We start from the raw sequence: 57,671 nt of genomic DNA, 5'->3' as shown, positions 1-57,671 counted from the left end.
GCGTGCTTCGGTTCGCGTTCCCGCGTCCGGGCTTCACCCCTTGCACGTGGCTGACCACCGTGTCCCGGGACGACCTGATCGAGCGGGCGGGCGCCCTGTCCTCCGCGAAACTCAGCGAGATTGAGAACGCCCTCCGTCTCGGTGAGCAGGCGAAGGAGTGGACCCCGGCAACGACCGCGAAGCTCAGCGAGCTAAGGAACGCCCTCCGTCTCGGTGGACTCAGGTAGGCGGAGAAGGAAACGGACACCCGCGACGGCGTGGTCGGTCTCGTCCAGATGATCGACGCTGCCAGCTGCCTCCTCGGCGCCCCTCACGATCGAGATCACGAACTACGGCTGGAGTATAGAGCTGGGAGGCACTGTTGATGGGCTGAGGTGCTCGCAGAGCCGAAGGGGCTTGCGGGAGTCCGTGGCGTCGCCCCCTGTCGCTAACTTGTTGCAAGTTCCTCTGACGGGGCCGTAGTTGAGGGGGTGACGACCGTGGGCACGTGCGGCAGAATCGTCAGCCATGGATCAGGGAGCTGCGGCAGTGTGGGCCGCGGGCATCGCCGGGTTTTCCAGCGCCCTGGGGGCTGCCCTGGGAGCGGCTCTAGCTGGACGAGCGACGCGAACCCAAGACGAACGAGCCACGCAGCGAGAGAAGGAGACGCGCCGGGCTGATCACCTGGAGCGTCGGTTCACATCGTTCAAGGACAGCGCTGTGGCGGCCTTGACCGAAATGAAGGAGATCGCCTACGCCCTTGCTGCGGATAGGGCCACGACTGACGAGGCCGCAAGGAAAACGCTGGACACAGCGCACCACACTTTCCGAACCGAGATATTTTCGAGCGGACAAGCTCAGGTCATTGAGGCAAGCAGGCTGGTCTGTGTCCAGCTCGAGGGGTGCTTGACCCCCATCCGTGTCTTGCTCGCCCAGCCTCACGAGGCGAAAGACTTGGAGTCTGAAGCGATGCGAAGTTGGGGGCGTTGCCTACTGAATACAGAAACAGCCCTTGGGACAGCTTCCCGACACATGGACGAGGTCATGCGGAAGTTGTAGCTCAGGAGCCGTTCAGCAGCTTGTATTGCCCCTCATCCATCCAGTTCTTCGAACACCTCGGAGCCAACCGAGGGCTTGCCCTCACCGGGCTTCTCTTTGGCGCGGGACAGTGTCCACCGCAGGATGCACCGGCCGCCGGTCCGCAACTCCCTTGCCATCGCAGAACTCGCTTCCCCCGAGGCGAACCGTTCGGCGGCCCTCATACGGATGCCCTCAGCAACCCCCGCATTTCACGAGATGAAGGAGTTGATGCGCGGTCAGCCCCGGCCGAGATCGGTGTGAGCCGCAGCCAGACGGCGGAACCGAGCGTGAGTCGGTGTACCCGGCTCGGCGCAGCAGGAGATGAGTCGCTGACCTGTCTCAGCGATGTGCATGAGCTGGCAGTCGAACTCCAAATCCCCGAACTCACGAGACGCGAATTTCTTGACGATACGTCGGCGTACGGTGATATCGCGCGCCTGCCAGATGGCGGCAAAGCGCGACGAGTTGGAGAGCAAGTCTGTGACGAGTTCTTGCATCCCGGCCTCTTCGGGTTGACGGGCGTGCGCGGTCCTCAAATCGGCGACGGCGGCGCGGAGGAAACCAGACGCAGCGTCCATATCCCATCGGGCATCATCGGTGGCGCGCGCTAACATCCAGCGCAGCAGATTTCGGTCGTGATCCAGGTGATGGATGAGGCCGGCAAAGAAGCGGGCCGCCACATCATTCCATGCGAGCAGGTCGTATTGACCGTTGACAACGTATGCCGGAACCTCCGCCATACCTTGAAGCATCCAGCGTACTGCCGCGGTCACCTCCCGCGGCGATTCGGAGACCGCCAGCGGGCCCGCACGTGGCTGCCGGTGTCGCAACGGCTCTGCACTCTGGCACTGAATCGCCAGGTCGATCCGCCGACGCCCGACATGAAGCTGGGCACACTGGCCGCCCACTACGGCGTACCGCAGCAGCGCGCCCACGACGCCCTGGACCACACCCGCGTGCTGGCCGGAATCCTCAGGGCCACGCTGCGAGAAGCCGCACAGCTCGCCCTGCCGTTGCCACTGGTGGCCTGCCCTCCCCGAGCGGAGTCCCAGTTCACACCGAAGCCGCCCAAGACGCCCTGCGCCTACCGCAACCCAGGACGCCTGACTCCTGATAAACCGCTTCGGCAAGGGATGAAGGTTGCGATCACCGGCGAGACCACGCACGCACGCGCAGAGTTGATCGGCAGAGGCGTCGCCGCCGGATTGAACATGATGACGTCGGTCAGCCGCCACACCAGCGTCCTGGTCGCCAACGAGGCCGCGTCCGGATCGGCGAAGGCACGGCGTGCCGCTGCCGAGGACGTGCCCGTCATCGACGAGAACACCTTCGTCCAGCTACTCGATGATGTACAGGTCGGCGCATCACACGAGGTGTCCGCGCCGGGGCCGGCCGCTCCGGCTCCTCGTAGGCCGGTGCCCGTAGCGGCGGAGGCGACGGACGGGCCGCTCGCAGGACACCGCGTACTCGTGCTCGGCGGCGCACACGGCGAGGCAGTCAACGCCCGTACCCGCATCGTCGAACTCGGTGGCTCGGCCGCCGTCAATCTGTCCCGCAGCGTCACCGCCGTCCTCGTCCTCGCCGACGGTGAGGACGACCGCCGGATGCGCCGCATCGCAGAACTTGGGCTCCCCGTGCACGACGAGCAGTGGCTCACCACCCCAACTGCCTCCGCTGGTACGGCAGCTCAGGAGAAGAAGCCGAAGGCTACGCAATCGGTCACCGACGTCGCGGCACAGGCCGTCCAGGTCCTTCCCCGTGGCGGAGTCACGGATCTACCCTCGTCGCAATGGCACCTCACCGCGTCCTGGGCGCCACAGGAGCACTGCGAAGTCGACGTCGTCGCATTCGTGCTCGACGACGACGAACAAGTCACCTTCGACGAGGATTTCGTCTTCTACGGTGCCCCGGAAAACCCTGCGGGCACAGTTCAGCTCCGCACGGACGGACCGGCCGAACAAACCATCACCGTCGATCTCGCTACTCTCCCGCCCGCCACCCATAGAGTCGTCGTCGCGGCCGCCATCGAAGGCAGCAAGACCTTCGGCGACGTTGGCGCGGTGCAGATCACCACCGCTCCCGGCAGCGACGCCGCGCCACTGACCCGCGCCACTCTGGACGCCGCCACCACCGAACGCACCCTGCTCCTCGCGGAGTTCTACCGACGCGGACCCCTCTGGCGCTTCCGCGCCGTCGGCCAGGGCTACGACCACGGCCTTGCCCCACTCGCCCGCAGCTACGGCGTGGACATCGACGGTTGAGGGCCCTTCGCCGGAGGTCGGAAGCCTCATTACGGCCTCCCAGGGGTAGGTCATACTGCGGACGGATGATGGATCATTCACTGACCTGGGGGCGCAGTGACAGGCAGGAACGGGTCGGGCGGGAACGATCCCTACGCCAGGGAGATCGCTCGGCAGGCCAGGGAGCAGGAAAAGGCGCGCAAAGCCGCCGAGGCGGAGGCGAAGCGCAAGGCGCGCGAGAAGAAGCTCGCCTACGAAGTCGCTCGTGCGCAGGAAGCCGTAGACCTTACGTACGTTGTCGAGAACGATGCCGAGCAACTTTCGAATCTCCTGCGGACGGCTGTGCTGCATGGTTCTCCGCTGACTTTCGATCGACTCAAGCAGCAGTTCAGGCCCGCGGCATTCGTTCCGCCCAAGGGGAAGAGCAAGGCAATACGGCAGCCGCAGTGGGAGGAGTACGAGCCTGAACCACCTCGCGGACTCCTCGGAGCCCTTGGGTTCGGCCGCAAGGGATACGACACCGAAGTGGAAAGCGCCCGGGAGGGGTCTACTGCAGACTTGGGTGACAGGTGTGGTCACGCGGCTTGGAGAGCCGGTGTGGTCATGGCGATTTCGTACTCGACGGGCGTCAGCCGACCGAGCGAGGTTTGTCGGCGACGGCGGTGGTAGGGCTGTCTGGCGAGCTTGAGCACCCGGCACGTCACCGTGACGGGCGCCCCGTCCACGGCCGGCTCCTTCACGAGCGGGTAGATCCTTTTCCCGGCAGATGCGCCTGCGACAGATAGGCAGCGGCCCGGCGCAGGACCTCCTTCTCCTGCTCCAGCAGCTTGATCCGCCGACGTGCTTCCCGCAGTTCCGCGCTCTCCTGGCTCGTCGTTCCGGGCTTGGTCCCGTCGTCGATGTCCGCCCGGCGCATCCACTTCCACAGCGTCATCGCGTGGACACCGAAGTCAGCGGCCACCTGCTCGACCGTCACACCCGGACCACGGTTCCGCGCGACCCGCACGACGTCCTCGCGGAACTCTTTCGGATAGGGCTTGGGCACAGCGACATCCTTGTGCCGTACGAGAGTCGCCGCTGTCGGCCCATGTAGTCGCCGACGAAGTCCTCGAACCGCATCTCCCCGTAGTGGCGGATGAGTTCCGCCTTGGACGCGGGAGTGTTGGCCCTCCGCGCGTACAGCTCGACGAGCCGCTCCTTGGCGGCGTCCTGGGTTCGGAAGCCGGTCTCTTCGCGCTGCTTGCCGGCCGCGTCGCGGTACCGGATGAAATAGGGGTGCGGGCAACGCGTGGGCTGGCTGCAGCCGCACGTCTTGGCGAAGGTGCCCATGCCGCGGGCGAGCTGCTTAGGGATGGAAGGCGATGTACCGACCTCGGACTCGTGCTGACTTTTTGCTGACTCAGCGCCCGTGAGTATGGTTTTGGTCTACGGCCGCACCAAACGGCACAGCCGGTCGGCTGCGGCGGGCCGAGGCAGGTGAAGGCAAGGTGTCGGCTGCCTCCATCTGCGCGTGAGCAGGGACGTTTCTGGGAACGGGTCAGGATCATGACAGAGATCGTCACGACCGCCGCCCCGCCTGCTCACCCGGCCCGACAGCTCATCGCCGCCTCCGTCGGCAACGCCGTCGAGTGGTACGACTGGTACGCGTACACGTTCCTGGCCACGTACATCGCCGACCAGGTCTTTCCCAAGAGCGCCGAGAACTCGCTCGTCCCGCTCCTGTCCACCTTCGCCGTCTTCGCGGTCGGCTTCTTCATGCGCCCGGTGGGCGGGCTGCTGATGGGCGCGGTCGCGGACCGGCGCGGGCGGCGCGCCGCGCTGACGGTGACGATCCTGCTGATGGGCGGCAGCAGTCTGCTGGTGGGCCTCACTCCGACGTACGCCGCGGTGGGCGTCCTCGCGCCGGTCGTGCTGGTCCTGGCGCGGCTGCTGCAAGGCCTCTCCGTGGGCGGCGAGTTCGCGGCGTCGACGACGTTCCTGGTCGAGTCGGCGGGGCCGGGGCGGCGCGGCCTGTTCTCCTCCTTCCAGTACGTGTCCACGTCGCTGGGCCAGTTGGCGGCGTCCGGCCTCGCCGCGCTCCTGGTGGGCACGCTCGGCGACGGGCAGATGGACGGCTGGGGGTGGCGCGTGCCGTTCCTCGCGGGGGCGCTGCTCAGCCTCGTCGGGTTCTGGATCCGGCAGGGCGCCCAGGAGACCCGCAGCGAGGAGCTCAACGAACCGGCCGTGCGCCCGGGCCTGTTCGACGCGCTGCGCCACCATCCGCGCGAGTCGCTGCTGATCTGCGGCATCACGGCGGGCGGCACGCTCGCGTACTACACGTGGACGTCGTACCTGCCGACGTACGCGGAGTTGAACACGGGCATCGACAAGTCCGACGCGCTGCTCGTCGGCACGATCTCGCTCGCCTTCTTCGCTCTGCTGCAGCCGGTAGGCGGTCTGCTCTCCGACCGGTTCGGCCGCAAGCCGCTGCTGCTCTTCTTCGGGATCGGTTTCGCCCTGCTGAGCGTGCCGCTGCTGCACTCGCTGACGGGCTCGATCGGCTCGCTGCTGCTCACCCAGTGCGCGGGCATGGTGCTGCTGACCGGCTTCACATCGATCTCGGCCGCGGTCAACGCGGAGGTGTTCCCGGCACGGGTGCGGGCGGCCGGGATCGGCTTCCCGTACTCGCTGACGGTCGCTCTGTTCGGAGGCACGGCACCGTACGTGGGCACGCTCTTCAAGGAGTGGGGCCACAGCGGCCTGTTCCCCTGGTACGTCGCCGTGCTCTGCCTCGTGTCGTCCGTGGTGTACCTGCGGCTGCCGGAGAGCGCGCACAAGGAGCTGGAGCGCTGAGCGCCTGCTCAGTAGTGGGTGCGGACGCCGGTCGGGTCGAGGAGTTCCTGGATGCGCGGGCCCACGTCGTACGGGCCGCGCGCCTCCGTCAGGAACGCCACGCGCACGTCCTGGTGCGCCATGTGCCGCTCCAGGCGCAGCACGAGCCCCTTGCGGTCGAGCCGTACGGGGCGGATCCCCACGACGCCGGCGAGGTCGTCCCCCCGTACCAGTTCGGCGAGTTCGACGAGGATGTCGGCGTGCCCGGTGTCGAGGTGATCGAGGAGTTCCGCCTCCTGGGCGGCGAGCGGGTCGGGCGCCGCGGCCCCGAGGGCGGCCGCGTCGAGGGTGCGCACGGTGTCGCCCTCGGCGAAGGCGGCCCTCGCGGGACGCAGCACGAGCGTGTCGGGTCCCGCGGCGGTGAGGCGGCCGCTGAGCGCGAGCCGGGCGCGCACCCGGTCCCGCACGGCGACCGGTGCCACGTCGGTGAACTCGGCGTAGACGGCGAGCCCCGAGTGCGGGGCGGCGGCGAGTTCGGCGGTGAGGCGGTCGTCGGCGGGGTCGAGCAGCAGCAGGCGGGACGCGGCGTCCACGGCGTGCAGCACGACGTGTTCGAGGCGGTGTCCGGCGGCTGTCACGGTCAGCGCCAGGGAGCCGGCGGCGGCGAGGATCGTGCGCGCTCGCTCGGCATCGGTGGGCGACGGGGGCGTGACGGGGTCGGCCATGTCCATTCCTACATCTCCTCCGAGCTCAGGTAAGGCTTACCTTACTTACTCCGGGAGCGCCATGACACCCCGGGGCCGGAATGACGTGACCGCGGGGCACCTGTCGACCGGGCGAACCGGCGGCTTCACCGGCCCGCATGCCGCCGCCGGCACCGTTCACCTCGACTGGTTCGAGCACGAGCCGGTTCGAGACCTGTCCTACAACTCCCTTACTGAGTAGGGGAGTTCTGTCCCCTCCGCCTGGACCAATACCGTCCCGTCGTCCGCGTCCCGGCTCACCCGGTACGTTGCGGCGAGGCTTCCGTCGTGGCCCGGTACCGTCACGGTCACGTCCGCCGCCTCCGGTGCGACCAGCAACGTCAGGCCGTCGGGCCAGTCGCCGTCGGGGCGCCGGTCGTCGGCGCCGAACGGGATGACCGCCCCCGGACGGACGTACAGCGGCAGGCTGTCGAAGCCGTGGGTCTCGCGGCGCCACACCGGGCCGCGCACCCGCTCGCCCGTGAGGAGATGGGTCCATGTGCCCTCGGGGAGGTAGTACTCGACGTCCCCGTCCGCGGAGAAGACCGGGGCCACGAGCAGGTCGGGGCCGAGCATGTACTGGCGGTCGAGCGTCCGGCAGGCCGGGTCGTCGGGGAAGTCGAGCAGCATCGGGCGCATCACCGGGACGCCGGTGCGGTGCGCCTCGACCGCGGCCCCGTACAGATACGGCATCAGGCGGTGCTTGAGTCTGGTGAACGTGCGGGCCACGTCGACCGCTTCTTCGCCGAAGGCCCACGGCACGCGGTACGAGACGTTGCCGTGCAGGCGGCTGTGCGAGGAGAGCAGGCCGAAGGCGAGCCAGCGTTTGAAGACCGCCGGGTCGGGGGTGCCCTCGAAGCCGCCGATGTCGTGCGACCAGAAACCGAAGCCGGACAGGGAGAGGGAGAGGCCGCCGCGCAGCGACTCGGCCATCGCCGTGAACGACGCGAAGCAGTCGCCGCCCCAGTGCACCGGGAACTGCTGGCCGCCGGCCGTCGCCGAGCGGGCGAAGACGACCGCTTCCCCGCTGCCGCGCTCCTTCTCCAGGAGTTCGAAGACGGTGCGGTTGTAGAGCTGCGCGTAGTAGTTGTGCATGCGCTCCGGGTCGGAACCGTCGCTCCAGACGACGTCGGTCGGGACGCGCTCGCCGAAGTCCGTCTTGAAGCTGTCGACGCCCTGGTCGAGCAGGACGCGCAGCTTGCCCGCGTACCAGGCGCGTGCCGCCGGGTCGGTGAAGTCCACCAGGGCCATGCCGGGCTGCCACAGGTCCCACTGCCAGATGTCGCCGTCGGCCCTGCGCACCAGGAAGCCCTGCTCGGCCGCCTCCGCGAACAGGGCGGACTTCTGGGCGATGTACGGGTTGATCCACATGCTGATGCGCAGCCCGCGCGCCTTGAGGCGGGCCAGCATGCCCGCCGGGTCGGGGAAGACGTCCGGGTCCCAGGCGAAGTCCGACCACTGGTACTCGCGCATCCAGAAGCAGTCGAAGTGGAAGACGCTGAGGGGGATGTCGCACTCGGCCATTCCGTCGACGAACGACGTCACCGTCGCCTCGTCGTACTCGGTGCAGAAGGACGTCGTCAGCCACAGGCCGAAGGACCAGGCCGGCGGGAGGGCCGGCCGGCCGGTCAGCGCGGTGTAGCGGCGCAGCACGTCCTTCGGGGCCGGGCCCGCGACGACGTAGAACTCGACGGACTGGTCCTCGACGCTGAACTGGAGCTGCCCGACGGACTCCGAGCCGATCTCGTAGCTGACCTTCCCCGGGTGGTTGACGAGGACGCCGTATCCGTGTGAGGAGAGGTGGAACGGGATGTTCTTGTAGGCGAGTTCGCTGCTGGTACCGCCGTCGGCCTGCCAGATGTCGACGGTCTGGCCGTTCTTGACGAACGGGGTGAAACGTTCGCCGAGGCCGTAGATCTGCTCGCCGATGCCGAGACCGAGCTGCGCGACCATGTGGTGGACGCCGTCGGGCGTCGTCGCGAATGCGGTGCCCTTTCCTTCAACCGCGGTCAGGCGGCGCCCGCTTGAAGTGTCGTGGAATTGCAGGCCCCACTCCCCCGCGGTGTCCAGGCGCACGCTCAGGGGGCCGGTGGTCAGCTCGGTGACGGTCCCGTCGCGGGTGACGCGCGCACCGCTGCCGCCCTCGGTGAGCAGCAGCTCGAAGTCGGGGCCGCGGCGCCGCTTGCCCGCGTGGTGGGTGAAGCGGACGCCGATGACGCCCTCGGCGGGTGAGAAGCAGTCGACCGTGATGAGCGGCTGGTTGAGGGTGTCGCCCCGGCCCCTGACGTGCCGGACGGCGGCGTATGCCGTGAACTGGCCTTCGTCCGTGGTGACTTCGCGGACCTCGGTGGCGTAGGCGGCGCGGACCCCTTCGCGCATCAGCCAGAAGCCGTCGGTGAACTTCATGCGGTGGTCTCCCGTCGGATGAAGGCGAGTCCGGCCAGGCGGACCTCGCCGCGCAGCCGGACACGCAGGTCGTGCACCCCGGTGGCAGCGAAGTCGGCGTCCAGGGTGACGTAGTCGTACGGGCCGCCGGTCGCCGGGACCGCGACCGCGCACCCTTCCCCGATCTCGACGACTCCCTGACCCGCGGCCTCCACGCGCACGCCGGACACTCCGTCGGGCCCGAAGTCACAGGCTCTGTAGAGGAGTTCACCGGTTTCCATGGTCGTCACGGCGTCGCCCCGCGTCTTCGTGCGGTCGACGATCTCGGTGCCGTGCTGCTCGTCGTAGGCAGCCGCCTCCAGGCCGTCCGTGTACACCGGACGGGATGTCGGCTCGTCCCCCTCGACGGTCAGCCGAACGGTGTGCCGGATGTCCTCGCTGGAGGCGCCGAGGAGCAGTTCGTACATGCCCGACGCGACGCTCCACCGGTCGCGTGCGACGTCCCAGTGGCCGAGGTCGCTCAGCGGCACGGTGAAGGTGACGCGCTCGGACGTCGCCGCGGGGAGGCTGATCCTGCGGTGCGCGAGGAGCTGGCGGCGGGGGCGCGGCACCGGCGCGTCGAGTGGACGGACGTAGAGCTGCGGGACCTCGTCGGCGTCCCGGGCACCGGTGTTGCCGACGGTGAAGGTGACCTCCAGCGTCTCGTCGCCGCGCGTCACGAAGGGCGTGTCGTAGGCGAACGAGCCGTAGGACAGGCCGTGTCCGAACGGGTAGAGCGGGGCGCCCTCGAAGTAGAGGTAGGTCTGGCGGGAGCCGATGATGTCGTAGTCGAGCAGGCCGGGCAGGTCGGTGTCGGCCGCGTACCAGGTCTGCGGGAGCCGTCCGGCGGGGCTGACGTCACCGGCGAGGACCCGGGCGAGGGCGCGGCCGGCTGCCTGGCCGCCGTGTGCGGTCCACAGCAGCGCGGGCAGCGCGGTGTGCGCGTCGGGGACGGCGTACGGGTAGGCGGAGACCAGGACCAGCAGGGTGTTCGGGTTGGCCGCGCGGGCCGCGCGCCACAGGCGGTCCTGGTGCGGGGGCAGGGCGAGGGTCGTGCGGTCCTCGGTCTCGCGGCCGTTGATGTGCGGGTCGTTGCCCGCGACGACGATCACCACGTCCGCGTCGGCGGCGGCCCTGGCCACGGCGGACTCGCCGCGCTCCGCGAACTCCACCGAGAAGACGGTGCCTTCGTCGGCAACCTTCACGCCGTCGGCGGCGACAGACACGTACCGACCCGTTCCCGTGTGCCGCAGGAGGTGACCGTCCCGATGGGGTTCGAGCGTGTATGTCTCCTGGACGACCCAGCCCCCGGGCTGCTCGGCGGACGCCCGCACGAAGCCGTCCTCGGCGACCGACAGATAGCGGCCGTCGGGCGCGCGCAGGGTGAGGGCGCCGTCGCCCCAGTCGACCAGGGCGAGTTCGGTGCCCCCGTCGGGCACGGTGGTGAGCGGCGGCAGGTCGGTGCGGCCGGCGAGGAGTGCGGGGTCGAGGGCGGCTTCGGCGGCGTGGGCCCCGGCGTCCTCGGCGGCGTCGGGGACGTGCAGCCATCCCTGGTCGCAGCCCAGCCGGACCCGGTCCACGCCCTCCGCGAACGTGACGTGCTCCGTGCCGAACCTCTCGTACAGGCCGTCGAGCGGGGTCGAGCGGTGCAGGAGGGTGCCGCTGTACCAGTCCGTCTTGCACTCGTCGGCGAGGAGCCCGACCAGGGCGATCCGGGTGCCGTCGGCCAGGGGCAGCAGCGCGTCGTTCTTGAGCAGCACGATCGCCTGCTCGGCGGCTTCCTGCGCGAGGGCGCGATGGGCTTCGGTGTCGAAGTCGCGTACGTCCTCGAAGGGGTCGGTCTCCTCGAACTCGCCGAGCCGGGACCGGACTTCGAGCTGGCGGCGGGCCGCGGTGCCGATGTCGGTCTCGGAGATCAGCCCCTGGTCGAGGGCGCGGCGCAGCCGTCCCACCATCGTCGAGGAGTCCGTGCCGTGGTCGGTGAAGCTGTCGACGCCCGCGACGAGGGCGGCCGCGGTGGCCTCCTCGTGGGTGTCGAAGTAGTGCTCGGAGTCGACGAGGTTGCTGGGCGCGCCCGCGTCGGAGCAGACGAGGAGCCCCTGGCCGGTCCAGGTCCTCAAGTGCTCGCGCAGATACGGGGATACGTGGTTGGGGCGGCCGTTGACCAGGTTGTAGGCGGGCATCACCCCGGCCACGGCGCCCGCCTCGACCGGCGCCCGGAAGGCCTTGAGGTCGTACTCGTGCAGGACCCGGGGGCGTACGGAGGAGTTCGACGTGTCCCGGCGGGTCTCGTTGTTGTGGGCGAGCCAGTGCTTGAGGACGGGTGCGGTGCGCCAGTACGTGGGGTGGGTGCCGCGCAGGCCACGCGTGTACGCGGTGGCGATCGCGGCGGTGAGGTGCGGGTCCTCGGAGTAGCCCTCCTCGTTCCTGCCCCACAGCGGGTGGCGCAGCAGATTGATGGTGGGGGCCCAGATGTTGAGGCCCACGCGGTCGTCGCGGCGGCGCATCGCGCGCACCTCGGCGGAGACGGCGTCGCCGACGCGGCGCACCAGGTCGTCGTTCCAGGTCGCGCCGAGCCCGACTCCTTGCGGGAACACGGTGGCCGGGCCCATCCACGCGACGCCGTGCAGCGCTTCCTGGCCGGTGCGGAACGCGGCAAGTCCTGCCCGCTCGACGGCGGGCGCGAACTGGTGCAGCAGCGCGATGCGTTCGTCGAGCGTCAGCCGGGCCAGCAGCTCGTCGACGCGCTTGTCCGCCGGTGCTGCGGGGTCCGGGTGGAGCGGGGATCGTTCGGTCACGTGCGGGTCCCTTGGCGAAGGAGGAGGAAGAGTCGCGAAGAATCTTCGAAGCGCTTCGATGCTCCGCATTCGCCCCAGCAAGTGTCAAGAGCGGTGCTGCGAAAGTCGGTTGAGGAATTACGTGCATCAACCTTGTGACCCCGGAAACGTTCCCTTAGCCTCGCTGCAACATCGAAGCGCTTCGACAAATGCGCGACGCGTTCCTTGAAGGGTTGCAGCAATGACGCCGAACTCGCCTTCCGCCTCCGCTCCCAGCCGGAGAAGATTCCTGGCCTCCACCGCCGTGGCCGCCGCGGCCGTGGCCGGGGGGATGCCGCTGCTCACCGCCTGCGGCGGGTCGGACAGCAAGGACAGGGAAGGCACCACCTCCGGGAAGGACGCCGACAAGCTCCTGCCTGCGTTCGTCGCCAGCAAGTTCGCCGACCCGGACCTGCCGTCGAAGAACGGCTCGGCCGCCGGGTACACCGGCAAGGTGGAGCTCTCCGCCCTGGCCGCCTCGGTCGCGGACAAGCTCGGCACCGGCACACCCTTCAAGATCATGTCCCCGTTCTGGGGCTCCCCGCCGAAGGCCGGCTGCACCTACTACACGGCGCTCGACAAGGCGGCCGGCACCAAGGTCACCTGGCAGAACCAGGACGGCAACACCTACGGGCAGAAGCTCGGCGCCGTCCTCGCGTCCAGCTCGATACCCGACATGGTGGTCGTGCCGAGCTGGGAGCTGGTCGGCAAGATCTCCAACGCGGTCACCGCGAAGTTCATGGACCTCGGCCCGTACCTGGCCGGCGACAAGGTGAAGAAGTACCCGAACCTGGCCGCCATCCCCTCGGACTCCTGGCGCATGGGCATCTTCGGCGGCGCGCTGCGCGGCATCCCGATGCCGACCGCCGCCGCCACGTTCAACATCGCGTACTACCGCAAGGACGTCTTCGACAAGAAGGGCTACGAGGTCCCCAAGTCGCCCGAAGAATTCGTGAGTTGGGCCAAGGAGGCGACCAGCGCCAAGGCCAAGGTGTACGCCTGCGGCGACATGTCCTGGACGGCCTTCAACATCTTCGGCGTCCGCCCCTCCGGCACGCTGGGCTGGCACATCGGGGACGACGGCAAGCTCACGTACCGCATCGAGCAGCCGGAGTACCTCGAAGCCCTGGAATGGACCCGCAAGCTCTTCGACGCGGGCGTCGTCCACCCCGACGACAAGGCCCGCTCGGGCGACGCGGGCCAGCGGTTCGGCGCCGGGCAGATCCTCATGTTCAACATGGACATGTCCGCCTGGTACGGCAAGACGGCCGAACAGGCCGCGTCCAACCCGGACTTCGAGATGGGCGCCATGGACATCTTCGGCCCCGACGGCGGCGACCCGCAGCTGTGGGCGAGCCAGCCCGCCAACGTCTGGTCACTGATCCGCAAGGGCGCCTCCAAGGAGACGGTCGAGAACGCGCTGGCCGCCGCCAACTTCGCGGCCGCGCCGTACGGCACCAAGGAGCGGATCCTCGTCGACTACGGCGTCGAGGGCACCCACTACACGGTCAAGGACGGCGTCCCGGTCAAGACAGACCAGGGCAACCAGGAGGTCATCAACGCCTGGGTGATGCTGGCCGCCCCCGCCCCCTACTTCGCGCACCCCGACTACCCCGACGTCGCCCGCAAGCAGGTCGAGTGGGAGCAGCGAATGGGCGCCTTCATGAAGAAGACGTCCACGTACGGCATGAACATCGTCGAGCCGACCCGCTACGCCAACCTCAACAGCCAGTTCGAGCAGCTGGAGATCGACTACGTACGCGGCAACAAGAAGCTGTCCGACGTGCAGCAGGCCATCGCCACCTGGAAGACATCCGGCGGCGACAAGCTGCGCGACTGGTACAAGAAGCTCATCGACAAGAACGGCAGCGGCAACTGATGTCTCTCACCGCCGGGAGCAGGCCCGACGGGACACGTCCCGCGGCCGCCGTCGAGGAACCGGTGGCCGCGCTCGTCCCCAAGGCACTCCCCAAGAAGGGCGCGGCCGGCCGGATCCCCTGGCGGGTCCGGCTGCGCCGGGACCGCGCGCTCATCCTGATGACGCTGCCCGCCATCGCGCTGCTCGTGCTCTTCAACTACATCCCGCTGCTCGGCAACATCGTCGCGTTCCAGGACTACGACCCGTACGCCGCGAGCAACGGCGTCACGGCCATCTTCCACAGTCCGTGGCTCGGCGTGGAGCAGTTCTCGCGGATGTTCGACGACCCGCTGTTCTGGAGCGCGGCGAAGAACACCATCGTGCTGTTCCTGCTCCAACTGGTGCTGTTCTTCCCGATCCCCATCGCGCTCGCTCTGCTCATCAACAGCGTCATCCGGCCCCGGGTCCGGGCCGTCGCGCAGGCGATCATGTATCTGCCGCACTTCTTCTCGTGGGTCCTCGTGGTCACCGTCTTCCAGCAGGTCTTCGGCGGCGCGGGCATCATCGCGCAGACCATGGAGAAGCACGGCTGGGGCGCCTTCGACCTGATGACGAACGCGTCCCTGTTCAAGTTCCTGGTGACCGCCCAGTCCGTGTGGAAGGACGCCGGCTGGGGGATCATCGTCTTCCTCGCCGCCCTCGCGGCCGTCTCCACCGATCTGTACGAGGCCGCCGCCATGGACGGCGCGGGCCGCTGGCGCCGCATGTGGCACGTGACGCTGCCTGCTCTGCGCCCGGTCATCGCGCTGCTGCTCGTGCTGCGGGTCGGCGACGCGCTGAGCGTCGGCTTCGAACAGTTCCTTCTGCAGCGCGATGCGGTCGGGGTGGGCGCCAGCGAAGTGCTCGACACCTATGTCTGGAACATGGGCATCCAGAACGGCGACTTCAGCTACGCGGCGGCGGTCGGCCTGGTCAAGGGCGCGATCGGCGTCTGCCTGGTGCTCGCCGCCAACAAGTTCGCTCATCTGCTCGGTGAGCAGGGGGTGTACAAGAAGTGAGTCTCAACACGACGTTGATCCGGGGCCTCAAGGCGCCGGCCCGGCCCGCGTGGGAGGAGACGCCGAAGAAGTCCGGGCTCACCGCGAAGAGCGGCTTCCTCGTCCTGTGCTGCCTGGGCGTGCTCGCCCCGCTGTGGATCGTGATCGTCACCAGCCTCTCCCCGAAGCCGGTGATCGACCGGGTCGGCGGGCTCGTCGTGATCCCGCAGGACATCACGTTCATCAACTACACGGAGCTGCTCGGCGGCGGCCAGGTCAGCCGTGCCATCCTGGTCTCGGTCGGCGTCACGCTCGTCGGCACCGTGTTCTCGATGGCGGTGTCGGTGCTCGCGGCCTACGGCCTGTCCCGCCCCGGCAGCCTCGGCCACCGGATCATCCTGATGACCCTGATGGCGACCATGTTCTTCGGGGCCGGGCTCATCCCGACCTATCTGCTGGTGCAGTCGCTCGGCCTCACCGACACCTATCTGTCGCTGATCCTGCCCAGCGCGGTCAGCGTCTTCAACATCCTGGTGCTGCGCGGATTCTTCATGGGGATCTCACCGGAACTCACCGAGGCCGCGCGCATCGACGGGGCGAGCGACCTGCGCATCCTGCTGACCATCGTCATGCCGCTGTCCCGTGCGGTGCTCGCCGTCATCTCGCTGTTCTACGCGGTCGGCTACTGGAGCGCCTGGTTCAACGCCTCGATCTACCTCACCGACCAGGACATGATGCCGCTGCAGAATGTACTCATCCAGCTCGTCCAGAAGAACACCGCGGCGCCGACCGGCCTCCAGCAGGCGGTCCGCACCGGTGAACTCTCCACGCTGGGGCTGCAGATGGCCATCATGGTCCTCGCCCTGATCCCGGTCGCGGTGGCCTCGCCGCTCGTCCAGCGCCACTTCAAGAAGGGCATGTTGACCGGGGCGGTGAAGGGATGAGCGCGGACAGGCTGTCCGTCGCGCCCGACGGGCGTCTGCTCTTCGGCGGTGACTACAACCCCGAGCAGTGGCCCGAGGAGGTGTGGGCCGACGACGTACGCCTGATGAAGGAGGCGGGCGTCACCTCCGTCACGCTCGGCGTCTTCTCCTGGGCGAAGCTCGAACCGCGCCCCGGAGCACGGGAGTTCGGGTGGCTCGACCGGCTGATGGACCTGATGCACGCGCACGGCATCGGCGTCGTCCTCGCGACACCGACCGCCTCGCCGCCACCGTGGCTGGGCCGTCTGCACCCGGAGACGCTGCCGCGCGACGAGGACGGCCGGACCGTGTGGTGGGGCTCGCGCCAGCAGTTCGCGCACTCCTCCGGCACCTACCGCCGCTACGCCGCCGCGATCACCGAGGACCTCGCGATCCGCTACGGGCGGCATCCGGCCCTGCGGATGTGGCACATCAACAACGAGTACTGCACGTTCGACTACGGCGACGAGGCGGCCCGCGCGTTCCGTGACTGGCTGCGCGCCAAGTACGACACCCTCGACACACTGAACGAGGCGTGGGGCACAGCCTTTTGGAGTCAGCACCTCGACACGTGGGAAGACGTGATCCCCCCGCGCCGCGCCCAGTACCTGCGCAACCCCACCCAGCTCCTCGACTTCCGCCGCTTCACCTCGGACGCGCTCATGGAGTGCTACGTCGCCGAGCGCGACCTGGTCCGCCGCCACTCCCCCGCACACATCCCGGTCACCACCAACTTCATGCCGCTGTGGGTGGGCCAGGACGCGTGGGCGTGGGCGGCACAGGAGGACGTCGTCTCCGTGGATGTCTATCCCGATCCGCGCGACCCGCTCGGCGGCCAGTACAACGCGATGATCGCCGACATGACGCGCGGGCAGGCCCGGGGCCCGTGGATGCTCATGGAACAGGCGGCCGGGCCGGTGAACTGGCGCGGGGTCAACCACCCCAAGCCGGCCGGACTCAACCGCCTCTGGTCGCTGCAGGCCGTGGCGCGCGGCGCGGACGCGGTCTGCTATTTCCAGTGGCGGCAGTCCCGGCAGGGCGCGGAGAAGTTCCACTCCGGGATGCTCGGCCACGCGGGCGAGGAGGGCCGGTCGTTCGCCGAGGTCAAGCAGATCGGCGCCGAACTGGCCCGGATCGGACCGGAGGTGACGGGCAGTCACACACCTCCCGACATCGCCGTGCTGCACGACTGGCACGCCTGGTGGGCGGGCGGCCAGGACGGCAGGCCTTCGACAAAAGTGGCGTACGAGGAGGTCGTGCGGGCCTGGCACCGGGCTCTGTGGGAGGCGCACCTCACCGCCGACTTCGCGCACCCCGAGCACGACCTCTCCGCGTACAAGGTGGTCGTCGTACCGCAGCTGTACCTGCTGACGGACGCGGCGATCGAGAACCTCCTCGCCTACGTACGCGGCGGCGGGACGCTCGTGTGCGGGTTCTTCACCGGGGTCGCCGACGCCGACGACCGGATCCGCCCCGGCGGCATGGACGCACGGCTGCGGGAGCTGTTCGGCATCCGCACGGTGCACGAATGGTGGCCGCTGGAACCCGCGGAGACGGTGGACTGCGGGGAGTTCGCCGGCACGCTGTGGTCGGAGGAGCTGACGGCGGGTCCCGACGCCGAGGTGGTGGCCGCGTACCGCGGCGGCGACCTCGACGGGCTGCCCGCCGTGCTGCGCAGCGGCCGCGCCTGGTACCTCTCCACCCTCCCCGAATCCCCGGCCCTGCGCTCGCTGCTCGCGGACGCGGCAGCCGGGGCGGGCGTACGGCCTCCGCTGTCCGGCCTCCCCGCAGGTGTGGAGGCCGTACGCCGCGGCGGGCTGCTGTTCCTGCTCCACCACGGGCGCGGCGACACCACCGTCGCGCTGCCGGACGAGGCGACGTACCGGGACGTGCTGAGCGGCGTGGAGCACACGGGTTCCGTGCCGCTCGGCCGGTTCGGCGTCGCCGTCCTCGCACGCGATCCACGGGGGTCCGGTGCTGCCTGAGCATCCGCACGGCACCTGGGAACCGGCGCCTGCCGGGCGCTGGGAGGACGCCTTCCTCAGCGGCAACGGCCGGCACGGCGCGCTCGTGTTCGGCGATCCGCACGACGACCGGGTGATCGTCACGCATCACGCGCTGGTCCGTCCGGACGGCGGCCCGCAGCCGCGGCCGCCCGCGCTGGCCGACCGTCTGCCTGAGCTGCAGGACCGGTTGCTGGCGGGGGACGTGAGCGCCGCCGAGCGGTTCACGGACGGCCGCGACCTGCGGTGGGTGCGGGCGTTCCACCCCGCCTTCCAGGTGCGGTTCGTACGGGACAGTGTGGTGTGGCGCGGCTATCGGCGCGCCGTCGACTTCGCGACGGGGGTCGTCGAGGCGGGATGCGGCGGCTGGCGCGGCCGGGTGTTCGTCTCCCGCGCGGACGACGTCGTCGTGCAGTACATCACCGGACCCGGGCTCACCGGGGAACTCTCGCTCGACCACCGGCTGACCGGGGTGCCGGGCGGGCTCGGCGTCGGCCGCGCGATCGTACTGGCCCCGGGCGGCGCCCAGTTGACGCTGCGCTGCCGATACCCCAAGAGCGATCTGGCGTACACGGGGGTGACGCTCGCGCTCACGCAGGGCGGGCGCACCTCGGTGGGCGCGACGGGGCTCCGGGTCGAGGGCGCGGACGGGCTTCTGCTGCTCACGCGGGTGCGCCGGCATGCCGGGGAGCTGGACGCGGGCACGGAGGCGGCCGGTCTGGCGGCGCTGGTGACCGGCGACCCGGCGGTGACGTACGCGGATCTCCTCGCCCGGCACGAGGCGCCGCACCGCGCCGCGTACGAGAGGGTGACGTTCGATCTGAACGCGCCGCGCACCGAACGCGGTTTGCCCGGGGCCGAGTTGCTGGAGCGTCCGGAGAGCCACGCGCTCCTGGAGCGGCTGTTCGCCGCGGGTCGCTACCATCTGCTCAGCGCGTCCGGGGCGCTGCCGCCCCGGCTCACGGGGCTGTGGACCGGCGAGTGGGGCACGGCCTGGTCGGGCGCGTTCACCACGGACGCCAACCTCAATCTGCAGACGGCGTCCGCGGCCATGTGCGCGCTGCCCGAAGTGGCGGATGCGCAAGAGGCTCTGATTCGGGGCCAGTTGGCGGACTGGCGGGACAACGCGCGGGAGATCTTCGGGGCGCGGGGCATCGTCGCGCCGGCGCACACCGACGGCGAGTCGGGGCACGCGTACCACTTCCAGCGGGAGTGGCCGATGCACCTGTGGACGGCGGGCGCCGACTGGCTCCTGACCCCCCTGGTGGAACAGGCCGAGACGACCGGGACCCGCCCCGCGTGGCTGGCGGCGGCGCTGGCCGAAGTCGCCGTGTTCTACGAGGACTTCCTGAGCCGGACGGGGCCCGACGGGCGCGTGGTGATCGTGCCGTCGTACTCGCCGGAGAACCGGCCCGCGAACGCGAGCTGGGGCACGCTGAACGCCACGATGGACATCGCGGCGGCCCGGCACGCCCTGCGCACCGCGGCCGCCTGGCATCCGGGGCCCGACGGCGACCGGTGGAACGCGCTCGCCGGCCGGCTGCCCGACTACCGGGTCAACTCCGAGGGCGCGCTGGCCGAATGGGCCTGGCCGGACCTCGACGACTCCTACGACCACCGGCACCTCAGCCACCTCTACCCGGTGTGGCCGCACCACGACATCAATCCGTACTCCACCCCCGCGTGGGCGAAGGCGGCACACCGGGCCCTCGAGCTGCGCGGCGCGGAGAACGACTCGGCGCACGGCCACCTCCACCACGCCCTGATCGCGGCGCGCCTGCGCGACACGGCCCGGGTCGGCGACGCCCTGCGCTCCGTCCTGACCGGCGACTACTTCCACCGCTCGCTGATGAGCGCGCACTACCCGCGCCGCGACGTCTACAACGCCGACGCCGCGCACACCCTGCCCGCGCTGCTCACCGAGTCGCTCCTGCAGTCCACGCCGGACCGGCTCGTCCTGCTGCCCGCGCTGCCGGCCGGCTGGCCGCGCGGCGCCGTGTCCGGGCTGCGCACCCGGTTCGGCGCGCGCGTCGACCTGGCCTGGAGCGGCGGCACCTGCACGGCCGTCATCAGGCCGGAACGGGACGCGGACGTGGACCTCAAGACCCCCGCCGACGGGCCCGGGCGACTGCGCCTGACCGCGGGCGAGGACCGCGAACTCAACGTGAGAACGCGGTAGTTCCCCCCCAGCCTCAGCCCTCTACCTCAACCCCCACGCTCATCCCCCGCAATGACCCCCACGACCATGGAAAGGGACACCATGGCACCCACGGCAAGGCACTCCGTACGACGCCGCACCCTGCTCGGAGCCGCGCTGGCGGCCTCCGCGGCGGTCGCCCTCGCCGCCGCCCCCGCCCAGGCGGCGATCTGGTCGTCGTCCGACCAGTGGGGCAACTACACCACCTCGGACGGCTACACCCTCTACAACAACATCTGGGGTTCGGGCGCCGGCACCCAGAGCATCTGGGCCAACTCCTCGTCCAACTGGGGCGTTTCGGCGAACCACCCGAACACGGGCGGCATCAAGTCCTACCCGAACGCCAAGAAGGTCGTGAACAAGCCGATCGACTCGCTGTCCTCGCTCACCAGCGCCTACAACGTGACGGTGCCGTCGTCGGGCGCGTACAACACGTCGTACGACATCTGGGACAGCGACTACGACTACGAGGTCATGCTCTGGGTCAACTACAACGGAGCCGTCGGCCCGCTCGGCACTTCCCAGGGCAACGTCACGCTCGGCGGTCACACCTGGACCGTCTACAAGGGCAACAACGGCGCCAACGAGGTCTACTCGTTCCTGCGCACCTCGGACTCGACGTCCGGCACGGTGAACATCCTGCCGATCCTCAAGTGGATCAAGGACACCAAGGGCTGGTGGGGCAACGAGACGATCGGTGACGTCCAGTTCGGCTACGAGATCACCTCGTCGGCCGGTGGCCTGAACTTCACCACGAACAGTTTCAAGGTCTCCAGCGGCTGACCCGGTCCGGGACCACGCGCGGCTCAGGCTCCGACGGGGGCCTGGGCCGCGCTCTCGCGCAGGGTCAGCTCCGGGGCGAGCAGGACGACTTCCTCGTCCGTGCCGCGCCCCTCGATCCGCGCGATGACCTGCTCGACGGCGCGCCGCCCCATCTCCTGCGCGGGCACCGCGACCGAGGTGAGCGGCACCGAGGCGTGCGCGGCGACCTGCTCGGGGCAGACGGCGACGACCGACACGTCCTCGGGCACGGCACGGCCCGACTGGCGCAGCAGCGCGAGCAGCGGGTCGGTGGCGGCCTCGTTCTGCACGACGAACGCGGTCGTGCCGGGCCGCTCGTCGAAGATCCGCGACAACGTTGCCGAGACCGAGGCGTACGAGCCCTCGCAGGGGCGGTGCAGCAGCCGCAGGCCCAGCTCCCCGCTGCGCTCCCGCAGGCCTGTCAGGGTCCGCTCGGCGAAACCGGTGCGCCGCTCGTACACCGCGGCGGCCTCCCCGATGACCGCGATCTCGCGGTGTCCGAGGTCGGCCAGGTGCTGGGCGCAGACGGCGCCGGCGGCGGCGAAGTCGAGGTCCACGCAGGTGAGTCCCGTGGTATCGGCCGGAAGGCCGATGAGGACGGCGGGCCGGGTCGCGGTGCGCAGCAGCGGCAGCCGCTCGTCGTCCAGCTCGACATCCATCACGATCATGGCGTCGGCGAGGGCGCTGCCCTCTATGCGGCGCACCGCCTGGGCGCCCTCCTCGCCGGTGAGCAGCAGGATGTCGTAGCCGTGGGTGCGGGCCGCCGTGGCGACGGCCATCGCGATCTCCATCATCACCGGCACGTACATGTCGGTGCGCAGCGGCACCATCAGCGCGATGATGTTCGACTTGCTGCTGGCCAGGGCGCGGGCGCCCGCGTTCGGGTGGTAACCGAGCTGGCGGACGCTGCTCTCGACGCGCTCACGGGTGGCGGCGGAGATGGACCGCTTGCCGCTGAGGACGTAACTCACGGTGCTGGCGGAGACTCCGGCGTGCCGGGCGACCTCTGCGAGCGTGACCATGTCGTTCTCCTGAGCCGTGACGAGGGGGCGCCGACGCGAAGCGCTTCGACGGGTCGGCACGCCTCTCACTGTTCGGCATACCGACCCTGTGCCGACCCTATGGGGGGCAACGGGCACCTGTCCAGGTGCCCGTCGAAGCGCTTCGACAGCGGAGTTCCGCCCCGCCGTCTCCACCCAGGGTAATGACAGCCCGCGGTGCCCGTCCCGCGAAGGGGCGAGGTCAGGCCAGTTCGCCCAGCACCTCCCACGTCCGCAGCCGGGCGTCGTCGCCGTCCACCTCGGTGCCGCCGACGACGACGTCGGTGGCGCCCGCGTCGCGGTAGCGGCGTACCGCGTCCACGAGGTTCTTCTCGTCGCCGACGACGGCGAGTTCGGCCGGGTGGTTGTGCCCGGAGAGCTCGACGACCCGGGCGTAGGACGGGATCTGCGCATAGAACGACAACTGTTCATGGAGCTTCGGGCGCAGCGCGTCCGCGTCCCGCGTGACGACGCCGGGGACGAACGCGACGATGCGCGGCGCCGGGCGGCCCGCCTCCTCGGCGGCCCGGGTGACCTCGGGGACGATGTGCTCCTCCAGGGCGCGTGGGCCCGCGAGATACGGCAGGATCCCGTCGGCGAGACGGCCGCTGACGCGCAGCGCCTGCGGGCCCATCGCGGCGACGAGTAGCGGAACGGTCGGCTCGGCGCCGGGCACGCGGGCGGGCCACGGGGTCTTCGCCGTGATCAGCTCGCCCTCGAAGTCGGCCTGCCCGGTCTCGAGCAACTGCCGTAGCACGGTGAGGAATTCACGCAGCCGAGCGACGGGCCGCTCGAAGGGGAGACCGAGCGCGCCCTCGGTGATCAGTTTCGTGCCGAGCGCGAGCCCGAGGTGGTAACGCCCGCCGGTGGCCGACTGGGCCGTCTGCGCCTGGCTCGCCACGAACAGCGGGTGGCGGCCGAAGACGGGGATCGCGGAGGTGCCCACGTGGATGCCGGGGACAGCGCTGCCGACGAGTGCCGCGACCGTCGGGGAGTCGAAGCCGAGGGTCTGCCCGAACCACAGGGACGTGATGCCGGACGCGCGGGCCTCCCTGGCCTGACGCACGGCGTCGTCGATGAGGAGGCCGGTACCGGTCGTGTCGAGTGTCACTCCCACTGTCATGCCAGAGGAAACGCGGCAGCCTTCGGTGTCAATCCCCCCTGGAACGTGAACAGTTCATTGCGGCCGGCGCCCCGGCCCCGCCCCCGCCGTCAGGCCGCGAGGAGCCGGGCCGGGCCGGGGGCGGGGGCCGGCCCTCGGTCCTCCTCTCGCCCGAGACCGTGCCCGAGCCGGAGCACGGCATCGCCTCCGGCGCCTCGACGGCCGGGACCGACGCCCCCACGGCCATGCCCGCCGCCGGGTGAGTCCGGCCGCCCGTACCGGCCCGCGGCGCCTACCGTCGGGGCATGAACCGACGCACCCAGATGTCCCTCCTGCTGCTGGCCGGTGCTTCGGGGGCGGTGGACGCGCTGGCGTTCACGGTGCTGGGCACCGTGTTCGCCGGCGTGATGACCGGGAACCTCGTCCTGCTCGGGGTGGCGGTCGGGCACCTGGGACACGGCTCCGGTTCAGGGGAAGGGATGTCCGCTCCCTTGTACGCGCTCGGGGGGTACGTCGCGGGGGCCGCGCTCGTCGCCTTCTTGTGCCGGGGGGCGGCACGCTGCCCTGAGTGGCCGGGCCGGGTCGTGGCATGTCTCGCGGCGCAGGGCGTCCTGCTCGCGGGGGTCGCCGTGGTGGCCGGGGTGTGCGACGGGCGGCCCGACGCCGTAGGGCGGACGGTGCTGCTCGTCGTCGCCGCCGTGTCGATGGGCGGGCAGTCGGCGGCGATGGTCGCGGCCGGGTCCGGTGCCGCGCCGACGACCTATTTCACCGGGACCCTCACCACGCTCGTCACCGGGTTCGCGGACGGATCGCGGCGCGAGGGCGGTCAACCGTGGGTCGCCGCGCGGCTTCTCGCGGTCGTCGGCGGGGCCGTGTGCGCCGTCGCCGTGCACACCGCCGCACCGGCGTGGGGGTTCGTGCCACCGGCCCTTTTCACGGCCGCGGCCGTGGCGTGTCATAAACCTGCACAGCGGTTGCGCAGGGCAGTCACGCCCGTTCACAAAAATCCATTGCACGGTACAAACAATGAAACCCATTGATGCGTGAGTGTCCATTTTGCTGAAAGTGGCCCCGCCCTTCGCGCAATTTACTCCGTGAAGGTTGTGAAGGAGCTGCCACCGGTCGGTGAATAACCCTGCACCTGGCGGTAATTGACCTCGCACATCCCCCCTCACCGGGGACGTTCCGATTGGCTGTGCGAAGCGTCAACGTGCTTTGATCCTCGGCACCGCAGGACATCACGGATTCGGTTCCGCCGATTCCCGATGCGTTCCGCGTTTTTCGATATACCCAGATACCCCACTGAGAAGGGCGGCTCACCTCATGAGCAACACCCCCCAGGTCGAGACCCTCGAAATCTCCGACGCCGAGCTCGACAACGTGTCCGGCGGTCTGCTCGGCGGCGTCGCCGGCAACGTGACCGGCACCGTCGACTCGATCGCCCCGGTCTCGGGCGTCGTCGCCGGCGTCACCGGCACGGTCGAGGGCCTGACCGGCGTCAACGCCGGCGCCGTCACGGGCCTGGCCACCGGCCTGGTCGCCGGCCTCTGAGCCTGATCCACGGATCACGCGGCCGCCGACCTGACCGGCGGCGGCCCCAAGGCCTCGGGACTCCGGTCCCGGGGCCTTCGGGCGCGTCCGGGCCGCCGCGCCCGGCCGGAGAAACGTAAGGGAAACACCCGTGCAGTTCCGCCAACAGGCCCTCACCAAACTGCAGTCGCCGGAGGACCTCGACCTGCCGGTGCGCCTCGCGCGGCCCCAGGGCGTGCTGGCCCTCGCCGTGACCGTCGTCGTCATGGCCGCCGCCTGCGTGTGGGCCGTGACCGGCTCGGTCTCCTCCACGCTCAAGGCGAGCGGCATCCTGACGTACGGACAGGGCAGTTACGTCCTCCAGACCCCGGTCACCGGCCAGGTCACCGGCCTGTACGTGAAGGAGGGGCAGCGCGTCACCGCCGACGCGCCGCTGCTCAAAGTCCGTACGGAGCAGGGCAACCGGGTCGTGCGCGCCATCGACGCGGGCCGGGTCACGGCGCTCGTCGCACGGGTCGGCGCGGTGATCACCACCGGCGCCGATGTCGCGACACTGGAGAAGACCGCCTCGGCGCGTGATCCGCTGCTCGCGATGTTGTACGTGCCCGCGACCGGCGCGGCGAACGTGCCCGCGGGCGCCTCCGTCGATCTCACCGTGCCCGCGGCCCAGAGTTACGGAGTGCTGCGCGGCAAGGTGAAGGCCGTGGGCCGCGGCGCGCAGACCCGGCGGCAGGTCACCGACTTCCTCGGGGACGGCGAGCTGGCGGCGCAGTTCACCCAGGGCGGGACCCGGGTGCCGGTGCTCGTACAGCTCACGAAGTCCGCGTCCACGCCGTCCGGTTACGCCTGGTCGACGGCGGACGGCCCGCCCTACCCCCTCACCTCCATGACCCTCGCCTCCGGCGCCGTGCACCTCGCCGAGCAGCGCCCGATGGATTGGCTGCTCCCGTGACCACCACTTCCCTTCCGCCCGCAGGGCACGGACGACGCCGGGCCCGGCCCGCTCCCCCGCCGCCCAGACGCCGCAAGACGGTGCGCACGCCCACGGTGCTGCAGATGGAGGCCGTCGAGTGCGGCGCCGCGGCCCTGGGCATGGTGCTCGCGCACCACGGCCGGCACGTCCCGCTGGAGGAGCTGCGCATCGCGTGCGGCGTCTCGCGGGACGGCTCGCGTGCCAGCAACCTCCTGAAGGCGGCGCGCAGTTACGGCATGACGGCCAAGGGCATGCAGATGGAACCGGCCGCGCTCGCCGACGTCCAGGGCCCGGCGATCCTGTTCTGGGAGTTCAACCACTACGTCGTCTACGACGGCACGGGGCGGCGCTTCGGGCGGCGCGGCGTGTACATCAACGACCCGGACAAGGGCCGCCGCTTCGTCGCCACCGAGGACTTCGACACCAGCTTCACGGGCGTCGTGCTCGTCGTGGAGCCGGGCGAGGACTTCCGCAGGGGCGGGCGCCGCCCGGGCGTGTGGAAGGCACTGCCGGGGCGGCTGCGCGGCACGACCGGCACGATGCTGGCCGCGCTGCTCGCGAGTCTCCTCCTGGTGGCGGTGGGCGCGGCGGTGCCCGCGCTCAGCAAGACGTACATCGACCTGTTCCTGATCGGCGACCAGACCTCGCTGCTCGGCGTGCTGTTCGCGTCGATGGGCGCGATGGTGGCCCTGACGGGTGTCCTCACCTGGCTGCAGCAGGCGAACCTGCTGCGCGGCCGCATCATCTCCTCGACACTGAGCAGCGCCCGCTTCTTCCGGCATCTGCTGCGCCTGCCGGTCACGTTCTTCGCCCAGCGCAGCCCGGCCGATCTCGTGCAGCGGCTCCAGTCCAACGACGCGGTCGCCGAGACCCTGGCCCGCGATCTCACCGCGGCCGGGGTCGACGGCATCGTGGTGCTGCTGTACGCGGTGCTGCTGTGGAGCTACGACCCGCAGCTGACGATGATCGGCGTCGGTATCGCGCTGCTGAACGTGGTGGCGATGCGGATCGTCGTACGGCTGCGCGCGACCGGTACCCAGAAGCTGCGGGCGGATTCGGCGCGGCTCACCAACACCTCGTACACCGGGCTGCAGCTGATCGAGACGATGAAGGCCACCGGGGGTGAGAACGGGTACTTCCGGCGGTGGGCGGGGCAGCACGCGACGACCCTGGAGGAGCAGCAGAAGCTCGGGGTGCCGAGCGCGTGGCTCGGCGTCGTCGCGCCGACGCTCGCTGCCTTGAACAGTGCGCTGATCCTGTGGATCGGCGGGCTGCGCGCCGTCGAGGGGCATCTGTCGGTGGGGCTCCTGGTCGCGTTCCAGGCGCTCGTCACCCGCTTCACCGCGCCGATCACGCGGCTCAACGGGGTCGCGGGCCGTATCCAGGACTTCGCCGCCGACGTGGCGCGTCTGAAGGACGTCGAGAACTTCCCCGTCGACACGCTGTACGCGCGCCCGGAGGCGGTGCAGAGCACGCGGCGGCTCAAGGGGCACGTCGCGCTGGAGAACATCACGTTCGGCTACAGTCCGCTCGACAAGCCTCTCCTGTCGGAGTTCTCGCTGACGGTCGGGCCCGGCCAGCAGGTGGCGCTCGTCGGTGGTTCCGGCAGCGGCAAGTCGACGGTGTCGCGGCTGATCTCGGGGCTGTACTCACCTTGGGAGGGCGTCATCCGGATCGACGACCGGCGCCTCGACGACATCCCGCGCGGCGCGCTCGCGGCGTCCGTGTCCTTCGTCGACCAGGACGTCTTCCTCTTCGAGGGCACCGTCCGCGACAACGTGGCGCTGTGGGACCCCTCGATCTCCGACGAGGCGGTCGCCGACGCGCTGCGCGACGCGTGCCTGTACGACGTGGTGGCGCGGCGGCCCGGCGGGCTGCACAGCCGCGTCGAGCAGGACGGCCGCAACTTCTCCGGCGGTCAGCGCCAGCGCCTGGAGATCGCGCGGGCGCTGGTGCGCCGTCCCAGCATCCTGGTCCTCGACGAGGTGACGAGCGCCCTCGACGCCGAGACCGAGCAGACCGTCATGGACAACATCCGGCGGCGCGGCTGCGCGTGCGTGGTCATCGCGCACCGGCTCAGCACCGTGCGCGACAGCGACGAGATCGTGGTGCTCGACCACGGGCAGGTCGTCGAGCGCGGCCGCCACGAGCATCTGGTGGCGGCCGGCGGACCCTACGCCGAGCTGGTCAGGGAGCACTGAAGTGACGTACACACAAGCCGAGTTCACCCAGCATGCCGCCTCGGACCAGGTGGTGGCGGCGTTCGGCGGGCTCGGCACTCCGGTCGACTGCACCGGTCTGCGCAGCCTGCCGCTGGAGGGCCCGCAGGTGCTGTGGCTCGTCGTGGGCGGCGCGCTCGACCTGTTCGCCGTGGACGCGCACTCCCAGGGGCACTGGCACTTCCTGGGCCGCCTGGAGCCGGGCACGCTGCTGCTCGGCCCCGTCGAGGGCACCCAGCACACCCTGGTGGGGCGGCCGCTGGCGGGCTGTGCGGTGCGCCGCATCCCGCTGCGCGAGCTGCCCTACGCGCCGCCCTCCTACGAGGGTGCGTACGACATGGCGTGGAGCCTGCTGGAGGAGGCGTTCGCGCTCGGCGTCGGGCGCGGCCAGCGGGTGCTGTTCGAGGCACCCCTCAACGAACGGGCCGGGCCCACGACGGCCGACGACGTCACCGGCGACGACGACGTACTGTGGCCCCAACTCGCTCCGGGCAGCGTGCAGTACGGGTCGGCGTACGCCGCCGAGGCGGCCGCCGATCTGCTGATGGACGGCGCGCTGTGGCAGCGGATGGTGAACCAGCAGTACCGGCTGCTGTCCACGCTCGACCGGTGGATCGAACGGCTGGAGAGCGCGCACGAGGACCGGACGGCGGCCGGGATCCGCGCGGGCGAGGCCGTCCGCGAGCAGGCCGACCGGACGCTGCTCGCGTCGATCGGCACGCGCGGGCGGCGCGGCCGCGGGTCGCAGGCCGGGGTCGACGCGACGTACGCGGCCTGCAAGGTGGTCGCGGACGCGTCCGGCATCACGCTGCTGGAGCCCGGCCACGGTGGCGCCGTCAGCGACCGGATCGACCCGGTCGAGCAGATCGCGGTCGCCTCGCGGATCCGCACCCGCCCGGTACGGCTCGTCGGGGACTGGTGGCGCCAGGACACGGGGCCGCTGGTCGGCTTCCGGGCCACGTCCGGGGCGCCGGTCGCGCTCCTGTGGCGGCGCGGCGGCTACGAGGCCGTGCACCCCTCCGCGGAGCGGGGCACGCGCGTCGACGAGGACACCGTGGAGGATTTCGAGGAGCGTGCCGTGATGCTCTACCGTCCGCTGCCGGACGGGGAGTTGTCACCCTGGAGGCTGGCCCGGTTCAGTCTGCGGGCCGCCGCATCCGACGTGCGCAGGCTTTTGCTCGCGGGGCTTGTCACGGTGGGGCTCGGCGCCCTCGTGCCCGTCGCGACGGGCCAGGTCCTCGGCACATACGTACCGAACGCGCAGACGAGCCTGATCACCCAGGTCTCCCTGGCGGTGGTGGTCACGAGCATCGTGTCCGCCGTCTTCATGCTGCTGCAGAACGTGACGGTGCTGCGGGTCGAGGGCCGCGTCGAGAGCGTGCTCCAACCGGCCGTCTGGGACCGCCTGTTGAGGCTCCCCACCCGCTTCTTCGCGGCGCGCTCCACGGGCGAGCTGGCGAGCGCGGCGATGGGCATCAGCGCGATCCGCAGACTGCTGTCCGGGGTGGGCCCGGTGGCCGTGCAGTCGATGACGGTCGGCGCCATGAACCTGGTGCTGCTCCTCCTCTACAGCGTGCCCCTGGCGCTGGCCGCGCTCGGCATGCTGGTCGTCGTGGCGGCCGTCTTCCTCACGCTCGGGCTGTGGGAACTGCGGTGGCAGCGCCGCCTGGTGGTGCTCAACAACAAGCTCAACAACCGGGCGTTCCAGACCTTGCGCGGCCTGCCGAAGCTGCGGGTCGCCGGGGCGGAGAGCTTCGCGTACGCGGCCTGGGCCAAGGAGTTCGCGCACAGCCGGGACCTGCAGCGCCGGGCCGGCCGCATCAAGAACGTGACGACGGTCCTCAACACCGTGTACCTGCCGCTGTGTTCGCTGGTGATGTTCATGCTGCTCGCGGGGCCCGCGCGGGGCAGTCTGTCGGCGGCGGCGTTCCTCACCTTCAACACCGCGGTGACGATGCTCCTGACGTCCGTGACGCAGCTGACGGGCGCGCTGATCTCGGCGGCCGCGGTGCTGCCCATGTACGAGCAGATCAAGCCGGTCCTCGACGCGGAGCCCGAGGTGCGCGGGGCCGCGACGCAACCGGGCGAGCTCACCGGGGCGCTGGAGGCGCGCGGCCTGTCCTTCCGCTACACGGACGACGGCCCGCTGGTCCTGGACGACGTGTCGCTCGCGATCCGCCCCGGCGAGTTCGTGGCCGTGGTCGGCGAGAGCGGCTGCGGCAAGTCGACCCTGCTGCGCCTGCTCATCGGCTTCGACGCCCCGACGTCCGGCAGCGTCCTGTACGACAGCCAGGACCTCTCGGCGCTCGACCAGGCGGCGGTGCGGCGCCAGTGCGGGGTCGTCCTGCAGAACGCGCAGCCGCTGACCGGCTCGATCCTCGACTGCATCTGCGGCGCCGAGGCGTTCACGCAGGAGGAGGCCATGGCGGCGGCGGAGATGGCGGGCCTGGCCGAGGACATCAAGCGGATGCCGATGGGGCTGCACACGATGATCGCGGGCGGCGGCGCGATCTCCGGCGGACAGCGCCAACGCCTCATGATCGCGCAGGCGTTGATCCGCCGCCCGCGCATCCTCTTCTTCGACGAGGCGACGAGCGCGCTCGACAACGAGACCCAGCGCATCGTGATCGACAGCACGCGGGCGCTGCACGCGACCCGGATCGTGATCGCGCACCGCCTGTCCACGGTCCTGGACGCGGACCGGGTGGTCGTCATGTCGGCGGGCCGCGTCGTCCAGCAGGGCGCGCCCGCGGAGCTGCTCGCGGACACGGGCGGGCGGCTGCACGAATTGGTGCGGCGGCAGATGGCGTGAGTGACGGACGGAGCAGCGACAGGGAGCGCTCCGACCGGTTACGCTCACAGTGAGTGAACTCGCCTAGTGCCAGGTGGTGTTGATGCTGCGTCGGGGGATCAGCGATGACACGGCGGGTGACGGCCGCGCGCGACCGCGCAGGGATCTGCGGAGCCGGCCGTTCCCCGCGGTCGCGGGCGACACCCCGCAGGCGCGGCGCGACGCCCTGACGGCGATCCGCGGCTGGGCCGAGCAGGAGGCGGAGGACGCCGTCGACTGGTATCTGAGCGACCGCCGCCGCAAGCGGCTCGGCTCCCGGTTCATCCGCGGCCTGACGATCCTGCTGGCCGTGGCGGGGACGGCCGTCCCCCTGGCGGGCTCACTGAAGGGCGGTCCGCCGCAGGCGCTGGGGTACGTCCTGCTCGCGCTGGCCGCCGGCTGCAAGGGCTTCGACCACTTCTTCGGGCTCTCCGCCGCGTGGATGCGGGACATGGCGGCGGCACAGGCGCTGCGCACGAAGCTGAGCGAGTTCCGGCTCGCGTGGTCGCGCGAGGAGTTGCGCGCCGGGGCTCTCGCGGACGGCATCTCGCCGCGGGATCTGGAGCTGCGGATGGATCTGATCACCGGGCTGGTGTCGGCCGTGCACAGCCAGGTCGAGGGCGAGACGGCGAACTGGCTCACCGAATTCGCGGCGAGCGAGCAGCAGTTGAGAGAACAGACGGCGGTGCCCGGGCCGGTGGCGGTGCCGCCCGCGGGACGCTGAGTTCGGAACGGGGGCGAAGGGCATGGGGCGGATCTTCACGGTGGTCGCGCCGGACGGCGTGGAACGGGACGTGGCGGTGACGGCGGCCGGGGACACGCCGGTGCGGGCCGTCGCGGGAGCGCTGGGCCGGATGTGCGGGCTCGCGGAGGTGCAGTCCCTCTCCCTGCGCGACACGGGAGAGGTGGCGCTCGACGCGTCGCTCGACGAATCACCGCTGCGGGACGGCTGCACGGTCTGGCTCGGCCGGCCGCCCGCGCCGCCGGACCCGGTGGGGCCGGACTTCACCGACCTGCCGCAGGATCTGCTGACGCCGGGGGGCGACGGCACCCTGATGTTCCGCAGGCCGCCGCGGGCGCTGCCGCCCGCGCTCCCGGACGACGTGGTGCGGATCCTGGCCCGGCCCGGCGCCGCCAGGTTCAGGAAGCGCCGTGCCGCGAAACGGGCGCGCGAAGAGGTCAAGGCCTATGCGGCCCACGGTGATCCGGGCCCGGACGACATCATGGCGTGGGCCTACGGCGACACGGCCCGGCTGTGGGAGCGCCGGGGCACGGACGAGGACCATCTGCATCTGCGGCTCGGGGTCACCGACGTGTCGGCGTACTCCATCCCCATCCCGCTCGCCCTGCCCGCCACCGGCGTCCTGGGCATCGCGGGTCCCGCCCAGGTCTCGCGGCGCCTCGCCGCCTGGCTGGTCGCGCAGGTGGGGCTGCTGCACAGCCCGGCCGATGTCGGGGTGCGGGTGCTCACGACGTCCTCCGGTGCGGCCGACTGGCGGTTCGCGCGGTGGCTGCCCGGCCTGCGCTCGTACGACAGGGAGAGCCGGCCCCGCATCAGCTGCGACAGCACCGGCCATCTGCGACAGGTCTCCGAGTCCTTGACGACGCTGCGCGAGCGGCAGAGCAGACCGGTGCCGTACGCGGAGGGCACCCGCCGCAGTCTGGTGCTGGTCCTCGACGGCGCCCGCTCGCTCACCTCGCTCCCCGGTGTGTCGCAGCTGCTGCGCGAGGGCCCGGCCGCCGGGGTGTTCGCCATCTGTCTGGCCCCGGACGGGCGGTCGCTGCCCCAGGAGTGCGCGGCCGTGGTGGAGGTCGAGCAGATTCCGCCGCGGTCCGTCGCGGGGGCGCCGAGCGCCACGGCCTTCACCTTGACGACGGGAGGCGGCGCCGACATCACGGGGATCGCCGACACCGTGTCCGACGAGTGGCTGGACCGCATGGCCCGGGCCGTCGCCCCCTTGCGGGACGCCGCCGCCGACGACCTGCGTCCCCGGCCGCACCGCCTCCTCGACCTGCTCGGCCTCGGCACGCCCGACACCCGTGAGATCGCCGCCCGCTGGGAGGCTTCGCCGCGCGGCACCGAGGCGCTCATCGGGCGCTCCATGCCCACCCCGGTCGCGCTCGACCTGCTCAGGGACGGGCCGCACGCCCTGGTCGCGGGCACCACCGGGTCGGGCAAGACGGAGTTTCTGTGCACCTGGATCGCCTCGCTCGCGGTGGCGAACAGACCGGACGAGATGACGTTCATGCTCGTCGACCACAAGGGCAGCGCGGCCTTCCGCGACCTGGTGCGGCTGCCGCACACCGTGGCCGTCGTCAACGACGTGGGGCCCGGTCTCGGCGACCGCGTCCTCGAAGGGCTCGGCGCCGAACTGCGCCGCCGCGAGCGGCGGCTCCTCGAAGCGCACGTGAAGGACATCGGTGAGTACGCGGAACTGCGCGCCCGGGAACCGGAGGGCTCCGACCCCTGGCTGGCGCCGCTGCCCCGGCTCGTCATCGTCATGGACGAGTTCGCCTCGCTGTCCGCCGAGGAACCCGGCTTCCTGTCGGGCATGATCGACATCGCCCGGCGCGGACGCTCGCTGGGCGTGCACCTCGTCTACGCCACCCAGCGGCCCTCGGGTGTGGTCAGTGCGGAGATCCGTGCCCTGACCAACCTGCGGATCGCGCTGCGGCTCAGCAACGCGGCCGAGAGCCAGGACGTCATCGACGCGCCGGACGCCGCCCAGCTGAGCACGTCGTCCCCCGGCGTCGCCCTGATCAGGACCGGCACCTCCGACCCGCTGCTCGTCCAGACCGCCCGCGTCGTCGGCCTGCACCGGCCCGCCGGACGCGAGACGGTCGGCGTGCACGAGATCGCGCCCTACGGTTCCCAGCCGCGCACCCCGCTGACCGTGCGGGCCGAACCGGACTCGGTCGGCACGACGGATCTCGCCCTCCTGGTGGACGCCCTCTGCGAGGCCACCACGCTGCTGTCCGTCGCGGCGCCGCCCACTCCCCTGCCGCCGCCCCTCAAGGAGGTGCTGCCGCTCTCCGACATCCGGCCGCCCTCGCGCGGCCGGGGCCTCGCGCCCCTCGCGTTCGGCCTGGAGGACGCGCCCGAGGAGCAGACCCAGCGCCCGGCCATCCTCGACCTGGCGCGGGACGGCAACCTGCGGATCGCGGGCGCGCCCCGCACGGGCCGCTCGCAGTTCCTGCGCACGCTCGCCGCGGCGGTGGCCCGCCAGCACAGCGCGGCCGACATCCACGTGTACGGCATCGACTGCGGTGACGGCGCGCTGCAGGCCCTGACCGAACTCCCGCACTGCGGCGCCGTCGTGCACCTGGGCCGGCCCGACCACATGGTGCGGCTGCTCGGCATGCTCACCGCCACCGTGCGCAGGCGCCAGGAGCTGCTCTCGCACGGCGGCTTCGCGGACATCGGCGCGCAGCGGCAGTCGGTGGCGGGCCCGCGCCGGATGCACTACCTCCTCGTTCTCCTCGACGGCTGGGAGGAGTTCCTGACCAGCATGGGCTCGACCGACGGCGGCGGCGCCGTGGACGACCTGTACGCGGTGCTGCGCGGCGGGCCGCAGGTCGGGGTCTGCACGGTTCTCGCGGGCGGCTCCCAGATCCTCAACAACCGGCGGCTCGTCTCGCTGACCAAGCGGCTCCTGGTGCTGCGCCTGCCGGACCCCGACTCGTACGCGAGTGTGGGGCTCACCCGGCGGCGGGTGCCCGAAGTGCAGCCCGCGGGGCGGGCGTTGAGCGCCGAGAGCGGGCGGCTGCTGCAGATCGCGACGCTGCCGGGGCCGACGACGCGGCAGGGCCAGACCGACGCGCTGGCGCGTTACGCGGCCCAGGCGCGCGGCCGCGACTCCGTGGTCCAGGGCAGCCAGCGCCCGTTCCGTATCGAGGATCTGCCGCTGGTGGCCGACCAGTTCCACGTGGGGACGGGAAAGGGCAGGCCGGTGGGGCGGGAGGCGGAGCTGGCCTGGCTGCGGGACCGGCATGCCACCGGCGCCTCGGTCGCCCTCCTCGGGCCGCGCAGGGCGGGCAAGACGTGGGTGCTGGAGGAGCTGTGGCGGCGGCTGCGCGCCGACGGCGCGACGGCTGTCCGGCCCATCATGGTGCTGCCGGCCGGCGGGCAGGTCGACACCCCGGACGCGCTGGCCCACCTCCTGGACCGCAGGCTCTCCGGGCCCGGCGCGGCCCAGCGGCTGATCAACAAGGTGGGCAAGCGCTCCGGCTCGGACCGGATGGCGTTCCTGCTGGACGAGATCGGACGGCTCGTCAACTACGACCCGGGGGTGGTCTCGTGGCTGCGCGACCTGGGGCAGGCGGGGGCCTGGTTCGTCTACACGGGCACCGAGAAGGACTGGCACCGGGTGGTGCGCTGGGCGCTGACCGCGCCGGGGTCGAGCTTCGGCAACGACGTGAACGCGCGGGTGCTGGGCCCGCTGGACGACCAGTCGGCGCTGAAGTTCCTCACCGGCACGGCGGAGAACCTCGGGGTGAACATCGCGCCCGACCGCACCGGCCGGGCCGTCCTCGACCTGGTCGGCACCTGGCCGTTCTACCTCCAGGTCGTCGGCGACGCGGTGGTCAGGGCGGCGCAGGCCAACGAGGTCCGGCCGCTCTCCGACGACGGGGCCCTGGCCGAGCTCGTGGAGCAGCGGCTGATCGTGGAGTGGGACCACCACTTCCGGGCCCGCTGGGAGGAGATCGGCCGGGCCGGACGCGCCGCGCTGCTCGCCGACCCCGGCCACGTGCCGGTGGACGCGGCCCGCGCCCAGCGCAACGACCTGCGCGAGGTGGGGCTGCTCCGCCACCACAACCGATGGCTGTCCGACCGGCCGTTCTTCGACTGGATCGGCCACAGCGAGAGCTCCCTGCGCGACGCGGAGTCCCGGCCGTGACCGGCGCCCCGCGGTCCGCCCCGCCCGCCCCTGTCCGTCTCCCCCGCTCCCCAGGCATCCAGGAATGACGACGATGACCGACTTCTGGCCCAGCCAGGCCTACCGCCACGACCTCGACATCCGCTTCGCCGACGGCGCGGTCCCCGCGTGGGCCCGCCCGATGGTGGAGGGCCAGCAGCCCAACAGCACCGCCTGGGCGGTCGTGATGGCGCGGCGCGCCGGGAAGAGCTGGCTGGCGCAGGCCGCCGAGCGGGCGCAGGCCCCCGGCCGGGCACGCCGGATCGATCTGCGCTCCGGCGAGGCCACCGTCCGCCGGGCGGGGCTCGGCTGTCTCATCGGGCTCATCGGCAGGCGCGCGGCGCCGGCGTCGGACCCGGGCACGGTGCTGTTCGTCGACGAGCCCGCGCTCTCCGCGGCGGGCGGGCGCGGGCCCGGTGTCGACCCGGCCGTGCTCGCCGCGGGGCTCGAACAGGTGCGGGAGGCCGGGATGGTCCCCGTGGTCCTCGCGACACCTGCCGAACACGAGCTGCTCGGACCGTACTTGGGCGTCGACCACCCCAAGGACGTACTGCGGCCGCCGGTGCTCTCGCCCGAGGAGTGCGCCCGGATGGCCGGGCGCGCCCCGGGCTGGGCGCCCCGGGTGGTGGAGCTGCTCCGCGACTCCTTCCCCGGCTGGCTGCAGACCCCGTTCCTGCTCGAACTGGCGCTGCATTGCGCCGAGTTGCACCCGGCGCTGCGGGAGGACACCGAGGCGCTCGACCGTGCGGCGTACGACGAGGCCATGCAGCGCCACGCCTACATCGACCAGTGGTTCCACAACGGCATGTCGGAGGCGGGCCGCGCACGGCTGCGCGCGCATCGCTGGCGCCGCTCCGGGGTGGGCGTGGCCGAGCCCGACGACCGGACCGCGCAGGCGCGGACCGGCGCCGCCGACCCGGCCGCCGACCCGGTCCTCGCCCACCATCTGCCCGAGGTGCTCCGCCTCCACCACGTGTCCGACCTGCACCACGGCGGCAACCTGCGGTCGAACGTCGACGCCAAGGACGGCACCGAGGCGGGCCGCAGGCTGGCCTCCCTCGCGGGCGCGGGCTCCCCCATGGACAGCTATCTGGAGCATCTGCGCCAGCTCGGTGGACTCGGCCGCGCGCCCCACCTGTTGGTCGTGACGGGCGATCTGGTGAACCGGCCGCACGACACGTTCGGCACCCTCGCGCTCAACTGGTTGCGCGAGGCGGGGAAGGCGCTCGCGGACCATCCGGACCTGCGCGCGGACGATCCGCGGGTCCTGCTGGTCGGCGGCAACCACGACGTGTCGTGGGACCTGACCCTCGATCCGCGGCCCGCGGCGCGGCACGAGTGGTTCGCGCGGACCTTCGCCGGGTTCCCGCACCCCGATCTCCAGGAGCCCCGGCACGACCGGCGCCGCCTGTACGTGAAGTACCCGGAGGCGGGGCTGCGGATCGCGCTGCTCGGCTCCGCGGAGTCGGGCGGCGAGGCGGCGCGCGACGAGGACCGGCAGAAGCTGGAGACGGCTCAGGAGGAGTTCGCCCACACGCTGGAGGAGAGCCAGCTGTCGGCGCTGATACTGGACTTCGAGCGGATCGACCCCGGGGTCGTCTCGCGCGCCGTGCTCGACCGGCTCGCCCCCGACCAGGGCTACACCACGCTCGCCGCCCTGCACCACCCGCTCTCCCCGGTCCCGGCGGTGGAGATCGCCCCGTACTCGGGTGTCGTCAACGCCGGTCAGGCCAAGCGGGCGCTGGCCGCCGCCGAGACGTCGCTGGTCCTGCACGGCCATACGCACCTGGGGTTCCTGGCCGCCGAACGGCTGCTCGGCGGCCGCCAGGAGTGGACGACGCGGATCGCGGGGGCGCCCGCGCTCGGCAGCCGCGAGACCGACGAACACAACGGCTACAACGAGGTGTTCGTGGCCCGCGAGGGCGACGCCCACACCCTCGCCGTCCGCACGGTCCGGCTGGACGGCGGCCAGTGGGTGGCGGACGACCCGGTCATCGCCTTCCGTCCGGGCGCCCCGGCGGAGCTCTCCGTGGCGGAGCTGTGCCGGGACTGACGGCCCGTCACCGGGGTCCCGGGCCGCGCCGCCCTCAGCGCACGTCCCCGAACTCGCTCAACACCCCTTCGGGCGCGAGCGCGTTCACATAGTGGCCGGGGCCGTGGTCCTCGAAGGAGTACTTGAAGGGGAGAGAGCGGGTCAGTGCGAGGCGCGCCGCGAAGAAGGCGAGCGGCGCGACGACGGCGAGCCCCGCGAGGCTCTCCATCTGGGGGTAGGGCAGGGCCGGGTCGCGGCGCTCGACCCAGCCCTGTGCGCGGGTCCGGCGCGGTGTCGCGGCGAGCCGGCGCAGTCGGCGCACGGGGATGACGCCGGAGAGCAGGTCACCGGGGATCGAGATGGCCTCGGCCGCCGAGTCGGCGGCGGCGGCGAACACGGCGTCGAGGCCCGCGCGGGGCCTGCGGTAGTGGAACTCGCGGCCGAACGCGGCGTACGGGCCGACGGGGCGCGGCGGCAGGGCGGGCACGACGTCGCGGTCGTGGATGTAGCGCAGGAGCCGGTCGCGCAGCAGGTGCCCGCCGTTGACGTCGGTGGCGCTTTCGCAGGCGCGGGCCAGCTCGGGTCCGCCCAGCATGGGCTGGCCGAAGGTGTAGACGGCGCGCAGACAGCGGGCGATGCGGGCGTAGCGCGGTTCGTGGACGAGGGTGACCGCCATCAGTGCCGCCATGGCCGCGCCGAGGCTGTGGCCGGTGATGTAGAGCGCTTCGAGGCCGCCGCCCCGCGTGCCCTCTTCGCGCGGGTCGACGGATTCGCCGCGCACCGCCCGGTCGAGGGCTTCCAGGACCAGATGACGGGTGGCGCGCATGTTGCGGTAGAAGCCCGCGTGCACGGGGTGGCGTACGCCGTGGAGGTCGACGCGGAGTGTGTCGGGGTGCACGTCGGCGTCGGTGAGGATGCTGATGATGTCCTCGGGCTGCGTGCCGCGGTAACAGAGGATCGCGACGCGCCGGTCCCGGTCCTGGACGAGGTAGGCGGCCGAGGCGACGTACAGGGCGTCGACGCGCTGTTCCAAGAGGCGGCAGCGGTTCTCGTCGAGGCCGAGCCGGGTCGCCATCATGGCGACCGTCTGCGCGTCGCCGCCCTGGGCGAACCCGGCGTAGGCGTACGCCGACAGGGTCGCGAGGACGTGCGGAAGGACGCCGTCCGGGTCGGGGTGCCCCTTGTCGTCCAGCAGGCGTTCGAGCAGGTCGGGGTAGACGGGAAAGCTCGGCCGGCCGGGCTCGACGAACGTCGGCTCCTTGAGGGGGCGCAGCTCGGCGAAGGCGGGGCCGTGCTCGGTCGTGTCCCGCATGGGACCTCCCTGGGCGGGTTGCGAGCACACCACCGGGGCGGAGTGCCGTCAAGGCGTCGCTGACCGGCCATCGGCGGCGCCGCCGGGAGAGGCGCGTGAGGGGCGGGCGGCGCAGGGTACGGCGCCGGGCCGGCGGCCGATCCGGTGGCCGCCGCTGACGAGCCCAAACCCCTTGCCGCGTAAGGGAGTTCACACCTGTATCGGGGTGGCGGACATGGCGGGAACCGTCGCTGCGGGGCGCCTCGCGGCGCCGATAGCGTCGCTGGCCTCCTCCGTTGCACGACCTTCCCGTACGAGACCCCCGTTCGACCGACATGCCCCGCACGACCTCCCGACGCACAGCACACGACAGGGACGGCAACCGATGTCCGAGACCGAACGTCACACACCGTACGAATCGGCACAGTACGAGCGGTACGAGGGCGGCAGCCCCGAGGCCGAGCGCCTCGTCTTCGAACGCCTCGCCCGAGAGATCATGGAGGTGCAGGTCGCGAACCGGCGGGCCAGTGGCGCCCCGCACCACCAGCGCGCCTTCCACGCGAAGGCGGTGCTCGGCGTGGAGAACGCCCGCCTGCGCTTCACCGACGACCTTCCGGCCGCCCTGCGCAGCGGCTTCGCCCAGCCCGGCGCCGACTATCCGGCGATGGTGCGGCTCTCCAACGCCAATGGGATGCGCGGCCCCGACGGCGCGCCCGATCTGCACGGCGTCGCCGTGCGCGTCCAGGTCACGGGCGACGAGAGCCACGACCTGATCGCGACGAGTTTCCCCGTGTCGCACGCCCGTAACGCCCGCGAGTTCGTGGCCTTCGCCAAGGCGATGGCCGGCGCGCGCACCCCGCTGGAGAAGGCCTTCGGGCTGTTCGTCAAGCTGCCGCTCGCGGTGGGCCTGGGCACCGCGAACCGGATGCGCGCCAACATCCAGGCGGCGACCCGGCACACGGTCGACAGCCTGGCCCGTGAGAGCTACTGGAGCCGGGGCGCGATGCTGTGGGCCGAGGCAGGACCGGTCCGCTATCTGTTCCGGCCCGCCCCCGGCGGTGGCGGCGCCGAGCCGCGCCCGGACCGCGGCGACCCGGACTTCCTGCACCAGGACCTCGCCCGGCGCCTGTCCCGCGCCGACCTCGCCTTCGACCTGTGTGTGCAGCGCTACGTCGACGAGCGCCGCACGCCCGTCGAGGACGCGTCCGTGGAGTGGCAGGAGTCGATCACGCCGCCCATCGTGGTGGCCCGTCTGACGATTCCGCAGCAGGACGTCACGACGGCCGAGGCCGGTTCGGCGGCCCGGCGGATCGAGGAACTGACGTTCAACCCCTGGTACACCACGGACGACTTCAGGCCCCTGGGCAACATCAACCGGGCCCGCAAGGCCGCCTACCGGGCGAGCAGCGCGCAGCGGCTCGACATCCGCTTCACCACGGAGGAGCCGGTCAGGAACCGCGTCCTCGACGTCCCGGTCGCGTTCACCTTCCGCGTCCTGAACCGCGTCGTGCCGTGGCACCGGCTGCCCCTGGAGGCGAGCCTGCTCAACCTGGTCTTCCTGCGGAAGGTGCTGCGCCGGTTCAACCTCATCGACACCGACGTGCCCGAGGCGCCGCCGAAGGCCGAGCAGGTGCCGGTCCCGGTCGACGAGCGGCTGCGCACCTCACGGTCGTACGACGGCTCCTTCAACGATCTGTCGTCGCCGAAGATGGGCGCGGTCGGCGCGGCGTTCGGCCGCAACCTCCAGCCCGTGTACCGGCCGGACCTGTTCGACACGCCGAACCCGGTGACGGTCAGCCGTCAGCTCCTCACCCGGGACAGCTTCGTGCCGGCGACGTCCCTCAACATCCTCGCGGCGGCCTGGATCCAGTTCCAGGTGCACGACTGGGTGAACCACCGGCGCTACGGCGAGGGCGGCAAGGCCGTCGAGGTGCCGCTGCCGCCGGGCGGCGGGACGTGGGTCAACTCCCCCGGCGGGCCGGCCGAGAGCGTGATGCGGTTCGGCGACAACGACGGCATCGAGGTGCCCGGCGACCAGCCGCCGGTCCTCTTCGGCAATACCGCCTCGCACTGGTGGGACGGCTCCGAGGTGTACGGCGGCGACGAGGCCACGGCGAAGCAGCTGCGTGAACCCGACGGCGGCGCACGGCTGTTGCTCGATGCCGGACACCTCCCGATCGACCGCGGCGGGATCCCGATCGCCGGGTTCAAGGAGAACTGGTGGATGGGGCTCAGCGCCATGCACACCCTGTTCGCCCGCGAGCACAACACGGTGTGCGACGCGCTGCGCGCCGAGTACCCGTCGATGAGCGAGGACCGGATCTACCACACGGCCCGGCTCGTCGTGTCGGCGCTCATCGCGAAGATCCACACGGTGGAGTGGACCCCGGCGATCCTCGCGACGAAGGCCATCGACATCGGCCTGCGCACCAACTGGGAGGGTCCGCCCAGGAACTGGCTGAACCAGCTGGGCCTGTGGCTGCTCGAGGCGCACTCGCTGACCGGCATCCCGAAGACGTTCCCGGACCATCACGGGGCGCCGTACTCGCTGACCGAGGACTTCGTCACCGTCTACCGGATGCACCCGCTGATCCCCGACGACTACGAGCTGCGCGAGCACCACTTCGGGCAGCGCCTGGAGACCGTCGGCTTCCAGGACATCCAGGGTGCCGCGGCGGAGAGCCAGATCCGCAAGACCGGCCTGGCGAACACCCTGTACTCGTTCGGCATCGCGCACCCGGGCGCGATCACGCTGCACAACTACCCGAAGTCGCTGCAGAACTTCCAGCGCGACGGCGAGATCATCGACCTGTCGGTGGTCGACCTGGTGCGCACGCGCAGGCGCGGGGTGCCGCGCTACAACGACTTCCGCGCGGGCCTGCACAAGGACCGCATCCGCCGCTTCGAGGACCTGACGCGGGAGCCGGAGACCCTGGCGCGCCTCAAGGAGGTGTACCGCGACGTCGACGAGATCGACACGGTCGTCGGCCTGTTCGCGGAGAACCCGCCGACCGGTTTCGGCTTCTCGGACACGGCGTTCCGGGTCTTCATCCTGATGGCGTCGCGCCGGCTGCAGAGCGACCGGTTCCTCACCGTCGACTACCGCCCGGAGGTCTACACGCCGCTCGGCATCGACTGGGTGGAGAAGGGCGGCATGAAGTCCGTCGTGCAGCGCCACTGCCCGGAGCTCGCGAGCCTGATGCCACGCGAGGAGAGCGCGTTCGCACCGTGGCGGCCGGTGTCGCCGAGCGGCAACGGAGGCTCCGATGACGGCAGTTGACGGGGGCTCGGGAAACCGGGGCCTCGACGACCTGCTCGCCCGCCCGTTCCTGCGGACGGTCTGGCGGCGGCGCACCCACCGGGTCTCCCGGGGTGCGTCGGTGCCGGCCGGGTCGATGAGCTATCAGTCGCACCACAAGGCCGAGCCGCTCACCGAGCTGGAGGAGGCGGTGCTGATCGCCGTCACCGGCGCGACGGGCCTGACCATGCCGGACCGCCCGTTCGAGGACCCGCGTGACGGCAAGCCGATCATGGCCAAGCCGAATCTGACCATGACGGGCCGTACGGCCGGCAGCCCCGACAACGCGCAGGGCACGTACTTCTTCCTGATCAACGACCAGGGCACGTACTTCCTGCGCAAACTGCCGCCGACGCCGCAGGAACAGTTCGACGCGCAGACGCTGATCGAGCGCGCCCGGCGGACGAAGGTCAAGATCCTCGACCGCCGGCTCGACGTGGCCGAGGGCCTGCGCGACTTCCCGGCGTACCTGGACTCGAACCGCTTCCTGTCCAACCTGCCGGGCACGACCGTCCTGTTCCCCGTGGTCGATCTCTCGCACCAGTACATCAACGCCCTGATGTATCTGCTCACCCAGCCGGACGGCGCCCGGCCGACGCTCGTCGACGACCGCAATCTGTACCGTCCGGCGGGCGTGAAGAAGTGGATCGACAACGGTTTCCTGAACAAGGACCTGAAGCTGCCGCTCGGCGCACTCGGCCCGATGCGCACCCAGATCGAGGCGGATCTCCTGCTGCAGACGGTCATGCTGACGGCGGAGGCGATGGGGCTCGGCGCCTGGATCCACGCGTCGCTGAATCCGCAGATCGCCCTCGGCGACCCGAAGTTCAGCAGGACGTACGGCAGGATGCTCGGCTTCACGTTCGTCACGCCGCGCTGGCGTCTCGCCGATGTGTGGCGCTGGCACGTCCCGCTGCCCAAGTACGCCACGCTGCGTTCGCAGCCGGTGGGTCTGACCGACCCGGCGACCGGCGCGCCGCTGATCGCGGCGGCCTGCCCGCCCGCCCACGCCTCCATGGCGGACGCGGTCGACTCGGTCGTCCGGTCGAAGTTCGGCACGGGTGGCACCTACGGCGACAAGGACGTCTTCACCCGCATCTACAAGGAGGACTACGGACAGCGCTATCTCGCCGAGGCCAGCGAGTACGACGAGCGTGTCATCGACTGCGCCCGTGACATCTGTACGTACATCCTGACCACGCACCGCCGTTTCCCCGCGCACACCGACGCCATCCACGTGCCCGGGATCTGGCTGCAGGCGCACCACGTGGAGGGCGAGTACTACGAGCGCTTCTTCACCAACGGCCTCACCGACGCCCATCGGGCGCACGACACGCTGTGGGACGGGGAACCGATGAGTTGAGCGCGGCTCGGCGGTCACCCTTCTCGTACACACGCCATCGCCTGGCAGGAGGGTGACCCCGATGACCGAGACCACTTTGACCGAGGTCCTGGCCCCGCACGTCACGAAGGGGCCTGTGCCGGGCGCCGTGGGCCTGGTGGCACGCGGCGACCGGGCCGAGGTGGCGTGCGTGGGGCACGCCGACGCCGAGGGCACGGCGCCGCTCGCACGCGACGCGATCTTCCGCATCGCCTCCCTCACCAAGCCGATCATGGCGGCGGCCGTGCTGGCCCTGGTCGACGAGGGCCGTCTCGCCCTCGATTCGCCGATCGGGCACTGGCTGCCCGAGCTGGCCGCGCCGGACGTCGTGCGGGATCCGGCGGGCCCGGTCGAGGACGTCGTGCCGGCGGTCCGCCCGATCACGGTGGAGGACCTGCTGACGTTCCGCGCGGGCTGGGGCTACCCGTCCGACTTCTCGCTGCCCGCCGTGCAGCCGCTGTTCGCGCTGATGGACCCGCACGCGCCCCAGCGCCTGCCCGAGCCGGACACCTGGCTCGCCGCCCTCGGCCGCGTTCCCCTGCTGTACCAGCCCGGCGAGGCGTGGCTCTACAACACGTGCTCCGACATCCAGGGCGTCCTGGTCTCGCGGGTGACCGGCCGCCCGCTGCCGGACGTCCTCGCCGAGCGGGTCTTCGAGCCGCTCGGCATGGCCGACACCGCGTTCGAGGTCCCGGCCGCCAAGCGCTCCCGCTTCACCAGCTCCTACGTCCCCACGGCCGACGGCGGCGCCGAGCGCGTCGACACCCCGGACGGCCAGTGGAACGAGCGGCCCGCGTTCCCCTCCGGCGCCGGCGGGCTCGTCTCCACGGCGGACGACTGGTGGGCGTTCGCCCGCATGCTGCTCGACGGCGGCGGTCCCGTGCTCTCCGCCGAATCGGTGCGCCTGATGACGACGGACCATCTGACCGCGGCCCAGCGCACGGCGAGCGACCTGTTCACGCTGGGTTCGGGGTGGGGCTACGGCGGCTCCGTCGACGTCGAACACCGCGAACCGTGGAACGTGCCGGGCCGCTACGGCTGGGTGGGCGGCAGCGGCACCGCGGCGCACCTGACCCCGTCGACGGGAACGGTGACGATCCTGCTGACCCAGCTCGCCCTGACCGGGCCGTCACCGCTGCCACCGGTCATGCGGGACTTCTGGGCGTACGCGGCGCAGGGCTCGTCGGGGTGACGCGAGGGGATGCCCGTGGTCCTCACCCCGCGGCGAGCACCTCCGCGCGGCACGCGCCCGGGGTGCCCCAGGCGGTCCGCAGGGCGCGGGCCTTCGTGAGCCACAGGCTCAGGTCGAACTCGGCGGTGTAGCCGATGGCGCCGTGCAGTTGCAGCGCGGTGCGGGCCGCCGCGTAGGCTGCCTCGCCCGCGGCCACCTTGGCGGCGGCCAGGTCCGCAGGGCGCATCGTCAGGGCCGCGCCGAAGACCAGCGGGCGGGCGAACTCCACGGCGATCAGGGTGTCGGCGAGCCGGTGCTTGACCGCCTGGAACGCGCCGACCGGGGTCCCGAACTGGGTGCGCTGCTTCACGTAGGCGACCGTGCGGTCGAGGAGCGCCCGGCCGACGCCGAGTGCCTGCGCGGCGGTGGCGAGCCGGGCGAGCGCGGCGGCGTGCAGGACCGCGTCCTGTACGGCCTCCGTGTCGCTCGGCACGTCACCGCCGGGCAGCGGTTCCGCGTGACGGCGGGAAGCGTCGAGCCCGGCGCGGACGGGACCGTGGCCGGGCGCGGCGCGCAGCGTCCAGGGGGCGGTGGCCCTGTCACTGCCGCCGTCCTCCACCACGAGCAGCACGTCGGCCGCGTCCGCGTCCAGGAGGTACGGCCCGCTCCCCGGCACGCGGAGCGTGGCCATGGTCTCCCCGGTGAGCAGCCCGTCCAGGAGGCTCTTGCCCGGACCCTCACGTGCGAGCCCCGCGCACAGGGAGGCCGCCGCCACCGATTCCACGTACGGGCCCGGAACGGCGTGCCGCCCCAATTGCTCAAAGGCGACGGCGAGTTCGACGGGCAGTTCACCGACGCCGTCGGACTCCTCCGGGACGGCCAGGGCGAACAGGCCGGTGCCCGCGACGCGGCGCCATACCGCCCGGCCGGGCGCGGGGTCGCCCGCGGCCCAGGCGCGGGCCGCCGCCGGGACGTCCGCCGCGCCGAGCAGCGCGTCGAGGGTACGGCCGAACTCCCGCTGCTCGGCGTCGAGGAGGAAACGCATCAGCGCCGTCCCTTCGGCAGGCCGAGCAGCCGCTCGGCGATGATGTCCCGCTGGATCTCGTTCGTCCCCGCGTAGACCGGCCCCGCCAGGGAGAACACATATCCTTCCGCCCAGCGGCCGTCCGCCAACTCGGCTTCGGCGCCTTCGAGTTCGAGGGCGGTCTCGTGCAGCTTCACGTCGTACTCGGACCAGAAGACCTTGTTCAGGCTGGACTCGGCGCCGATGTCCTGCCCGTCGAGGGCGCGCGAGGCGTGGGCCCACGTGAACAGTTCGTAGGCCCGGGCGCCGATCACGGCGTCGGCGACGCGGTCCCGCAGCGCGGTGTCGGCCGGGTCGCCGGCCGACCGCCACTGCCGCGCCAACTCCCCAGCGCTCGCGAGGAACCGGCCCGGTGAGCGCAGGGTCAGGCCGCGCTCGCTGCCGGTCGCGGACATGGCGATGCGCCAGCCCTGTCCCGGCTCGCCGATGACGTCGGCGTCGGGCACGAACACGTCGTCGAGGAAGAGTTCCGCGAAGGCCGGCTTGCCGTCGAGGCGCGGAACGGGACGGACCGTGACGCCCGGCGCGCGCAGGTCGAACATCAGGTAGCTGAGTCCGCGGTGCGGCTTGTCGCTCTTCCCGGTGGCGGGATCGCTGCGGAACAGTCCGAAGGCCCGGTCCGCGAAGGCCGCCCGCGACGACCACGTCTTCTGACCGCTCAGCAGCCAACCACCCTTTACCGGCAGCGCAGTTGAACGCAGGGAGGCGAGGTCGGAGCCGGACTCCGGCTCCGACCAGGCCTGCGCCCAGACGGTCTCGCCGCTCGCCATGGACGGCAGGACCCGGGCCCGCTGCTCGTCGGTTCCGTAGTCGAACAGGGTCGGCGCGAGGAGGTTGATGCCGTTCTGCGAGACCCGGCCGGGCGCCCCTGCCGCGTAGTACGCCTCCTCGAACAGCAGCCACCGCACGAGACCGGCGCCCTGCCCGCCGTACCGCTCGGGCCAGGAGACGACGGACCAGCGGTCGGCGGCCAGTTCGCGCTCCCACTCCCGGTGCGCGGCGAAGCCCTCCTCGGTCTCCAGGGAGGGCGGCGGCTCGTCCGGCACGTGTGCGGCGAGCCAGGCGCGCGCCCGCTCCTGGAACGCCGCGTCCTCGGCGTCGATCGTCAGGTCCATCGGACTCGCGCCCCCTTCTTCCCTAACAAGTGTTTGGTAGATTAGCCTCCGGGGCGGACGCCCGTCGAGATGCCCTCGCCCACGTCGCCCATGGAGGTACGCGCATGAGCACGCCGCCGCCGTACGAGCCCGGCCACCAGCTGCTGGCGGGGCGGACCGCCGTGCTCACCGCCGCGGCCGGCGCGGGCATCGGCGGCGCCACCGCCCGCCGCTTCCTGGAGGAGGGCGCGCGGATCGTCGTAGGAGACGCGCATGCCCGGCGCACGGCCGAGACCGTCGGGGCCCTGGCCGAGGAGTTCGGGGCCGGCCGCGTGGCGGGAACCCCGTGCGACGTCACCGACGAGGAGCAGGTGCGGGCCTTGTTCGCGCTGGCCGAGCAACTCCACGGGGGCCTGGACATCGTGGTGAACAACGCGGGTCTCGGCGGCACCGCCGAGCTGACCGAGATGACCGACGAGCAGTGGGCGAAGGTCATCGACGTGACGCTGACCGGCACGTTCCGCTGCACCCGCACGGCGCTGCGGCTCATGAAGACGGCGGGCCGCGGCGGCGTGATCGTCAACAACGCCTCCGTGCTCGGCTGGCGCGCCCAGGCCGGCCAGGCGCACTACGCCGCCGCCAAGGCCGGCGTGATGGCGCTGACGCGCTGCGCGTCCGTCGAGGCGGCGGCGCACGGCATCCGGGTCAACGCGGTCTCCCCGAGCCTCGCCATGCATCCGCACCTGGCGAAGGTGACGTCGCCCGGGCTACTGGAGGAGCTGACGTCCCGCGAGGCGTTCGGCCGGTACGCCGAGCCCTGGGAGGTGGCCAACGTCATCGTGTTCCTGGCCAGCGGCTACTCCTCGTACCTGACGGGCGAGGTGCTCTCGGTCAGCGACCGGCATGCCTGAGCGGACCCGTCCCGGTACCACCACCCTTACAGGTATTAGGAGTTGACCATGCCCGAGGCTTACATAGTCGACGCCGTGCGCACCCCGGTGGGCCGGCGCCGGGGCGGCCTGTCCGCCGTGCACCCCGCCGATCTGGGCGCGCACGTACTCAAGGCGCTCGTGGAGCGCACCGGCGTCGACCCCGCCGCCGTCGAGGACGTCGTGTTCGGCTGCCTCGACACGGTCGGCCCGCAGGCCGGTGACATCGCGCGGACCGCGTGGCTCGCGGCCGGGCTGCCCGAGGAGGTGCCGGGCGTCACGATCGACCGGCAGTGCGGTTCCTCGCAGCAGGCCGTGCACTTCGCGGCGCAGGGCGTGCTGTCCGGTACGCAGGACCTGGTGGTCGCGGGCGGCACGCAGAACATGTCGCTGATCCCGATCGCGTTCGCCTCCCGGCAGGCGGCCGAGCCGCTGGGCCTGACGGACGGCCCGTACGCGGGCAGCGCGGGCTGGCGCGCCCGGTACGGCACGAAGCCCGTGAACCAGTTCCACGGCGCCCAGCTGATCGCCGACAAGTGGGGCATCTCGCGCCGCGCCATGGAGGAGTGGGCGCTGCGGTCGCACCAGCGGGCGGTCCGCGCCATCGACGAGGGGCGCTTCGCGCGCGAGACGGTCGCGTACGGCGATGTCACCGTCGACGAGGGCCCGCGCCGGGACACGACCCTGGAGAAGATGGCGACGCTCGCGCCCGTCATGGAGGGCGGCACCATCACGGCGGCCTGCTCCTCACAGGTCTCCGACGGCGCGGCCGCGCTGCTCCTCGCGTCCGAACGGGCCGTGCGCGAACACGGGTTGACGCCCCGCGCCCGTGTCCACCATCTCTCCGTACGCGGCGAGGACCCGATCCGGATGCTGTCGGCGCCGATCCCCGCCACGGCGTACGCGCTGAAGAAGACCGGCATGTCGCTCGACGAGATCGACCTGGTGGAAATGAACGAGGCGTTCGCCCCGGTGGTCCTCGCCTGGCTGAAGGAGACCGGCGCCGACCCGGCCAAGGTCAACGTCAACGGCGGTGCCATCGCTCTCGGCCATCCGCTGGGCGCGACCGGCGTGAAGCTGATGACGACGCTGCTGCACGAACTGGAGCGCACCGGAGGCCGGTTCGGCCTGCAGACGATGTGCGAGGGCGGCGGCCAGGCGAACGTGACGATCATCGAGCGCTTGTAGGGGCAGGGGGTGGCCCGCGGGCCACCCCCTTTCGCCTTACACCGCCCGTAGCCTCTCCAGCGTCTCCCCCGCCTCCGCCACGATCCGCTCCACCAGCTCGCGGCAGGACGGCAGGTCCTCGATGAGGCCCGCGACCTGCCCGGAGGCCATGACGCCACCGCTCGGATCGCCTTCCACCATCGCGGACTTGAGCATCATGGGCGTGTTGGCCGCGAGCAGCGTCTGGCTCCAGGTCAGGTCCTTTCCGTGCCTCATCGCGAGGCCGTCGCGGACCATCCGGGTCCACCCGAGACCGGACGCCTTGCGGAACGCCGCCGCGTGCCGCACCGCCCGCAGCAGGGCGGCGGGCCGGCCCGCGCGTTCGAGACCTGCGACGAGTTCGCTGCGCAGCATGCGGTGCGGCAGTCCGTCGACGGCTGTGGTGACGGTGACGTCCTTGACGCCCGCGGCGAGATAGCGGGCCTTCACTGCGTCGGGCACGGTCGATTCGGAGGTCAGCAGGAAGCGGGTGCCCATCGCGATGCCGGCGGCGCCGTAGGCGAGCGCCGCGACGAGACCCCGGCCGTCGTGGAAGCCGCCCGCGGCGATCACGGGGATGTCGACGGCGTCGACCACTTGCGGCAGCAGCACGGTGGTGGCGACCTCGCCCGTATGGCCGCCGCCCTCGCCGCCTTGGACGACGACCGCGTCGGCGCCCCACGCCGCGACCTTCTCGGCGTGTCTGCGCGCTCCGACGGAGGGGATGACGACGACACCCGCGTCCTTCAGCTCGGCGATCAGCTCCTTGGAGGGCGCGAGGGCGAACGACGCCACCTTCACGCCCCCGTCGACGATGATCCGTACGCGGTCGCGCGCGTCCCCCGCGTCGGCCCGCAGGTTGACGCCGAAGGGCTGGTCCGTGCGCGACTTCACCTCCCGTACGGCGGAACGGAGTTGGCCGGGGGTCATGGTCGCCGAGGCGAGCACCCCGAGGGCTCCGGCGTTCGCGGACGCCGAGACGAGCCGGGGCCCGGCGACCCAGCCCATGCCGGTCTGCACGATCGGGTGCCGCACCCCGGTGAGTTCGGTGAACGCCGTCTTGAAGGCCCGGCCCGGCGGCGCCACCCCATCGCTCACGCGGGCACCTCGCGGTGACGCAGCGCCTTCGGGTCCAACTCGTCGCGAATCAGCCTCAGTTCACGTGCGGTCGGCTCACGGGTGTACGGGATGTCGTCGGGCAGCACCAGCTCGAAGCCCGTCGCCTCGCGCACCTCGTCGACCGTGACCCCGGGATGCAGCGAAGCGAGCCGCATCGTGTGGTCCGGTGTGCCGAAGTCCAGCACGGCGAGGTCGGTGACGACGCGGGGCAGGTGATGGAAGCGGGTCGCGGACGGTCCGGCCGCGGCGGCGTTGTCGTAGCCGACGCCGCTCACCATGTCGACCTTGTCCACGAAGACCCGGCGGGAGTGCCGGGGAACCCAGTAACTCGTCGGGTTGTTGAGGGTGTTGACGGGCGCGCCGCGCACTCCGAGAAGCTGGCGGGCCGGCTGGCGCCAGTCGCCGATACAGGAGATGTTCTGGTTGCCGAAGCGGTCGAGCTGGCTCGCGCCCATCATCACGTGGCGGCCGCCGCGCGTGACGAACTCCAGGTGCTGGCGGTACGGCAGCCAGCCCTCGCGCTCCCCGTCGGGGCCGATCAGCATGGCCTCGCCGTCCGTCATCAGCAGCCCGGGGGCGAACGTGCGGCGGGCGAGCCGCGCCCCGATGCCGGGGATCAGGCCCATGGGGCTGGCAAGCGTCTCGCCGCTGCCGCGCCACGCCTCCGCGCAGGCGATCACGCAGTACTCCGCGCGGGTCACGCCCCCGGCCGAAGTCCCGTCCGTCGTGCCGGGCGTACCGGGTGTGCTCGTCACTGTGGATCTCCGCCTTCCCGCTCCTGCCGCCAGGCCCCGACCGCGGCCTGGTACGCCTGCTCGTCCCCGTCGAGGAACCGCGCACGCAGCTCCGCGAACGGGGTGGTCGCGTACAGCTTCTGGAACGCCTCGTCGCGTCCGTAGTCGGGCGCGCAGGACGTGAAGTGCGCGCCGTCCGGTGTCTCGACGACGCCGGTGACGCGGTGCCGTTTGATCAGCAGCGACTGCGGGGGGCCGCCCTTGGCGAGTTCGGCGCCGTCCACGATCCGTTCGCAGGAGACGTACGCCTCCTCGGCGGCCTCGCAGAACAGGTCGTCGAAGTACGGGTCGGGGCCCAGGTACTGGCCGTTGCCCGACCGGTCGGCGCGGTTCACGTGAACGAGGGCCGCGTCCAGACACAGGGCGGGCATCGCGACGAACGTCTCCCCGTCCTCGTACGGTGAAGTGACCGTCCGCAGACCGGGGTTGACACGCATGACGTCCGAGCCGAGGCCGGCCCGCACGGGCAGGAACGGCAGCCGGTTCGCGGCGGCGCGCAGCCCCCACATGAACATGGCCTCGTCGACCTCCATCAGCTCGATGCGGCCCTGCTCGCGGGCGGCGCGGAAGTGCGGCTCCAGGGGGATCGTGTCGAGGGTGGCGAAGGGCGCCACGACCTTGCGGATCTTTCCGGCGGCGGCCAGCAGGCCGACGTCCGGGCCGCCGTAGGAGACGACGGTCAGGTCGGTGAGGTCGCTGCGCAGCAGCGCCCGTACCAGCGCCATGGGTTTGCGGCGCGATCCCCAGCCGCCGATGCCGATCGTCATGCCGCTGCGCAGGCGGGCCGCCACCTCGTCGGCGGTCAGGGTCTTGTCGGGCATCCCGGTCATCGGGCCGGTGCTCACTTCGCCTCCCGACGGGCGGTGCCGCCGAAGGTGGAGCGGACCCGGTCGGCGACGCCGCTGAGGTTCGCCTCGAAGGTGAAGCCCTGCTCGTAGCGGTAGCTGCGGCGGACGTCGACGGGGTCGATGCCGTTGAGGGCGGCCTTGGCGAGGCGCAGCAGGTAAGCGTCCTTGTGTGCGATCTCGCCCGCCAACTCCATTGCCGACTCCTTGAGTCGGTCGCGCGGTACGACCTTCCACACCGAGCCGTGCGCGTGCAGCTCGGCTGCGGTCACGGTCCGCGAGGTGTAGTAGAGGGTGCGCATCAGGTGCTGCGGGACCAGGCGGGCCAGGTGTGTGGCGGCACCGAGCGCCCCCCGGTCCAGCTCGGGCAGGCCGAACGTGGCGTCGTCGCTCGCCACGATCGCGTCGGCGTTCCCGACGAGCCCGATGCCGCCGCCGAGGCAGAAGCCCTGCACGGCGGCGACGACGGGCACCTCGCACTCGTACACCGCGGCGAACGCCTCCGCGCAGCCCCGGTTCGCGCCGATCAGCGCCGCATGCCCGCTGTCGCGCCGCATCTCCTTGATGTCGACGCCCGCGTTGAAGCCGCGGCCGGACGCGGTGAGCACGACGCACCGCACGTCGGGGTCGCGGCCCGCCGCGCGCAGGGTGTCGGCGAGGTCGTACCAGCCCTGCACGGGGAGGGCGTTGACGGGTGCGTAGTCGACGTCGACGACGGCGATCGCCTTGTCCGTCGGCGAGCTTTCCGCGTAGGCGAGCGAGACAGGCATCAGCGACTCCGCCACCTTCCTACCAAACATTTGTTAGTTTCCGAGAAGGTAGCAGCGATGCCCGCGGAGGAACAGACGCTCTCGCGGCGCAGCACGAAGGGGAAGCGGCATGCCGCTCCCCCTGGTGTCCGGCCGGCCGGTCTCAGTGCGCCGACGTGTCCCGCTCGGACTCGTGCCACCCGGCGTGCAGCGCCCGGTACTCCTCGGCGGTCGCCTTCGGCACGTACGTCCCCGGCCCGTACATCGCCTTGGCGAGCCGCGCACGCATCCGCTGCCGCACGCTGAACTTCCGCTCCACCCCGTTCTCGTCGACCGCCGGCCCCAACTCGTACGGCTTCGGTTGCTCGTGGATGTTCAAGGTGTACAACTCGGCCCGGGTGAGCGGCTCGTGGACCTCGATGTACTCGCCGTGCGGCAGCCGCTTGATCGTGCCGGACTCACGGCCGTGCAGGGCCTTCTCGCGGTCACGGAGCTGCAGCCCGTTGCAGATGCGCTGGGTGACGATGAACGCGAGCACCGGGACGACGAAGAATCCGATCCGCACGAACCAGGTGATGGCGTTGATGGACAGGCGCAGATGCGTGGCCACTATGTCGTTGCCGCCGCCGACCAGGAGGACCGCGTACAGCGACAGCCAGCCGACGCCCAGTCCGGTGCGGACCGGGTGGTTGCGCGGCCGCTGGGCGATGTGGTGCTCGCGCCGGTCGCCCGTGACCCACGCCTCCACGAACGGATACACCGCGATCGCCACCATGACCAGCGGGAACAGCATGAACGGGATGAAGACGCCCAGTTGCAACGTGTGCCCCCAGCCGTTGATCTCCCATCCCGGCATCACCCGGATCAGCCCCTCGGAGAAGCCGAGGTACCAGTCGGGCTGGGCACCGGTCGTGACGAGGTCCGTCCGGTACGGCCCGAAGGCCCACACCGGGTTGATCGTCGCGACCGCCCCCATGAACGCGAGCACGCCGAAGACGAGGAAGAAGAAGCCGCCCGCCTTGGCCACGTAGATGGGCAGGAAGGGCGCGCCGACCACGTTCTTCTCGGTGCGGCCGGGGCCCGCGAACTGGGTGTGCTTGTGGTAGAAGACCAGGATCAGATGGGCCACGACCAGGCCCAGCATGATGCCCGGCAGCAGCAGGATGTGGACGGGGTAGAGACGGGCGATGAAGTCCTCGCCCGGGAACTCGCCGCCGAACAGGAAGAACGCCAGATACGTCCCGACGATCGGCACCGACAGGATGGCGCCCTGCGCAAAGCGCAGACCCGTACCGGAGAGCAGGTCGTCGGGGAGCGAGTAGCCGGTGAGGCCGGTGACGATGCCGAGCATCAACAGGGTCCAGCCGAACAGCCAGTTGATCTCGCGCGGCTTGCGGAAGGCGCCCGTGAAGAAGACCCGCATCATGTGCGCGAGCATCGCGGCGACGAAGACCAGCGCGGCCCAGTGGTGGATCTGCCGGATGAGCAGGCCGCCGCGCACGTCCATGCTGATGTCGACCGTCGACTCGTACGCCCGGGTCATGAGGATGCCCCTGAGCGGTGTGTACGAGCCGTTGTAGACGACCTCGGCGGTGCTGGGGTCGAAGAACAGGGTCAGAAAGACGCCGGTCAGGATGAGAATGATGAAGCTGTAGAGGCAGATCTCGCCGAACATGAAGGACCAGTGGTCCGGAAAGATCTTGCGCATCTGGGTCTTGGCGAGCTGGTAGATCCCGAGTCGGCCGTCGGCCCAGTCGGCGAGGCGCTCCCCGCCGCCCGGGGGGTCCTTCCGTCGGCCGCTGTCGTGGGTGCGCTCGATGCCATCGCTCATGCGACTCCCCCTCGAAGCCCGGTGAGGCACAGACAGCGTAGAGCGGAGTCGGGGGGCGCGGACAGGGGTCAGCGCGGGGTCGCGTTGCGCAGCCGGATGCCGCTGAAACCCAGGGTGCTGGTGGTGACAGCGTCCCAGAATGTCCAGAGATTGTTGACGAACCGCAGTTGTATGTCGGCTTGTTGATGGAGCGTCAGCAGGTCGCCGACGGGTTCGGGCGGGCCGAGCGGTACGACGGTCTCGGCGGCCACCCAGGCGTACGGCACACGTTCGCCGATGGGGGCGAAGGGGCCGAGGGGCAGCCGGTAGGCGTAGAGCCGCGCGGTCCGGAAGCGCTCGGCCCAGCCGTACTCGATGACGTGGACGCGCTTCTCACCCATCGCGCCGAACACGGCACGCCGGTCGGCCTCCGTCGTGACGTCCACGACCCAGGCCATGGCACGCGGACACTGCCGGGGGAACCAGTAGGCCGGAGCCTGCGCGGCGTCAACTGCCCATACGTAAGGGTCGGATTGACGGGCAGTCATGGCGACATGCGGGCAAAACTCCGTGATCCCCGGGTCCTCGGAGAAGTGCAGCACCTCACCCTGCGCGGGCCTCACCCTCCGGCCCCCTCGTTCCGTTCCGCCATCTTCTCCATGGCCGCCTCCACGGTCTCCGTATGCGCCCACGCCGCCCTGGTCGCCGCCTCCGGGTCACGGCGCGCGATCGCCTCCGCCAGATCGTCGTGCGCGGAGGCGCCGGGCAGCTCGGGCGTCCAGCTCGGGCGCAGCGACTCGATGCTGTGCCGCACCGACGCCGTGATGCTCTCGTACAAGTCGGTCATCAGCGGATTGCCGCTCGCGGCGACGACCGCCCGGTGGAACTCCAGGTCCCGGTCCACGAACGCGGTCGGATCACCGCTCTCGTCCGCCCGGCGCCGCGCCAGCAACGCGGACAGGATACGGGCCAGATCCTGCTCGCCGCGATGCAGCGCGGCGGCGGGCGCCGCCTCCCGCTCCAGAGCGAGGCGCACCTGCAGCACGTGCCGCAACTCGGCGCGGCGCAACCGCCGTTGGAGCGCGGCATTGAGGTCGCTGGCCGCGCGCACGTATGTCCCGTCGCCGCGGCGCGCCTCCAGCAGCCCGGTGTGGCACAGCGCCCGGACGGCCTCGCGGACCGTGTTGCGCCCCACCCCGAACGCCTCGACGAGCTGCCCCTCCGCCGGAATGCGGTCCCCGACGGCCCATTCACCGCTCTCGATGCTCCGCTCGATCCGCCCGATGGTCCGCTGGACCAGGGTGGCGCCGGTCTGTGCTGTTTCGGACAAGGCGGTGGCCTCTCTCGTACGGGCAGGTCGCGCAAGGAGCCGTCCCGGTCAACGACTCTCGGGCCAAATATCCCACATCTACCAACTGCTGAGCGCCCGATTTATTAGCTTTGGAGGCTTATCGAGGCATTGAGTGCGCGAAACATGGGATGTTACGTTGGTGGGCATGCCGCACAGTGCCGACCCATCCACCGCCGCTCAGCCCGGCTCCGCCGACGCGTCCAGGACCGTTCCCGCGCAGGCCGCGGGCGGGCTGCTGGCCGCGGGCATCCTGCTCATCGCCATGAATCTGCGGCCCGGCGTCGTGGCCGTCTCCCCCGAGCTCGACGCGATACGCCGCTCCACCGGGCTCAGCGGCTCCCTCGCGGGGCTGCTCACCACGCTGCCGATCCTCTGCTTCGGCATCCTGGCGCCGTTCGCGGCGAAGCTGTCCCGGCGGATCGGCATGACGCGGGCGCTCGGCGCGATGATGGCTCTGCTCACGGCGGGCATCGCGGTGCGGCTCGCACCCGGGCTGCCCGCGCTCTTCGCGGGCACGGTGCTGCTCGGCGCGGCGATCTCCCTCTCGAACGTGCTCGTCCCCAGCGTCATCAAGCGCCACTTCCACCACCGCACCGGCCTGATGATGGGCCTGTACTCGGTGGCCCTGTTCTGCGGCGCGGCCCTCGCGGCCGGGGTGACCGTGCCGCTCGGCGACGCGCTCGGGCTCGGCTGGCGCGGGGCGATCGGCGTCTGGGCCGTCCTCTCGGCACTCGCGTTCCTGCTCTGGCTGCCGCAGCTGCGCCGCACGGACGTGCCGGCCGTCGCGGCCGGGGCGGCGACGGACCCCCGCACACCGCTGCGCCACTCGCGCCTCGCCTGGCAGATCACGCTCCTCATGGGCCTGCAGTCCCTGGAGTACTACTCGTGCGCCGCCTGGATCCCCGCGATGCTCACCGGTGAGGGCATGTCCAGCACGCAGGCAGGCTGGATGCTGTCCCTGATGAGCCTCGTCGGCATCGCGGGCTCGCTCGCCTTCACCGCGCTCGTCGGCCGTTCCGGCAACCAGGTTCCGTTCGCCCTCACCGGCACGGCCCTGTTCTTCGTCTCCCTCATCGGCCTGATGGTCGCGCCCGTCGGCGGGGCCTACGCGTGGATGCTGATGCAGGGCTTCGGTTCCGGCCTGCTCATCAGTACGGCCCTCGCGGTGATCGTGCTGCGCTCCCCCGACGCGGTGCGGGCCGCCGAGATGTCCGGCATGGCGCAGGGCGTCGGCTATCTGCTCGCCGCCGCGGGCCCGTTCCTGCTGGGCGCGCTGCACGACGCGACGGGCGGCTGGACGGTCCCGCTGACCCTGCTCGCGGTGCTGTGTGTGCCAATGGGGATCGCGGGGGCGGGGGCAGGGCGGGCACGGCAGTTGGAGGCGTGACCCGGGATCCCTGCTCTGGCCGGAACGCCCAGGGCTTTGCCAGTGCTACGAGTAAGGGAGGATAGGCTTTCGCGGCCGGAGGTCCGCAGGGGCCACACATGGCACAAGTGACTGCGAACTGGCTCGATGCGGGGGTCTGCCGATGATGTTCCACGTGGGGGCGAGGATGACTGGTCCGCTGGTGCCGACGCGGGCTGCGGCCCGGCAGGCGTGGTGAACCCCGTGGAGAGCAACGGCGAGGGTGCGGCCACGGACCGCGCCAAGTCCCCGCTGCCGGTGCGCCGTCCGGGCGAGGCCCGTCCCAACCCGGGCACGGTCCGCACGAAGCGGGCAGCCACCGCACCGCGGCCGCGCCCGGCCGCCCCGTTGGAACCCCCGGGCCCCGAGACCAGCGCGCTGAGCCGCCTGTCCGAGCTGGTCGAGCCTCACCCCGGACCGGGCCCGGAGGACACCCCGCCGGCACCGGAAAAGCCTCACCCAGCGCCGGACCCCGAGCACTCCGTACCGCGGCCGGCCACCGCTGCCCCGGCGCCCCCGCTCGACCTCACCCCGAAGCCGCTGCCCGTGCA

General features: G+C 71.5%; 42 protein-coding genes and 1 pseudogene (1 of these 43 cut by a window edge). 25 read left to right on the top strand and 18 right to left on the bottom strand.

Annotated features, from left to right (window positions below):
- Positions 1-227 carry the 3' portion of a type II toxin-antitoxin system PemK/MazF family toxin gene (locus AB0J02_RS04270; RefSeq protein WP_363192019.1) on the top strand. Its footprint begins 178 nt before the window's first position, so the window shows 227 of its 405 coding nt (coding positions 179-405); its start codon lies off the left edge, out of view; the stop codon is at positions 225-227.
- 1,068 nt (positions 228-1,295) lie between these two features.
- Here AB0J02_RS04270 and AB0J02_RS04265 read toward each other — a convergent pair.
- Complete coding sequence (locus AB0J02_RS04265; RefSeq protein ID WP_363192018.1) at positions 1,296-1,799, bottom strand: hypothetical protein; 504 nt, start codon at positions 1,797-1,799, stop codon at positions 1,296-1,298.
- 3 nt (positions 1,800-1,802) lie between these two features.
- Between AB0J02_RS04265 and AB0J02_RS04260 the strand changes: the two genes are divergently transcribed.
- Positions 1,803-3,320, top strand: a complete 1,518-nt coding sequence (locus tag AB0J02_RS04260) for a TerD family protein (protein ID WP_363192200.1) — start codon at positions 1,803-1,805, stop codon at positions 3,318-3,320.
- 96 nt (positions 3,321-3,416) lie between these two features.
- Positions 3,417-3,968 (top strand): hypothetical protein, encoded by a 552-nt coding sequence (locus AB0J02_RS04255; protein ID WP_363192017.1) that lies wholly within the window; start codon positions 3,417-3,419, stop codon positions 3,966-3,968.
- Between the two features lie 67 nt (positions 3,969-4,035).
- Here AB0J02_RS04255 and AB0J02_RS04250 read toward each other — a convergent pair whose 3' ends face one another.
- Together AB0J02_RS04250 and AB0J02_RS04245 are read right to left on the bottom strand one after the other, a co-directional pair.
- Entirely contained in the window at positions 4,036-4,275 is a 240-nt protein-coding gene (locus tag AB0J02_RS04250) for a hypothetical protein (RefSeq protein ID WP_363192016.1), read from the bottom strand.
- Positions 4,272-4,628, bottom strand: coding sequence for a hypothetical protein (locus AB0J02_RS04245; RefSeq protein WP_363192015.1), 357 nt, complete (start codon positions 4,626-4,628; stop codon positions 4,272-4,274). The genes AB0J02_RS04250 and AB0J02_RS04245 overlap by 4 nt, the downstream gene beginning before the upstream one ends.
- Before the next feature lie 216 nt (positions 4,629-4,844).
- On the opposite strand from AB0J02_RS04245, the gene AB0J02_RS04240 reads away from it, so the two are divergent.
- Positions 4,845-6,131 carry an MFS transporter gene (locus AB0J02_RS04240; protein WP_363192014.1) on the top strand — a complete coding sequence of 429 codons (1,287 nt, stop codon included), beginning with the start codon at positions 4,845-4,847 and terminating at the stop codon, positions 6,129-6,131.
- An 8-nt stretch (positions 6,132-6,139) separates the two neighbouring features.
- On the opposite strand, the gene AB0J02_RS04235 is transcribed toward AB0J02_RS04240, so the two are convergent.
- The 3 genes from AB0J02_RS04235 to AB0J02_RS04225 form a co-directional block, all read right to left on the bottom strand.
- Positions 6,140-6,835, bottom strand: a complete 696-nt coding sequence (locus AB0J02_RS04235) for a DUF2470 domain-containing protein (RefSeq protein WP_363192013.1) — start codon at positions 6,833-6,835, stop codon at positions 6,140-6,142.
- A 198-nt stretch (positions 6,836-7,033) separates the two neighbouring features.
- Positions 7,034-9,259 carry an alpha-xylosidase gene (yicI, locus tag AB0J02_RS04230; protein WP_363192012.1) on the bottom strand — a complete coding sequence of 742 codons (2,226 nt, stop codon included), beginning with the start codon at positions 9,257-9,259 and terminating at the stop codon, positions 7,034-7,036.
- Positions 9,256-12,144 carry a glycoside hydrolase family 3 C-terminal domain-containing protein gene (locus AB0J02_RS04225; protein WP_363192010.1) on the bottom strand — a complete coding sequence of 963 codons (2,889 nt, stop codon included), beginning with the start codon at positions 12,142-12,144 and terminating at the stop codon, positions 9,256-9,258. The genes yicI and AB0J02_RS04225 overlap by 4 nt, the downstream gene beginning before the upstream one ends.
- Before the next feature lie 151 nt (positions 12,145-12,295).
- Between AB0J02_RS04225 and AB0J02_RS04220 the strand changes: the two genes are divergently transcribed.
- The 6 genes from AB0J02_RS04220 to AB0J02_RS04195 all read left to right on the top strand — a co-directional run bounded on the left by AB0J02_RS04220 (position 12,296) and on the right by AB0J02_RS04195 (position 20,933).
- A complete protein-coding gene (locus tag AB0J02_RS04220) occupies positions 12,296-13,972 on the top strand; it encodes an extracellular solute-binding protein (protein ID WP_363192009.1) in 1,677 nt (558 codons plus the stop codon).
- On the top strand, positions 13,972-15,009 hold the full coding sequence (locus tag AB0J02_RS04215) for an ABC transporter permease subunit (protein WP_363192008.1): 1,038 nt from the start codon (positions 13,972-13,974) through the stop codon (positions 15,007-15,009). Before AB0J02_RS04220 ends, AB0J02_RS04215 begins: the two co-directional genes overlap by 1 nt.
- Complete coding sequence (locus tag AB0J02_RS04210) at positions 15,006-15,932, top strand: carbohydrate ABC transporter permease (protein WP_363192007.1); 927 nt, start codon at positions 15,006-15,008, stop codon at positions 15,930-15,932. The genes AB0J02_RS04215 and AB0J02_RS04210 overlap by 4 nt, the downstream gene beginning before the upstream one ends.
- Complete coding sequence (locus AB0J02_RS04205; RefSeq protein ID WP_363192006.1) at positions 15,929-17,935, top strand: beta-galactosidase; 2,007 nt, start codon at positions 15,929-15,931, stop codon at positions 17,933-17,935. Before AB0J02_RS04210 ends, AB0J02_RS04205 begins: the two co-directional genes overlap by 4 nt.
- Positions 17,928-20,132 carry a glycoside hydrolase N-terminal domain-containing protein gene (locus AB0J02_RS04200; protein ID WP_363192199.1) on the top strand — a complete coding sequence of 735 codons (2,205 nt, stop codon included), beginning with the start codon at positions 17,928-17,930 and terminating at the stop codon, positions 20,130-20,132. Before AB0J02_RS04205 ends, AB0J02_RS04200 begins: the two co-directional genes overlap by 8 nt.
- Before the next feature lie 81 nt (positions 20,133-20,213).
- Positions 20,214-20,933, top strand: coding sequence for a hypothetical protein (locus tag AB0J02_RS04195; protein WP_363192005.1), 720 nt, complete (start codon positions 20,214-20,216; stop codon positions 20,931-20,933).
- Positions 20,934-20,956: 23 nt separating this feature from the next.
- Here AB0J02_RS04195 and AB0J02_RS04190 read toward each other — a convergent pair whose 3' ends face one another.
- The gene (locus tag AB0J02_RS04190) at positions 20,957-21,973 is read right to left on the bottom strand and encodes a LacI family DNA-binding transcriptional regulator (protein ID WP_363192004.1); all 1,017 of its coding nucleotides are present in this window, start codon (positions 21,971-21,973) and stop codon (positions 20,957-20,959) included.
- 220 nt (positions 21,974-22,193) lie between these two features.
- Positions 22,194-23,114, bottom strand: coding sequence for an LLM class F420-dependent oxidoreductase (locus AB0J02_RS04185; protein WP_363192003.1), 921 nt, complete (start codon positions 23,112-23,114; stop codon positions 22,194-22,196).
- A gap of 284 nt (positions 23,115-23,398) precedes the next feature.
- Between AB0J02_RS04185 and AB0J02_RS04180 the strand changes: the two genes are divergently transcribed.
- The 8 genes from AB0J02_RS04180 (at position 23,399) to AB0J02_RS04145 (ending at position 37,614) form a co-directional block, all read left to right on the top strand.
- Positions 23,399-24,133: a YoaK family protein gene (locus tag AB0J02_RS04180; protein ID WP_363192002.1), complete on the top strand. Its 735-nt coding sequence runs from the start codon at positions 23,399-23,401 to the stop codon at positions 24,131-24,133.
- A 283-nt stretch (positions 24,134-24,416) separates the two neighbouring features.
- Positions 24,417-24,644 carry a type A2 lantipeptide gene (locus tag AB0J02_RS04175; protein WP_363192001.1) on the top strand — a complete coding sequence of 76 codons (228 nt, stop codon included), beginning with the start codon at positions 24,417-24,419 and terminating at the stop codon, positions 24,642-24,644.
- A 130-nt stretch (positions 24,645-24,774) separates the two neighbouring features.
- Positions 24,775-25,575: an HlyD family efflux transporter periplasmic adaptor subunit gene (locus AB0J02_RS04170; RefSeq protein ID WP_363192000.1), complete on the top strand. Its 801-nt coding sequence runs from the start codon at positions 24,775-24,777 to the stop codon at positions 25,573-25,575.
- Positions 25,572-27,797, top strand: a complete 2,226-nt coding sequence (locus AB0J02_RS04165; protein ID WP_363191999.1) for an NHLP family bacteriocin export ABC transporter peptidase/permease/ATPase subunit — start codon at positions 25,572-25,574, stop codon at positions 27,795-27,797. Before AB0J02_RS04170 ends, AB0J02_RS04165 begins: the two co-directional genes overlap by 4 nt.
- A gap of 1 nt (position 27,798) precedes the next feature.
- Positions 27,799-30,627: an NHLP bacteriocin export ABC transporter permease/ATPase subunit gene (locus AB0J02_RS04160; protein ID WP_363191998.1), complete on the top strand. Its 2,829-nt coding sequence runs from the start codon at positions 27,799-27,801 to the stop codon at positions 30,625-30,627.
- Positions 30,628-30,709: 82 nt separating this feature from the next.
- A complete protein-coding gene (locus tag AB0J02_RS04155; protein WP_363191997.1) occupies positions 30,710-31,369 on the top strand; it encodes an SLATT domain-containing protein in 660 nt (219 codons plus the stop codon).
- A 22-nt stretch (positions 31,370-31,391) separates the two neighbouring features.
- Positions 31,392-35,543: an FtsK/SpoIIIE domain-containing protein gene (locus AB0J02_RS04150; RefSeq protein WP_363191996.1), complete on the top strand. Its 4,152-nt coding sequence runs from the start codon at positions 31,392-31,394 to the stop codon at positions 35,541-35,543.
- 73 nt (positions 35,544-35,616) lie between these two features.
- Positions 35,617-37,614, top strand: coding sequence for a metallophosphoesterase (locus tag AB0J02_RS04145; RefSeq protein WP_363191994.1), 1,998 nt, complete (start codon positions 35,617-35,619; stop codon positions 37,612-37,614).
- Positions 37,615-37,648: 34 nt separating this feature from the next.
- Here the strand turns inward: AB0J02_RS04145 and AB0J02_RS04140 are convergent, their stop codons facing one another.
- Entirely contained in the window at positions 37,649-38,905 is a 1,257-nt protein-coding gene (locus AB0J02_RS04140) for a hypothetical protein (protein WP_363191993.1), read from the bottom strand.
- Between the two features lie 364 nt (positions 38,906-39,269).
- Between AB0J02_RS04140 and AB0J02_RS04135 the strand changes: the two genes are divergently transcribed.
- The 3 genes from AB0J02_RS04135 to AB0J02_RS04125 all read left to right on the top strand — a co-directional run bounded on the left by AB0J02_RS04135 (position 39,270) and on the right by AB0J02_RS04125 (position 44,755).
- Positions 39,270-42,164 carry a peroxidase family protein gene (locus AB0J02_RS04135; RefSeq protein ID WP_363191992.1) on the top strand — a complete coding sequence of 965 codons (2,895 nt, stop codon included), beginning with the start codon at positions 39,270-39,272 and terminating at the stop codon, positions 42,162-42,164.
- On the top strand, positions 42,151-43,545 hold the full coding sequence (locus AB0J02_RS04130) for a hypothetical protein (RefSeq protein WP_363191991.1): 1,395 nt from the start codon (positions 42,151-42,153) through the stop codon (positions 43,543-43,545). Before AB0J02_RS04135 ends, AB0J02_RS04130 begins: the two co-directional genes overlap by 14 nt.
- A 61-nt stretch (positions 43,546-43,606) precedes the next feature.
- Positions 43,607-44,755 carry a serine hydrolase domain-containing protein gene (locus tag AB0J02_RS04125; protein WP_363191990.1) on the top strand — a complete coding sequence of 383 codons (1,149 nt, stop codon included), beginning with the start codon at positions 43,607-43,609 and terminating at the stop codon, positions 44,753-44,755.
- 22 nt (positions 44,756-44,777) lie between these two features.
- Here AB0J02_RS04125 and AB0J02_RS04120 read toward each other — a convergent pair whose 3' ends face one another.
- Positions 44,778-45,779: an acyl-CoA dehydrogenase family protein gene (locus tag AB0J02_RS04120; RefSeq protein WP_363191989.1), complete on the bottom strand. Its 1,002-nt coding sequence runs from the start codon at positions 45,777-45,779 to the stop codon at positions 44,778-44,780.
- Entirely contained in the window at positions 45,779-46,933 is a 1,155-nt protein-coding gene (locus AB0J02_RS04115; RefSeq protein WP_363191988.1) for an acyl-CoA dehydrogenase family protein, read from the bottom strand. Before AB0J02_RS04115 ends, AB0J02_RS04120 begins: the two co-directional genes overlap by 1 nt.
- Before the next feature lie 104 nt (positions 46,934-47,037).
- Between AB0J02_RS04115 and AB0J02_RS04110 the strand changes: the two genes are divergently transcribed.
- Both AB0J02_RS04110 and AB0J02_RS04105 read left to right on the top strand, forming a co-directional pair.
- Complete coding sequence (locus AB0J02_RS04110) at positions 47,038-47,823, top strand: SDR family oxidoreductase (RefSeq protein WP_363191987.1); 786 nt, start codon at positions 47,038-47,040, stop codon at positions 47,821-47,823.
- A gap of 48 nt (positions 47,824-47,871) precedes the next feature.
- Positions 47,872-49,029: an acetyl-CoA C-acetyltransferase gene (locus tag AB0J02_RS04105; RefSeq protein ID WP_363191986.1), complete on the top strand. Its 1,158-nt coding sequence runs from the start codon at positions 47,872-47,874 to the stop codon at positions 49,027-49,029.
- 36 nt (positions 49,030-49,065) lie between these two features.
- Here the strand turns inward: AB0J02_RS04105 and AB0J02_RS04100 are convergent, their stop codons facing one another.
- The 7 genes from AB0J02_RS04100 to AB0J02_RS04070 all read right to left on the bottom strand — a co-directional run bounded on the left by AB0J02_RS04100 (position 49,066) and on the right by AB0J02_RS04070 (position 55,694).
- Positions 49,066-50,145, bottom strand: a complete 1,080-nt coding sequence (locus AB0J02_RS04100; RefSeq protein ID WP_363191985.1) for a nitronate monooxygenase — start codon at positions 50,143-50,145, stop codon at positions 49,066-49,068.
- Positions 50,142-50,921, bottom strand: a complete 780-nt coding sequence (locus AB0J02_RS04095) for a CoA-transferase (RefSeq protein ID WP_363191984.1) — start codon at positions 50,919-50,921, stop codon at positions 50,142-50,144. Before AB0J02_RS04095 ends, AB0J02_RS04100 begins: the two co-directional genes overlap by 4 nt.
- Positions 50,918-51,781 carry a CoA-transferase gene (locus AB0J02_RS04090; RefSeq protein WP_363192198.1) on the bottom strand — a complete coding sequence of 288 codons (864 nt, stop codon included), beginning with the start codon at positions 51,779-51,781 and terminating at the stop codon, positions 50,918-50,920. Before AB0J02_RS04090 ends, AB0J02_RS04095 begins: the two co-directional genes overlap by 4 nt.
- A gap of 20 nt (positions 51,782-51,801) precedes the next feature.
- Positions 51,802-52,575 (bottom strand): enoyl-CoA hydratase family protein, encoded by a 774-nt coding sequence (locus AB0J02_RS04085; protein ID WP_363191983.1) that lies wholly within the window; start codon positions 52,573-52,575, stop codon positions 51,802-51,804.
- A 142-nt stretch (positions 52,576-52,717) separates the two neighbouring features.
- Positions 52,718-54,385: a cytochrome bc complex cytochrome b subunit gene (locus tag AB0J02_RS04080; protein WP_363191982.1), complete on the bottom strand. Its 1,668-nt coding sequence runs from the start codon at positions 54,383-54,385 to the stop codon at positions 52,718-52,720.
- A 68-nt stretch (positions 54,386-54,453) separates the two neighbouring features.
- Positions 54,454-54,966 carry a DUF6886 family protein gene (locus AB0J02_RS04075; RefSeq protein ID WP_363192197.1) on the bottom strand — a complete coding sequence of 171 codons (513 nt, stop codon included), beginning with the start codon at positions 54,964-54,966 and terminating at the stop codon, positions 54,454-54,456.
- Positions 54,967-54,983: 17 nt separating this feature from the next.
- Entirely contained in the window at positions 54,984-55,694 is a 711-nt protein-coding gene (locus AB0J02_RS04070; protein WP_363191981.1) for a FadR/GntR family transcriptional regulator, read from the bottom strand.
- A gap of 166 nt (positions 55,695-55,860) precedes the next feature.
- On the opposite strand from AB0J02_RS04070, the gene AB0J02_RS04065 reads away from it, so the two are divergent.
- Entirely contained in the window at positions 55,861-57,102 is a 1,242-nt protein-coding gene (locus AB0J02_RS04065) for an MFS transporter (protein ID WP_363191980.1), read from the top strand.
- Positions 57,103-57,324: 222 nt separating this feature from the next.
- Positions 57,325-57,671, top strand: a pseudogene (locus AB0J02_RS04060) (hypothetical protein); the annotation flags it as partial.

Origin of the sequence: Streptomyces sp. NPDC050264, from assembly GCF_040655895.1 — a bacterium.
Lineage (GTDB): Bacteria > Actinomycetota > Actinomycetes > Streptomycetales > Streptomycetaceae > Streptomyces.
Note: the sequence above shows the minus strand (reverse complement) of the source record. Positions and strands in the feature narration are given on the sequence as shown.

What these genes read in the sequence shown, in the direction of transcription:
- AB0J02_RS04265 (WP_363192018.1), bottom strand. Translation starts at nt 1,799, where the DNA reads ATGGCGGAGGTTCCGGCATACGTTGTCAACGGTCAATACGACCTGCTC.
- AB0J02_RS04245 (WP_363192015.1), bottom strand. Translation starts at nt 4,628, where the DNA reads ATGGGCACCTTCGCCAAGACGTGCGGCTGCAGCCAGCCCACGCGTTGC.
- AB0J02_RS04240 (WP_363192014.1), top strand. Translation starts at nt 4,845, where the DNA reads ATGACAGAGATCGTCACGACCGCCGCCCCGCCTGCTCACCCGGCCCGA.
- AB0J02_RS04235 (WP_363192013.1), bottom strand. Translation starts at nt 6,835, where the DNA reads ATGGCCGACCCCGTCACGCCCCCGTCGCCCACCGATGCCGAGCGAGCG.
- yicI (WP_363192012.1), bottom strand. Translation starts at nt 9,259, where the DNA reads ATGAAGTTCACCGACGGCTTCTGGCTGATGCGCGAAGGGGTCCGCGCC.
- AB0J02_RS04225 (WP_363192010.1), bottom strand. Translation starts at nt 12,144, where the DNA reads ATGCGGAGCATCGAAGCGCTTCGAAGATTCTTCGCGACTCTTCCTCCT.
- AB0J02_RS04220 (WP_363192009.1), top strand. Translation starts at nt 12,296, where the DNA reads ATGACGCCGAACTCGCCTTCCGCCTCCGCTCCCAGCCGGAGAAGATTC.
- AB0J02_RS04215 (WP_363192008.1), top strand. Translation starts at nt 13,972, where the DNA reads ATGTCTCTCACCGCCGGGAGCAGGCCCGACGGGACACGTCCCGCGGCC.
- AB0J02_RS04205 (WP_363192006.1), top strand. Translation starts at nt 15,929, where the DNA reads ATGAGCGCGGACAGGCTGTCCGTCGCGCCCGACGGGCGTCTGCTCTTC.
- AB0J02_RS04195 (WP_363192005.1), top strand. Translation starts at nt 20,214, where the DNA reads ATGGCACCCACGGCAAGGCACTCCGTACGACGCCGCACCCTGCTCGGA.
- AB0J02_RS04190 (WP_363192004.1), bottom strand. Translation starts at nt 21,973, where the DNA reads ATGGTCACGCTCGCAGAGGTCGCCCGGCACGCCGGAGTCTCCGCCAGC.
- AB0J02_RS04185 (WP_363192003.1), bottom strand. Translation starts at nt 23,114, where the DNA reads ATGACAGTGGGAGTGACACTCGACACGACCGGTACCGGCCTCCTCATC.
- AB0J02_RS04180 (WP_363192002.1), top strand. Translation starts at nt 23,399, where the DNA reads ATGAACCGACGCACCCAGATGTCCCTCCTGCTGCTGGCCGGTGCTTCG.
- AB0J02_RS04175 (WP_363192001.1), top strand. Translation starts at nt 24,417, where the DNA reads ATGAGCAACACCCCCCAGGTCGAGACCCTCGAAATCTCCGACGCCGAG.
- AB0J02_RS04155 (WP_363191997.1), top strand. Translation starts at nt 30,710, where the DNA reads ATGCTGCGTCGGGGGATCAGCGATGACACGGCGGGTGACGGCCGCGCG.
- AB0J02_RS04150 (WP_363191996.1), top strand. Translation starts at nt 31,392, where the DNA reads ATGGGGCGGATCTTCACGGTGGTCGCGCCGGACGGCGTGGAACGGGAC.
- AB0J02_RS04145 (WP_363191994.1), top strand. Translation starts at nt 35,617, where the DNA reads ATGACCGACTTCTGGCCCAGCCAGGCCTACCGCCACGACCTCGACATC.
- AB0J02_RS04140 (WP_363191993.1), bottom strand. Translation starts at nt 38,905, where the DNA reads ATGCGGGACACGACCGAGCACGGCCCCGCCTTCGCCGAGCTGCGCCCC.
- AB0J02_RS04135 (WP_363191992.1), top strand. Translation starts at nt 39,270, where the DNA reads ATGTCCGAGACCGAACGTCACACACCGTACGAATCGGCACAGTACGAG.
- AB0J02_RS04130 (WP_363191991.1), top strand. Translation starts at nt 42,151, where the DNA reads ATGACGGCAGTTGACGGGGGCTCGGGAAACCGGGGCCTCGACGACCTG.
- AB0J02_RS04125 (WP_363191990.1), top strand. Translation starts at nt 43,607, where the DNA reads ATGACCGAGACCACTTTGACCGAGGTCCTGGCCCCGCACGTCACGAAG.
- AB0J02_RS04120 (WP_363191989.1), bottom strand. Translation starts at nt 45,779, where the DNA reads ATGCGTTTCCTCCTCGACGCCGAGCAGCGGGAGTTCGGCCGTACCCTC.
- AB0J02_RS04115 (WP_363191988.1), bottom strand. Translation starts at nt 46,933, where the DNA reads ATGGACCTGACGATCGACGCCGAGGACGCGGCGTTCCAGGAGCGGGCG.
- AB0J02_RS04110 (WP_363191987.1), top strand. Translation starts at nt 47,038, where the DNA reads ATGAGCACGCCGCCGCCGTACGAGCCCGGCCACCAGCTGCTGGCGGGG.
- AB0J02_RS04105 (WP_363191986.1), top strand. Translation starts at nt 47,872, where the DNA reads ATGCCCGAGGCTTACATAGTCGACGCCGTGCGCACCCCGGTGGGCCGG.
- AB0J02_RS04090 (WP_363192198.1), bottom strand. Translation starts at nt 51,781, where the DNA reads ATGCCCGACAAGACCCTGACCGCCGACGAGGTGGCGGCCCGCCTGCGC.
- AB0J02_RS04085 (WP_363191983.1), bottom strand. Translation starts at nt 52,575, where the DNA reads ATGCCTGTCTCGCTCGCCTACGCGGAAAGCTCGCCGACGGACAAGGCG.
- AB0J02_RS04080 (WP_363191982.1), bottom strand. Translation starts at nt 54,385, where the DNA reads ATGAGCGATGGCATCGAGCGCACCCACGACAGCGGCCGACGGAAGGAC.
- AB0J02_RS04065 (WP_363191980.1), top strand. Translation starts at nt 55,861, where the DNA reads ATGCCGCACAGTGCCGACCCATCCACCGCCGCTCAGCCCGGCTCCGCC.